At 68.3% G+C, this 55677-nt stretch carries 57 protein-coding genes (1 of these 57 only partly in view); 30 read left to right on the top strand and 27 right to left on the bottom strand.

Annotated elements, in window-relative coordinates:
• On the bottom strand, positions 1 to 4 hold the start of the coding sequence (locus BGO82_RS17055; protein ID WP_291306824.1) for a Gfo/Idh/MocA family oxidoreductase. It extends 845 nt beyond the left edge of the window; 4 of the gene's 849 nt are visible here — the first part of the coding sequence; the start codon lies at positions 2 to 4; its stop codon lies off the left edge, out of view.
• A 160-nt stretch (positions 5 to 164) separates the two neighbouring features.
• On the opposite strand from BGO82_RS17055, the gene BGO82_RS17050 reads away from it, so the two are divergent.
• From BGO82_RS17050 to BGO82_RS17025, 6 genes are all read left to right on the top strand, one after another.
• The gene (locus BGO82_RS17050; RefSeq protein WP_291306823.1) at positions 165 to 1481 is read left to right on the top strand and encodes an extracellular solute-binding protein; all 1317 of its coding nucleotides are present in this window, start codon (positions 165 to 167) and stop codon (positions 1479 to 1481) included.
• 6 nt (positions 1482 to 1487) lie between these two features.
• Positions 1488 to 2441 (top strand): sugar ABC transporter permease, encoded by a 954-nt coding sequence (locus tag BGO82_RS17045; RefSeq protein WP_291306822.1) that lies wholly within the window; start codon positions 1488 to 1490, stop codon positions 2439 to 2441.
• On the top strand, positions 2441 to 3322 hold the full coding sequence (locus tag BGO82_RS17040; protein ID WP_291306821.1) for a carbohydrate ABC transporter permease: 882 nt from the start codon (positions 2441 to 2443) through the stop codon (positions 3320 to 3322). The genes BGO82_RS17045 and BGO82_RS17040 overlap by 1 nt, the downstream gene beginning before the upstream one ends.
• A gap of 96 nt (positions 3323 to 3418) precedes the next feature.
• Complete coding sequence (locus tag BGO82_RS17035) at positions 3419 to 4162, top strand: GntR family transcriptional regulator (RefSeq protein WP_291306820.1); 744 nt, start codon at positions 3419 to 3421, stop codon at positions 4160 to 4162.
• 76 nt (positions 4163 to 4238) lie between these two features.
• Positions 4239 to 5453, top strand: a complete 1215-nt coding sequence (locus BGO82_RS17030; RefSeq protein ID WP_291306819.1) for a BNR-4 repeat-containing protein — start codon at positions 4239 to 4241, stop codon at positions 5451 to 5453.
• The gene (locus tag BGO82_RS17025; RefSeq protein WP_291306818.1) at positions 5450 to 6481 is read left to right on the top strand and encodes a Gfo/Idh/MocA family oxidoreductase; all 1032 of its coding nucleotides are present in this window, start codon (positions 5450 to 5452) and stop codon (positions 6479 to 6481) included. Before BGO82_RS17030 ends, BGO82_RS17025 begins: the two co-directional genes overlap by 4 nt.
• Here BGO82_RS17025 and BGO82_RS17020 read toward each other — a convergent pair.
• From BGO82_RS17020 to BGO82_RS16995, 6 genes are all read right to left on the bottom strand, one after another.
• Positions 6415 to 7881 carry an FGGY family carbohydrate kinase gene (locus BGO82_RS17020; protein ID WP_291306817.1) on the bottom strand — a complete coding sequence of 489 codons (1467 nt, stop codon included), beginning with the start codon at positions 7879 to 7881 and terminating at the stop codon, positions 6415 to 6417. The genes BGO82_RS17025 and BGO82_RS17020 overlap by 67 nt on opposite strands.
• A 9-nt stretch (positions 7882 to 7890) precedes the next feature.
• Entirely contained in the window at positions 7891 to 8568 is a 678-nt protein-coding gene (locus tag BGO82_RS17015; protein ID WP_291306816.1) for a 4-hydroxythreonine-4-phosphate dehydrogenase, read from the bottom strand.
• Positions 8569 to 8585: 17 nt separating this feature from the next.
• A complete protein-coding gene (locus tag BGO82_RS17010) occupies positions 8586 to 8753 on the bottom strand; it encodes a hypothetical protein (protein WP_291306815.1) in 168 nt (55 codons plus the stop codon).
• 307 nt (positions 8754 to 9060) lie between these two features.
• Positions 9061 to 10320, bottom strand: coding sequence for an FAD-dependent oxidoreductase (locus BGO82_RS17005; RefSeq protein WP_291306814.1), 1260 nt, complete (start codon positions 10318 to 10320; stop codon positions 9061 to 9063).
• 28 nt (positions 10321 to 10348) lie between these two features.
• Positions 10349 to 11320: a D-2-hydroxyacid dehydrogenase gene (locus BGO82_RS17000; RefSeq protein ID WP_291306813.1), complete on the bottom strand. Its 972-nt coding sequence runs from the start codon at positions 11318 to 11320 to the stop codon at positions 10349 to 10351.
• Positions 11321 to 11368: 48 nt separating this feature from the next.
• Positions 11369 to 12664, bottom strand: a complete 1296-nt coding sequence (locus BGO82_RS16995; RefSeq protein WP_291306812.1) for an alanine racemase — start codon at positions 12662 to 12664, stop codon at positions 11369 to 11371.
• A 167-nt stretch (positions 12665 to 12831) separates the two neighbouring features.
• On the opposite strand from BGO82_RS16995, the gene BGO82_RS16990 reads away from it, so the two are divergent.
• Complete coding sequence (locus BGO82_RS16990) at positions 12832 to 13587, top strand: FadR/GntR family transcriptional regulator (protein ID WP_291306811.1); 756 nt, start codon at positions 12832 to 12834, stop codon at positions 13585 to 13587.
• On the opposite strand, the gene BGO82_RS16985 is transcribed toward BGO82_RS16990, so the two are convergent.
• From BGO82_RS16985 to BGO82_RS16970, 4 genes are all read right to left on the bottom strand, one after another.
• Entirely contained in the window at positions 13584 to 14366 is a 783-nt protein-coding gene (locus tag BGO82_RS16985) for an amino acid ABC transporter ATP-binding protein (RefSeq protein ID WP_291307567.1), read from the bottom strand. The genes BGO82_RS16990 and BGO82_RS16985 overlap by 4 nt on opposite strands.
• Before the next feature lie 7 nt (positions 14367 to 14373).
• Positions 14374 to 15039 carry an amino acid ABC transporter permease gene (locus BGO82_RS16980; RefSeq protein WP_291307566.1) on the bottom strand — a complete coding sequence of 222 codons (666 nt, stop codon included), beginning with the start codon at positions 15037 to 15039 and terminating at the stop codon, positions 14374 to 14376.
• A gap of 37 nt (positions 15040 to 15076) precedes the next feature.
• Positions 15077 to 15853: a transporter substrate-binding domain-containing protein gene (locus BGO82_RS16975; protein WP_291306810.1), complete on the bottom strand. Its 777-nt coding sequence runs from the start codon at positions 15851 to 15853 to the stop codon at positions 15077 to 15079.
• A 117-nt stretch (positions 15854 to 15970) separates the two neighbouring features.
• Positions 15971 to 17101 (bottom strand): enolase C-terminal domain-like protein, encoded by a 1131-nt coding sequence (locus BGO82_RS16970; RefSeq protein WP_291306809.1) that lies wholly within the window; start codon positions 17099 to 17101, stop codon positions 15971 to 15973.
• A gap of 189 nt (positions 17102 to 17290) precedes the next feature.
• Between BGO82_RS16970 and kdgD the strand changes: the two genes are divergently transcribed.
• The 11 genes from kdgD to BGO82_RS16915 all read left to right on the top strand — a co-directional run bounded on the left by kdgD (position 17291) and on the right by BGO82_RS16915 (position 27801).
• Positions 17291 to 18199, top strand: coding sequence for a 5-dehydro-4-deoxyglucarate dehydratase (kdgD, locus tag BGO82_RS16965; RefSeq protein ID WP_291306808.1), 909 nt, complete (start codon positions 17291 to 17293; stop codon positions 18197 to 18199).
• A gap of 158 nt (positions 18200 to 18357) precedes the next feature.
• Positions 18358 to 19095 carry an NAD(P)H-binding protein gene (locus tag BGO82_RS16960; RefSeq protein ID WP_291306807.1) on the top strand — a complete coding sequence of 246 codons (738 nt, stop codon included), beginning with the start codon at positions 18358 to 18360 and terminating at the stop codon, positions 19093 to 19095.
• 110 nt (positions 19096 to 19205) lie between these two features.
• Entirely contained in the window at positions 19206 to 20168 is a 963-nt protein-coding gene (locus BGO82_RS16955; RefSeq protein WP_291306806.1) for an HWE histidine kinase domain-containing protein, read from the top strand.
• A gap of 88 nt (positions 20169 to 20256) precedes the next feature.
• Positions 20257 to 21219: an NAD-dependent epimerase/dehydratase family protein gene (locus tag BGO82_RS16950; protein ID WP_291306805.1), complete on the top strand. Its 963-nt coding sequence runs from the start codon at positions 20257 to 20259 to the stop codon at positions 21217 to 21219.
• Positions 21220 to 21320: 101 nt separating this feature from the next.
• On the top strand, positions 21321 to 21923 hold the full coding sequence (locus tag BGO82_RS16945; RefSeq protein WP_291306804.1) for a cupin domain-containing protein: 603 nt from the start codon (positions 21321 to 21323) through the stop codon (positions 21921 to 21923).
• Positions 21920 to 22414, top strand: a complete 495-nt coding sequence (locus tag BGO82_RS16940) for a hypothetical protein (protein WP_291306803.1) — start codon at positions 21920 to 21922, stop codon at positions 22412 to 22414. The genes BGO82_RS16945 and BGO82_RS16940 overlap by 4 nt, the downstream gene beginning before the upstream one ends.
• A 59-nt stretch (positions 22415 to 22473) precedes the next feature.
• Complete coding sequence (locus BGO82_RS16935; RefSeq protein WP_291306802.1) at positions 22474 to 24066, top strand: ABC transporter substrate-binding protein; 1593 nt, start codon at positions 22474 to 22476, stop codon at positions 24064 to 24066.
• A 243-nt stretch (positions 24067 to 24309) separates the two neighbouring features.
• Positions 24310 to 25347: an ABC transporter permease gene (locus tag BGO82_RS16930; RefSeq protein ID WP_291306801.1), complete on the top strand. Its 1038-nt coding sequence runs from the start codon at positions 24310 to 24312 to the stop codon at positions 25345 to 25347.
• Positions 25344 to 26246, top strand: coding sequence for an ABC transporter permease (locus BGO82_RS16925; RefSeq protein WP_291306800.1), 903 nt, complete (start codon positions 25344 to 25346; stop codon positions 26244 to 26246). Before BGO82_RS16930 ends, BGO82_RS16925 begins: the two co-directional genes overlap by 4 nt.
• Positions 26243 to 27085: an ABC transporter ATP-binding protein gene (locus BGO82_RS16920; RefSeq protein WP_291306799.1), complete on the top strand. Its 843-nt coding sequence runs from the start codon at positions 26243 to 26245 to the stop codon at positions 27083 to 27085. The genes BGO82_RS16925 and BGO82_RS16920 overlap by 4 nt, the downstream gene beginning before the upstream one ends.
• A complete protein-coding gene (locus BGO82_RS16915) occupies positions 27082 to 27801 on the top strand; it encodes an ABC transporter ATP-binding protein (protein WP_291306798.1) in 720 nt (239 codons plus the stop codon). The genes BGO82_RS16920 and BGO82_RS16915 overlap by 4 nt, the downstream gene beginning before the upstream one ends.
• Here the strand turns inward: BGO82_RS16915 and BGO82_RS16910 are convergent.
• The 3 genes from BGO82_RS16910 to BGO82_RS16900 all read right to left on the bottom strand — a co-directional run bounded on the left by BGO82_RS16910 (position 27798) and on the right by BGO82_RS16900 (position 30743).
• Entirely contained in the window at positions 27798 to 28925 is a 1128-nt protein-coding gene (locus BGO82_RS16910; RefSeq protein ID WP_291306797.1) for an acyltransferase, read from the bottom strand. The two genes, BGO82_RS16915 and BGO82_RS16910, sit on opposite strands and share 4 nt — an antisense overlap.
• Positions 28926 to 28986: 61 nt before the next feature.
• Complete coding sequence (locus tag BGO82_RS16905; protein WP_291306796.1) at positions 28987 to 30087, bottom strand: acyltransferase; 1101 nt, start codon at positions 30085 to 30087, stop codon at positions 28987 to 28989.
• A 281-nt stretch (positions 30088 to 30368) separates the two neighbouring features.
• Entirely contained in the window at positions 30369 to 30743 is a 375-nt protein-coding gene (locus tag BGO82_RS16900; protein WP_291306795.1) for a hypothetical protein, read from the bottom strand.
• 207 nt (positions 30744 to 30950) lie between these two features.
• Between BGO82_RS16900 and BGO82_RS16895 the strand changes: the two genes are divergently transcribed.
• From BGO82_RS16895 to BGO82_RS16885, 3 genes are all read left to right on the top strand, one after another.
• Complete coding sequence (locus BGO82_RS16895) at positions 30951 to 31991, top strand: LacI family DNA-binding transcriptional regulator (protein ID WP_291306794.1); 1041 nt, start codon at positions 30951 to 30953, stop codon at positions 31989 to 31991.
• Between the two features lie 83 nt (positions 31992 to 32074).
• Complete coding sequence (locus BGO82_RS16890; RefSeq protein ID WP_291307565.1) at positions 32075 to 33874, top strand: IlvD/Edd family dehydratase; 1800 nt, start codon at positions 32075 to 32077, stop codon at positions 33872 to 33874.
• Positions 33875 to 33982: 108 nt separating this feature from the next.
• A complete protein-coding gene (locus BGO82_RS16885) occupies positions 33983 to 34447 on the top strand; it encodes a cyclic nucleotide-binding domain-containing protein (protein ID WP_291306793.1) in 465 nt (154 codons plus the stop codon).
• A gap of 4 nt (positions 34448 to 34451) precedes the next feature.
• On the opposite strand, the gene BGO82_RS16880 is transcribed toward BGO82_RS16885, so the two are convergent.
• The gene (locus BGO82_RS16880) at positions 34452 to 34838 is read right to left on the bottom strand and encodes a DUF3307 domain-containing protein (protein ID WP_291306792.1); all 387 of its coding nucleotides are present in this window, start codon (positions 34836 to 34838) and stop codon (positions 34452 to 34454) included.
• Positions 34839 to 35086: 248 nt separating this feature from the next.
• Between BGO82_RS16880 and BGO82_RS16875 the strand changes: the two genes are divergently transcribed.
• The gene (locus tag BGO82_RS16875) at positions 35087 to 35866 is read left to right on the top strand and encodes a FecR family protein (RefSeq protein WP_291306791.1); all 780 of its coding nucleotides are present in this window, start codon (positions 35087 to 35089) and stop codon (positions 35864 to 35866) included.
• A 42-nt stretch (positions 35867 to 35908) separates the two neighbouring features.
• A complete protein-coding gene (locus BGO82_RS16870) occupies positions 35909 to 37954 on the top strand; it encodes an adenylate/guanylate cyclase domain-containing protein (RefSeq protein ID WP_291306790.1) in 2046 nt (681 codons plus the stop codon).
• Here the strand turns inward: BGO82_RS16870 and BGO82_RS16865 are convergent.
• The 8 genes from BGO82_RS16865 to rplS all read right to left on the bottom strand — a co-directional run bounded on the left by BGO82_RS16865 (position 37906) and on the right by rplS (position 46671).
• Positions 37906 to 39348 (bottom strand): protein adenylyltransferase SelO family protein, encoded by a 1443-nt coding sequence (locus tag BGO82_RS16865; protein ID WP_291306789.1) that lies wholly within the window; start codon positions 39346 to 39348, stop codon positions 37906 to 37908. The genes BGO82_RS16870 and BGO82_RS16865 overlap by 49 nt on opposite strands.
• 157 nt (positions 39349 to 39505) lie before the next feature.
• Positions 39506 to 40564 carry an RNA methyltransferase gene (locus tag BGO82_RS16860; protein WP_291306788.1) on the bottom strand — a complete coding sequence of 353 codons (1059 nt, stop codon included), beginning with the start codon at positions 40562 to 40564 and terminating at the stop codon, positions 39506 to 39508.
• On the bottom strand, positions 40554 to 43451 hold the full coding sequence (locus BGO82_RS16855; protein ID WP_291307564.1) for an FAD-binding and (Fe-S)-binding domain-containing protein: 2898 nt from the start codon (positions 43449 to 43451) through the stop codon (positions 40554 to 40556). The genes BGO82_RS16860 and BGO82_RS16855 overlap by 11 nt, the downstream gene beginning before the upstream one ends.
• 81 nt (positions 43452 to 43532) lie before the next feature.
• A complete protein-coding gene (locus tag BGO82_RS16850) occupies positions 43533 to 43745 on the bottom strand; it encodes a hypothetical protein (protein ID WP_291306787.1) in 213 nt (70 codons plus the stop codon).
• A gap of 31 nt (positions 43746 to 43776) precedes the next feature.
• Complete coding sequence (locus BGO82_RS16845) at positions 43777 to 44451, bottom strand: PadR family transcriptional regulator (protein WP_291306786.1); 675 nt, start codon at positions 44449 to 44451, stop codon at positions 43777 to 43779.
• A gap of 203 nt (positions 44452 to 44654) precedes the next feature.
• On the bottom strand, positions 44655 to 45461 hold the full coding sequence (locus BGO82_RS16840) for an MBL fold metallo-hydrolase (RefSeq protein WP_291306785.1): 807 nt from the start codon (positions 45459 to 45461) through the stop codon (positions 44655 to 44657).
• Positions 45462 to 45490: 29 nt separating this feature from the next.
• Positions 45491 to 46087: a hypothetical protein gene (locus tag BGO82_RS16835; RefSeq protein ID WP_291306784.1), complete on the bottom strand. Its 597-nt coding sequence runs from the start codon at positions 46085 to 46087 to the stop codon at positions 45491 to 45493.
• A gap of 80 nt (positions 46088 to 46167) precedes the next feature.
• Positions 46168 to 46671 carry a 50S ribosomal protein L19 gene (gene rplS / locus BGO82_RS16830; RefSeq protein WP_291306783.1) on the bottom strand — a complete coding sequence of 168 codons (504 nt, stop codon included), beginning with the start codon at positions 46669 to 46671 and terminating at the stop codon, positions 46168 to 46170.
• Between the two features lie 206 nt (positions 46672 to 46877).
• On the opposite strand from rplS, the gene BGO82_RS16825 reads away from it, so the two are divergent.
• From BGO82_RS16825 to copC, 3 genes are read left to right on the top strand one after another with little or no spacing between them, the layout of a single operon-like run.
• Positions 46878 to 47231 (top strand): hypothetical protein, encoded by a 354-nt coding sequence (locus BGO82_RS16825; RefSeq protein WP_291306782.1) that lies wholly within the window; start codon positions 46878 to 46880, stop codon positions 47229 to 47231.
• Positions 47232 to 47279: 48 nt separating this feature from the next.
• Complete coding sequence (locus BGO82_RS16820; RefSeq protein WP_291306781.1) at positions 47280 to 47843, top strand: copper chaperone PCu(A)C; 564 nt, start codon at positions 47280 to 47282, stop codon at positions 47841 to 47843.
• Positions 47844 to 47855: 12 nt separating this feature from the next.
• Positions 47856 to 48203 carry a copper homeostasis periplasmic binding protein CopC gene (gene copC / locus BGO82_RS16815; RefSeq protein WP_366246971.1) on the top strand — a complete coding sequence of 116 codons (348 nt, stop codon included), beginning with the start codon at positions 47856 to 47858 and terminating at the stop codon, positions 48201 to 48203.
• Positions 48204 to 48240: 37 nt separating this feature from the next.
• Here copC and trmD read toward each other — a convergent pair whose 3' ends face one another.
• Genes trmD through ffh form a run of 4 tightly spaced genes read right to left on the bottom strand, consistent with a single transcriptional unit; the run spans position 48241 to position 51466 of the window.
• A complete protein-coding gene (trmD, locus tag BGO82_RS16810; protein ID WP_291306779.1) occupies positions 48241 to 48921 on the bottom strand; it encodes a tRNA (guanosine(37)-N1)-methyltransferase TrmD in 681 nt (226 codons plus the stop codon).
• Positions 48918 to 49457 (bottom strand): ribosome maturation factor RimM, encoded by a 540-nt coding sequence (gene rimM / locus BGO82_RS16805; RefSeq protein WP_291306778.1) that lies wholly within the window; start codon positions 49455 to 49457, stop codon positions 48918 to 48920. The genes trmD and rimM overlap by 4 nt, the downstream gene beginning before the upstream one ends.
• Before the next feature lies 1 nt (position 49458).
• Positions 49459 to 49815: a 30S ribosomal protein S16 gene (rpsP, locus tag BGO82_RS16800; protein WP_291306777.1), complete on the bottom strand. Its 357-nt coding sequence runs from the start codon at positions 49813 to 49815 to the stop codon at positions 49459 to 49461.
• Positions 49816 to 49852: 37 nt separating this feature from the next.
• Positions 49853 to 51466 (bottom strand): signal recognition particle protein, encoded by a 1614-nt coding sequence (gene ffh / locus BGO82_RS16795; RefSeq protein ID WP_291306776.1) that lies wholly within the window; start codon positions 51464 to 51466, stop codon positions 49853 to 49855.
• Between the two features lie 283 nt (positions 51467 to 51749).
• On the opposite strand from ffh, the gene dapF reads away from it, so the two are divergent.
• Genes dapF through BGO82_RS16775 form a run of 4 tightly spaced genes read left to right on the top strand, consistent with a single transcriptional unit; the run spans position 51750 to position 55548 of the window.
• Complete coding sequence (dapF, locus tag BGO82_RS16790; RefSeq protein WP_291306775.1) at positions 51750 to 52607, top strand: diaminopimelate epimerase; 858 nt, start codon at positions 51750 to 51752, stop codon at positions 52605 to 52607.
• Positions 52604 to 53869, top strand: a complete 1266-nt coding sequence (gene mtaB / locus BGO82_RS16785) for a tRNA (N(6)-L-threonylcarbamoyladenosine(37)-C(2))-methylthiotransferase MtaB (protein ID WP_291306774.1) — start codon at positions 52604 to 52606, stop codon at positions 53867 to 53869. Before dapF ends, mtaB begins: the two co-directional genes overlap by 4 nt.
• Positions 53869 to 54921 (top strand): signal recognition particle-docking protein FtsY, encoded by a 1053-nt coding sequence (ftsY, locus tag BGO82_RS16780; protein WP_291306773.1) that lies wholly within the window; start codon positions 53869 to 53871, stop codon positions 54919 to 54921. Before mtaB ends, ftsY begins: the two co-directional genes overlap by 1 nt.
• Positions 54922 to 55548: a septation protein A gene (locus BGO82_RS16775; RefSeq protein ID WP_291306772.1), complete on the top strand. Its 627-nt coding sequence runs from the start codon at positions 54922 to 54924 to the stop codon at positions 55546 to 55548.
• The last annotated feature ends 129 nt before the right edge of the window (positions 55549 to 55677 follow it).

Genomic DNA, 55677 nt, shown 5'->3' with positions numbered 1-55677 from the left:
TCATGCGATGCCGGTATGCACTTGACGCTCACGGGGCGCCCTGACAGGATAGTCATAAGTCATCATATGTTCTTAGACAACCGCTAGCGTGCCGTACCGGCGCATTCGCGTCCATCAACAGGGGAAGAACGTCCATGACACGATCCATGCCACTCTCGCTACGCTTGACCCTTCTTTCGTCCGCCGCCCTGGCGGTCGTTGCGGCCGGCGCCATCGCGCCCGCCAGCGCCGCCGACAAGACGCAGGTGACGCTGCTCACCATCGGCTATCCCGACAAGGACACCATCGACGCCAATACCGGCGCCACCTCGCCGGGCATCGACAAGCTCGAAGCCGCCTTCGAGAAAGCCAACCCGGATATCGATCTCGTCATCACCAACATCGCCTGGGGCGACGGCGCCACGGGCTATACGCCCAAGACCGAGGCGATGGTGCAGGCCAACCAATCGTGCCTCTACGAGATGCCGGGGGCCGCGAGCTTCGCCAAGCGCGGGCTGCTGCAAAATCTCGACGAGCTGATCGCCAAGGACAAGGACTTCAAGAATGTCTGGGGCAAGCAGCTCGAAACCGACAAGGTGTGGGGGCCCGGCGGCCAGCACCTCTATTACATTCCCGACAACACCGGCGAGCGCGTGATCAACTGGGACGCCAAGCTGTTCGAGGATTACGGCGTCGAGCCGCTGAGCAAGAACCCGACCCTCGACGAGATCGCCGAGAAGGCCAAGAAGCTGACCGGCACCGATCCCAAGACCGGCGTCGAGACCTATGGCTACTGGTACCAGGGCAAATACACGGTGTGGCAGTTCCTCACCATCGCCCACGCCATGGGCGCCAATTGGGGTGGCGTCGACCAGACCGGCAAGATGACCATCAACTGGAATACGCCGGAATATCTCAAGGCGCTCAACTGGCTGGTCGACATGTCGAAATACGCGCCGCGCGGCGCGCTGGCGAGCGATTCGATGCCGGACGGCTTCCTCAGCGACGACAATGTGGTCGCCATCATTCCCGAGGGCGAGCAGGGCTATTTCATCCAGCCGCTGATCGCCAACCCGGATCTGCAGAAGCGCTTCCGCTCGTCGTTCAATCTGCGCGGCAGCGACGGGGTGGGGGGCCTGTCCACCATCACGCCGCTGGCGATGGCCGCGAGCTGCCCCAACAAGGACGCGGCCTGGACCGCCCTCAAATGGCTGGCGGGCGCGCCCGAGGCCCAGGCCTATTACTTCCAGGCGTCCGGCCGCCTGCCGACGGCTTCGACCGGCGCCGAGGCGGTGCCGGCCATCGCCAAATTCCCCGATGCCGAGGTGGTGCTGACGCAGCCGCAATTCGCCGAGGCGCCCTATCCCTGGGCCGCCAGCCAGCCGCGCTTCTCGCTGCAGAACGCCATCGAGGCGGCCATCGCCGGCACGGCCACCCCGGCCGACGCGCTTGCACAGGCGCAGAAGGAGACGGAAGATTGGCTGGCCAAGCAAGCCGGTTGACCGCCCATGACGCCAGAGTCGTCGCCGCCCTCCCGTGACTCCGGCGTCGTCGCACGCCTCCGGCGCGCCTTTCGGGGTGCGCTGGTCTGGTATGGCTTCGTGCTGCCGCCGCTGTTCCTGATCCTGGTGTTCATCGGCTACCCCACCGCCATTGCCTTCCAGCAGAGCATGTTCACCGAGGTGCCGGGCGGCGGGCAGAAATTTGCCGGCACCTATCATTTCGAGCGGCTGCTGGGCGACCCGGTGTTCTGGGGAGCGCTCGGCAACACCGTGCTGCTCGGGGTCGCCTTCCTCGTCATCATCATCCCGCTGTCGACCGTGCTCGCCTCGATGCTGAACCGGGTGCGGCGCGGGGCGACGCCGCTCAAGGTCATCTACTTTTTGCCGCAGCTCACCTCGTCGGTCGCCATCGCCATCCTGTTCCACTACGTCTTCCAGCCGGACTGGGGGCTGCTCAACGGCACGCTGCGCCTGCTCGGCGTCAATCCGCTGCCGCTGTGGCTGGCCGAGCCGCGCTACACCCTCACCGGCTCGCGCGCTGCCGCCACCATCCTCGCCGTCTGGGCGGGGCTGGGCTATTTCATCATCGTCGTCCTCGCCGGCCTGCAATCGATCCCCAACGACCTCTACGACGCCGCCGCCATCGACGGCGCCTCGCCGGTGCAGTCATGGTGGTACGTGACGCTGCCGAGCCTGCGGCCCACCTTCATCTTCCTCATCATCACCGGCACCATCGACCAACTCGCCCGCTTCTCGGACCTGTGGACGCTGGGGGGACCGGGTGGCTCGCCGGCGCGCTCGCTGCAGTCGATCGTCATGTACATCTTCCAGCAGGGGTTCGTGGGCAGCGACTTCTCGCTCTCGGCGGCGGCGGCGGTGGTGTTCTTCGTCATCGTGCTGATCGTCACCAGCATCGCCTTCTGGGGCTTCCTGCGCCGCGAATTTTCGGCGGTGCGCTGATGGAGCGGCGGCTCGATCCGGCTTCCAGGGTTGCGCCCCGCCGCCCGCGCCTGCTGCCGCACGACTGGCGCGGCCAGGCCGGCATGAGCATCGTGCTGTGGATCGGGGCCTTCTTCATGGTGATCCCGTTCGTGTGGATGCTCACCACCTCGCTCAGCCGCAAGGCGGACGTGTCGATGCCGCGCACGCCAAGCCTGTGGCCGCCCGATCCGAGCCTGTTCAACTACATGATCGCCACCGACAAGCTGCCGATCCTGAGGCTCTATCTCAACAGCCTGATCGTCGTGGGCGCCAGCACGGCGGGCTATCTGTTCTTCTGCTCGCTGGCCGGCTACGCCTTCGCCAAGGGCCGCTTTCCGTTCAAATCGACGCTGTTCATCCTGTTTCTCGCGACGCTGTTCATCCCGTTCGAGACGCGGATGATTCCGCTCTATCTGTTCATGGTGCAGGTGCACCTCACCAACACCTATCTGGCGCTGATCCTGCCCTTCCTCGCCGGCGGCTTCGGCACGTTCCTCATGCGCCAGACCATCGCCAACATCCCCGACGAACTGGTGGATGCGGCACGCGTCGACGGCGCCTCCGAGTTCCGCATCTTCTGGACCATCATCCTGCCGCTCTGCCGGCCGACGCTGGCGACGCTGGCCATCCTCAACGTCATCTGGCGCTGGAACGACGTGCTCTGGCCGCTGCTGGTGACCTCCGACACCGACATGTACACGGTGACGCAGGGCCTCGCCCTCGAGGGCCACTCGCAGGGCACCTATACCGGCGTGGCGCTAGCGACCGCCGTGCTCGCCATCGGCCCGGTGGTCGTCGCCTATCTGTTCCTGCAGCGCTATGTCATCCGCAGCGTGGTTTCGAGCGGCGTCAAAGGCTAGATGCCGGTGGATAGCCTGCGGGCCGCCGGCGCGCGGCATGGAACAGCCCGGCGCCGCCGTCTATCCTCGGCCCTGCCGCGCACCAAGAGAGACCCAATGGCTCTGACCCGGACCCGCCCGCTGCTTCCCGACGTCGTCCGCTCGGAGCTGCGCCGCGCCATCATCGAGGGCGAGTTTCCGCCCGGCTCGAAGCTGCCCAACGAAGGCGCCCTGTGCGAGCGCTTCGCGGTGAGCCGCATCACCCTGCGCGAGGCCGTGCGCGGGCTGATGGAAGATGGCTATGTGGTGCGCCGGCAGGGCGCCGGCACGTTCGTCACCTCGGGCCCGACGCTGCGCAACTCGCTCGACACCAATTTCAGCTACACCGAATATCTGCAATCGACCGGCATCAAGGTGAGCAAGAAGGTGCTCGAGGCGGTGCGTATGCCGGGCGAGGCCGAGGTGCTGGCCGATCTCGACCTTGCACCGCATACCGAGGTGGTGACGGTGCGGCGCGTGCGCATCGCCGGCAGGAAGCCCGCGATCTTCTCCATCGACAGCCTGCCGGCCGACATCGTCGACGCCAAGGCCGATCTCAAGGCGTTCAGCGGCTCGCTCTACAGATTGCTGTCGGCGCGCGGGCACAGCGTCGATCACGCGCGTGCCGTGGTGACGCCGACGCTGGCCACGGCCGAGCAGGCGACCATCCTCGACGTCCCCAGGGGCACGCCGCTGCAGCACGTCAAGCAGGTGGACTACGACACCGCCGGCCGGCCGGTGATGCGCTCGCTGGAGTGGCACGTGCCGTCGGTCATCGAGCTCAGGGTGTATCGCCGCGGGCCGGGGCCGGTGCCGCATTGAGCGGGCCGTGCCGGGGCATGGACATCGGGCGTCCGTCGCGCTACTCGTAAGTCATCATACGATCTGAGATCAGCCCATGTCTCCTCTCGCTCCGCCACGCCGGTTGGTCGAAAACCTCGCCTGGTGCTGGTGGACGCGGCCGCGCGCCAGCCGCATCGGCAATTCGGTGTTCTTGGGCGGCATCGAATCGGGCGGCGGCATCGTCGCGGCGCGGCTCGATCTTGCGACCGGGCAGGTCGAGCGGCAGACGCTGGCGCAGTTCGAGGACGACGACCACAACAATCCGGCGCTGCTGGCGGCCGAGGGCAGGCCGCTGATCTGCTTCTACTCGCGGCACGACGCGGAGGAGGGGCTGCGCTATCGCATCTCCACCGCGCCGCTGTCGGTCGCCGACTGGCACCCCGAGCAGATCCTCAGCTTCTGGGGTTCGACCACCTATGCCGAGGTGCATGTCGCCGGCGGCGAGATCCATCTGTTCACCCGGGTCGACGAAACCCGCTGGGGCTGGCGCATGTCCGCCGACTGGGGCGAGAGCTGGAGCGAGCCGCGCGACCTTTTCGCCTTCGACACCGACCAGCAGGTCTATATGGGCAGCGCGCTGCTCGGCGACGGCCACACGCTGCGCATCGGCGTCTCGGGCCATCCCAAGGAGTACGAGAAAAAGCCGCTGCACGACGTCTGGGCCTGTCTCGTCGATCTGCGCAGCGGCGAGGTGCGCACGCCGGCCGGCCACGTCCTCGGCAACCTCCGCACCGGCGCCGGCCTGCCGCTCAACTACACCGCGCTGGAGCTGGTGCAGAAGACGCCCGTTGATCGCACCGTGAACCTGCTCGACGTAAGCTCGGGCCCGGTGTTCGAGATCGCCTTCGTCTCCAAGATCAGGGACGATCATTCGACCCGCGATGCGCAGTACCACGTCGCATCGTGGCGCGACGGCACATGGCACATCGAGACGGTGGCGCCGGCCGGCCGCAAGTTCGGCTATATCGACGCCGGGCTCTATGTCGGCGGCATGGCCTTTCCCGAACAGTCGCCCGACGGCGTCGTCTACCTCACGCGCGAGTCGCAGGGCCTGTGGCATCTCGAGGAGTGGCGGCGGCAGGCAAGCGGCCAGTGGACCGGGCGCGACCTGGTGACGCCCGGACATGTGCGCCTCACCCGCCCGTGGCCCGTGACGCCGCCGTCTCGCGATCTCGCCGTGGTGGCGCTCGAGCTCGAGCGCTACGCCGACGACAGCTACTACGACACGCTGTCGCATCTCGTCGGCGCCGCGACGGGGAAGCCGGAATGATCGGCCTCGGCATCGTCGGCTGCGGCTGGGCCGCGGGCGAGATCGTCCGCGCGAGTGCCGGGCTCGCCGGCCTCAGGATCGCGTCGGCGTTCGATACCGACCGCGCCCGCGCCGAAGCTCTCGCTGCGGAAGCCGGCGCAACGGTCGCCGCCGATGTCGAGGCGATGCTGCGCGATCCGACGATCGGCGCGATCTATGCCGGCCTGCCGCATGCGCTGCTGCCCGACGTGGTGCAGCGGGCGCTCGAGGCGGGCAGGCACGTGCTGAGCGAGAAGCCGCTGGCGCTGACGCCCGAGGCGGCGAGCCGACTCGGGACGCTGGCCGACGCACGGGGCCGCAAGCTCGCGGTGTTCTTCGAGCTGCGCCGCGCCGGTACGGTGCAGGCGGCGCGCCGGTTGGTGCAGGAGGGCCGCATCGGCGAAATCCGCCTCGTGCGCTTCCGCACCCTCATCGACAAGCGCCGCGACTATTGGGGGGCACCCGGCCATCTCAACTGGCGCGCCAGCAAGGCCATGGCCGGCGGCGGGGTGGTGATGATGAATGCGATCCACCAGCTCGACACCGTCCGCTACGTCACCGGTCTCGACTACGTCTCGGTCATGGGCAGCATCGCGACCTTCGCCGTCCCGGCCGGGGTCGAGGTCGAGGACAGTGCGAGCGCCACCATCGGCCTCGCCAATGGCGGCCTCGCGAGCCTTGTCGCCAGTGCGCATGCGCCCGGCGCCGTGCGCGCCGAAACCATCGAGATCGACGGCTCGTGCGGCCGCCTCGACCTGCCCGACCCCTTCGGCGAGCAGCCGCTGCGGCTCTATGCCGATAACCGCTGGACCGATATTCCAGTCGAGCGCCCGGACAGCCATCGGCTCATGCTCGAGGCCTTCGTCGAAGCCATTGCGACAGACGGTCCGGTGCCCGCGGGCGCTGCCGATGCCGCCGCGGCGCTGTTCGTGGTCGACGGGCTCTACCGCTCCGCCGCCACCGGCCGGCTGGTCCAGAGCGGCGCCAGCGCCTCGAACGTCTCGCGGTAGTGCGCATAGGCTTCGGCGTAGGCTGGCGCGTCGCGACCGGGCTCGTATCGCTGTGTCGGCAGGTGCAGCGCCGTGCTGGCACTGGCTATGTCGCGGAACTTCTTCGCGGCCACCGCCGCAAGCACGCCTGCCCCCAGCGCCGATGCGTCGACTTCGCCGAGCGCCACGATCCGGCGGCCGGCAATGTCGGCCCGCATCTGGCACCACACGCCGCTCTTCGCGCCGCCGCCGACGATGCGGATTGCGTCGGTCGCCACGCCCAGCGCCACCAGCCGGTCGATCACGTCGCGCATGGCGAAGGCGGTGCCCTCCAGCACGGCCCGCGCCATATGCGCCCGGCCGTGCGCCGCCGTGAGCCCGACAAAGCTGCCGCGCGCCGTGGCGATCCAGCGCGGCGCCATCGCGCCGCTCAGCGCCGGGATGAACACCAGCCCGTCGCACCCCGCCGGCGCCTCCGCCGCCAGTGCGCCGAACGCCGCGTCGCTCTCGGCCCTGAGCAGCTCCGCCGCCCAGCGCACTGCCCCGCCCGACAGCCAGCCGGGATTGCCCAGGCAATAGAAGCCGCCGGGAAAGGCATGCGTCTCGACCAGCATCTGCGGGTCGATCACCGGCCGGCCGTGCAGCGCGCCCACCGCCTCCGACGTGCCGAGCGAGACGCTCACCGTGCCCGGCGCTGCGATGCCCGCGCCGAGCAGATTGGCGAAATCGTCGCCGGTCCCCACCGCGACCGGCGTTCCCGGCCGCAATCCCGTGAGCTCGGCGCCGCGCGCGCTGAGCCGGCCGGCGATATCAGCTTCGGTGCCCAGCGTCGGCATCGTCCCGCGGTCGATGCCGAACAGCGCCAGCAGATCGTCGCTCCACTCGCCCGCCGCGAGATCGAGCAGCATCGTGGTCGAGGCAAGAGAAAGCGACATCACGCGGGCTCCGGTCAGCGCCGCAACAAGGTAGCTCACCGGCTGGTGCCAGGTGGCGGCGGCGCATTGCTCGTGCCGCAGCCAGGCGATCTTGGCCGCCATGTGCGTCGCATCGAGCACCAGCCCGCAGCGTGCATGCACGATCCCGGCATCGATCCCGGCGAGCAGGGGCGTTGCGCGCCGGTCCATCCAGAGCAGGGCCGGGCCGAGCGCCTTCCCCGCCGCATCGGTCGGCACGCAGCCGTCGAGCTGGCCGCTGATGGCGATCGCCTCGATCTGCTGCGGTCCGCAGCTGGCCTCGTCCAGCGCCGCGGCGATCGCCGGCCGCAGCGCCGCCAGCCAGTCCCGCGTGTCCTGCTCGGCCCAGCCGGGCCGCGGCAGGCGTGGGCGATACGCGGCGGCGCCGCTGCCGCGCACGCGCAAATCGTCAGCCAGCACCAGCGCCTTGAGGCTCTGGGTGCCGAGGTCGAGCCCGAGCAGAGCCATGCCGGAACCTCACACCGTGGCGCAATCGGCGATCACGTCGCCGAGCTGCGACAGTATCGAGCCTTTGCGCGGGCTGTAAGAGCCGTCGAACACGGCCGTGCCGATGGTGAAGGCATCGCCGCCCGCCGCCGCCACGTCGGCGATGCGCTGGCGCGAGGCGATGGAGCCGGCGACGATCAGATAGCCCGCCTTGCCGAGCCCCCGGCGCGCGGCCCGCACCAAATCGAGCGGGTCGGCCTCGGTGGCGCGATAGGCGAGGAGGTCGCAGCCGCCGCAGCCTTCGGCCATGAATTTCTCGCAATGCGCGGCGACGTCGCCCGGCTGCCCTCCCAGCTTCGTCGGATGTCCCCCGGGAAAGCCCGGGAACGGATAATAGATCGTGGACGTGCCGGCGATGATCCGTTTGACCGCGGCCACGTCGGTGCCACCGAGCAGCCGGTCGATGCCGAGCGTCTTGGCCGCCGCGGCCGAGCGCAGGCAGGCCTCCGGCGTCTCCGACACCACCTCCATGTAGGAGAGGGCGCCGCCCCGGCGGATGCGCTCGGTAAGTTTCACCAGCACCTCGAATTCGACGCCCACGTCCTTGAAGCCGATGTGCTTGAGCCCGAGCGGCAGGATCTCGTCGAGCACCACGAGACAGTCCTCCACCGTCCTGTCGCCGCGGGTCAGCATGAAGATGAAGTCCATCGCGGGGCCTCCGTAGGTCAGAGCGAAGCGAGCATCGGCGCCAGCCGGCCGTTGGCCGCGGCGAGGTCGAGCACGGTGAAGCGGCAGCAGCGATCGGCATAGCGGCCGTCGAGCAGCGCCTGCAGCCGGTCCGGCGCGGCGATGCGCTGCGATGTCGGAGACAAGATCGTGGCGTCGGTCGGCAAGTCCGGCTCAGTGATAAGACGTAATATGACTTGTTAGCGAGTTTCCGGCCGCGTTGCAATGGCCGGCGGCGTCGTTCGCCGTCGAGGCGACGGGTGTCCCGTATCGGCGCGTCGAGCTTCGGTGCACGGATGGAGATGCGGGGAGGTCGGGAAATGCTGGAGTCTCTGGCCGAGTCGAGACCCTGGACCGGCTGCAGCGAGCCGTCTTGGAGCTGGTGACGCTTACACGCTTGCCTTGATCTCGCGCTCAATGTTCACGACGCCGGGCGAGGATGATCGCCGCTCGGGGCCGGCGTGGAGGGAAAGGTCAGAACCGGCTGGGCCGATATGGCGCAAGATCGATCGGCGAGGGGCGGCCCGATACCAGTTCGGCGACGACGACCGCGGTAAAAGGCGCCGCCGTCATGCCCACATGCTGGTGGCCGAACGCATGGATGACGTCGGGCGAACGGCGCGACCGTCCCAGCACCGGCAAAGAGTCCGGCAGGCTCGGGCGATGCCCCATCCATCGCGTGACGTTGCCATGCGCGGCGCCTTCGGCAAGCGCGGGATAAAGCCCGCCGATGCGCTTGCGCAAAATATCGGCGCGCCGCCAGTCCGGCGGCAGCTCCAGCCCGGCGAGCTCGACCGTGCCGGCGACGCGCACCCCCATCTCCATCGGCGTTGCCACCATCTTGGCCTCGGAGTCCGTCGTTGGCACGCGGGGCTGCACGGCAGGATCGGCGATCACGACGTGATAGCCGCGCTCGGTCTCGAGCGGCACCCGATCGCCCGCCGCAGCGGCCAGCGGTTTCGAGTGCGCGCCAGCAGCAATGACCGCGACCTCCGCCGCAACCTCTCCGGCATCGGTGACGACGGCCTCGAGCCGGTTGCCCGCGAAGCGAAAATCCCGCGCAACGGCTCGCACCAGCACGCCGCCGGCGGCGTGCACCGAGGCGGCGATGGCCTTGACCAGCGCTCCCGGATTGACGGTGTGCCCATTGCCCGGAACGTACTTTCCGAACTTCACGTCGAGGCTGAGATTGGGGTCGAAATCGTGCAAGGCAGCTTCGTCGAGATCCTCCCATTCGATGCCGTGTGCACGCCGTATGGCCCAGTTGCGCGCGTCGGACTCGACGCTGCGCGCCGTGCGATAGACGATGAGAATGCCGTCGCGACGCACCAGATGCCGGGCCCCGGCATCGGCGACGACAGGCATCAGCGCCTCGAGGCTCGGCGCCAGCAGCGCGTGCAACGCGTCGGCCTGAGCGGCGATCCGGCCCGGCGTTCCAGCCAGGCCATAGCGGATGAGCCAGGGCAGGATCGGCAGCGCGTAGCGCCAGCGGATGGAGAGCGGCCCGAGCGGGTCGGTGAGATAGCCCGGCACCTGCTTAAACGTGTCGGGCCCGGCAATGGGGACCACCGAGGACGGATTGAAACATCCGGCATTGCCGAACGAGGCGCCCTCGCCTGGCTCCCGCGGGTCGACAAGCGTCACGCTGTGCCCGGCGCGTTGCAGATAGCGCGCGGTCATCACGCCGACCATGCCGCAGCCGATGACGGCTACCTTCTTCGGGCCTTCGGTCATGACGGTCGTCCTTCCGGCAAGCTCGCGCCTACACGATGCCGTTGATCAGCGTGTCGTCGCCAGCCCACAGCCTGTCGAGATTGGCCTGAAGGATGCGCGCAACGTTGGCTTCGTAGCGGCGGGTCTCGCCGGCGGTATGGGGCGTGACGATGACGTTGGGCATGCCCCATAGAGGAGAGCTCGCCGGCAACGGTTCCTCGGCAACCGTATCGAGCGCCGCGCCGGCGAGCGTGCCCGCCTCGAGCGCCGCGATCAGCGCCGGCTCATCGACGCAGCCACCGCGTGCCGTGTTCACGAGCCACGCGGACGGCTTGAACCGTGCCAGCGCCGCCGCGTCGATGAGGCCGCGGGTTTCGTCGGTCAGCGGGCAGTTGAGCACGACATAGTCGGCACGCGGCAACAGCGCCGGCAGGTCGCGGAAGGAATGCACTTCGTCGGCATGCCCCGGCTCGTCCAGACGATTGCGGCGGACGCCGATCACCGTCATGTCGAAGGCCTTGGCCAGCTTCGCCACCCGGCCGCCGATCCGCCCGAGCCCGACGACCAGGATGGTCTTGCCGGCCAGCTCGTCCTCGCGCAGCGCGTGGTCGCTCTGCATCGGCCGCCACAGCCTCTTGACCTGGTTGTCGCGCGCCTCCGGCAGGCGCCGCGCGATGGCGAGAACGAGCGCCATGGCATGATCGGAGACGGCGTTGACGTTGACCCCATGCGCGCTGGCAAGCCGCACCTTCGCCGCGGCCAACGCGGCGCGGTCGTACTGGTCCGTGCCGGCGCTGATCGACTGGATGAATTTGAGGCGATGGTCCCGCGCAAGGAACTGGTTGCGCCAGAAGCCGGAGCAGACGACGACATCGGCCGCGCCGACCTGCGCCTCGAAAGCCGGAAATGTGTCAACTTCGAGCGTGCGCACGCCGCTGCCGAGCGCATCGAAGGCTGCCTTAACCCGATACGCGGGATGGCCGAAAAGGATGGTAAGCTGATCACGGGAGGGCAGGGTCAAGGGGCGATCCTCGGCGACGGGGTGACGGAAAAGACAATGCTCGCGGGGTTACCCGAAGCAGGTGTGCAGCACGGCTGTCAGCTTGCCCCTCTCGTTCAGGGCGTAGATGGCGCCGTGCTTGTCGAGCGTGGTGCAGGGATGGCGGACGCCGAATTCGATGACGTCGCCCACCTCCAATCCGGCACCGCGCGCGGTGACAAAGGCGTGCTGGTCGTTGAGCCTGTCGACGCTGGCGGTGCCGCGCAGGTCGCTGGCGGGCCGGCCGCCACGCCAGGCCGTGAGCGGGACGGGCAAGCCTTGATCGTGCGCCACATCGCGCATGCCGATGCCGCAGATCGCGGTGCCGTCGCTCCTCAGCGACAGGACCTCGCCCCAAAGGCGCAGCGTCGGCTGAAACGACGTTTCGATCCTTGCGTTCCAGTCGGGGCCCAGCAAGCGGCGGGCGGCCAGCTCCTCGAGCCGCTCGCGCACCGGCCCGTGATCGCAGAAGAAGCAGGCGCCGCTGCGCAGCAGCAACAGCGTCCCGCCATCGGCCGCGGCCAGCGGACCGCATCGCGTCAGGACGTGATCGAACAGGCTCGAGCCGCCGGCACTGAGCAGCAGGGCGCGCTCCGGCACCGCCGTCCGCACGGCCGCAAGTGCCGTCTCGATCCGGCCAAAAAGCGCGTCCAGCTCACGGGCCGTCGCGGCGGCGTCCGGGCGCCGCGCCGTTCCCTCATAGGCGGCGACGCCGGCGAGCGCGAGGCGGGGGTCGCCGCTGCCGGCAATCGCGGCAATCACGTCCTCGACCTCGTCCTGCGACTCGGTGCCGCCGCGGCCGCACCCCACCTCGACGAGAAGGTGCAGCGGTGGCAGCGCCTCGTCCTCGGCCCAGGCGGCCGCAAGATCGGCGACGCCGCGCGGCGAGTCGACGAACAGCGTGAGTTCGGCGTCCGCGTGCTGCCCGAGCAGCGCTGCGAGCCGGCCGGCCGCCGCGCGGCCGCCGATTTCGTTGGCAAGCAGCAACCGCCGCAGCCCGCTCCGCAGCATGACGCCGGCCTGGCGCAAATCGGCGACCGAGACGCCCCAGGCGCCTGCGGCGAGCAGCATCCGCGCGATGTCGGGCGCCATCGGCGTCTTGATATGGGGGGCAATGGCCGCGCCGTGCGCCTGGCAGAGCGCGAGCATCGTCGACACATTGGCCTCGAACGTGGGCAGGTCGAGGGAGAGCAGCGGCAAATTGAGATGGCCGTCCGCCGGATGCCACCCCGTCGCGGCCAGATCGCCGGTGGTACGCAAGCCCGCGTCCGGAGGCACCCCCTTCCAGTCGGGGTCGAGCGGGACCTGAGTGCGGGTGACAGGCATGAAACCTCTGCAAAGACCTGATCAGTCTTTGCAGAGATGTGATCACTCGTCAACAGAGAGTTCTGCACACCCTGATCTTGAGGTGACGCAAAGGCAGGCGTAGCATAACCACAGCCATGGATACCGGCGCTAAGCCGCACCCTCGATGGTGATACTATCTTACAGCGATGGACAAGCAATTGGCACGGCGAAACGGCAGCAATCTGACCCTGCAGACCAAGGAGGCCCTGCAAAAGCGCATCTCCGAAGGCCCGGTGGCCGTGGGCGAGAAGTTGCCGACCGAAAAAGCGCTGGCGCTGGAATTCGGGGTCAGCCGCACCGTCATCCGCGAGGCGATCGCGGCGCTGCGTTCGGACGGCATACTCCAGGCCAAACATGGCGTCGGCGTCTTCGTCTCGCAGAAGTCGCCGCCGGCGGCGGGACGGGAGCTGCATTTTTCGGCTTCGGCCCTGGACATGCTGGAACTGCGCATGGCCGTCGAAATGCATGGCGCCGGGCTTGCCGCAGCGCGCAAATCGTGGGCGCAGGAGCAGCGCATCTACGAGGCCGCCGACGCCTTCGCCACGGCCGCTGCCGGCGGCGAACCGACCGAGGCCGCGGATTGGAGCTTCCATCGTGCCATCGCAGAAGCCACCAACAACATGGCCTTTATCGAGTTTTTCGATCGGCTGGGGTTGAGCCTGCTGCCGCGCAACAGTCTCGAAGGCAGCGGGCGCGAGACCCTGATCAGCAAGTCCTATCTCGAAAAGACCGCCGCCGAGCATCGCGCCGTCTGCGACGCGATCTCGCGCGGGGACGCCGAGGGTGCCCGCGAGGCCATGCGGGTCCATCTGGGTGGCAGCCAGTCGCGCTATCGCGGGCTGACGCTCGCCAGCAACCCCGCCGCCACGCCCGCGCGAGAGGAAGCCGGTTCCCGTCCCTAGCGGCGGTGGAAGTGTGCCAGAAAGGCCTGGGTGGCAGGATGCTGCGGCGTTTCGATCACCTGTCGCGCCGGCCCATCCTCGACGACGACACCATCGCGCATGAACACCACGCGGTCGGCGACGTCGCGCGCGAACGCCATTTCATGCGTGGCGAGCAGCATGGTCATGTTGTCGTCGGCGAGGCCGCGGATCACCGCCAGAACCTCGGCCACGAGCTCGGGGTCGAGTGCCGAGGTCGGCTCGTCGAACAGCATCACATCGGGTTCCATCGCCATCGCCCGCGCAATGGCGACGCGCTGGCGCTGGCCACCCGACAGGCGGGCGGGAGCCGCTTCGGCCTTCTCGGCCAGCCCCACGCGCGCGAGCAGCCGCTCGGCGATGGCGCGGGCCTCGTCGCGCGCCATGCGCTTGACGATGAGCGGACCGGCCATGACGTTCTCGATCACCGATTTGTGGGGAAAGAGGTTGAAGCTCTGAAACACCATTCCGGTGCGCGCCCGGAAATCGGCCAGACGCCGGTCGCCGGGCAGGCGATGGCGTTTCGAAAAGGCGAGCGTCTGCGCGCCCACCTTTATGGTGCCGGCATTGGGCGTTTCGAGCAAATTGACGCAACGCAGGATGGTGGACTTGCCCGATCCGCTCGGCCCGATCAGGGCCACCACGCCGCCACGCGGCACCTCGAACGAGATCCCTTTCAGAACCTCGAGCGGCCCGAACGATTTGTGCACGTCATAAAGACCGATCATCGCTTCGGAGTGCGCAGCCGACGTCCCGGCCATGGTCTCGCTATTCGGCATAACGGAGCCTGTTCTCGACATATTGCCCAAGCGCGGTGAGCGGGAAAAGCACCACGAAATAGATCGCGGCGATAAGCGTGTAGACCTCGAGCGGACGATAGGTGGCGGCGGTGATCAGCATGCCCTGATAGAGCAGGTCGGTCACCGCGATGGTCGAGACCAGCGACGTGTTCTTGAGCTGGATCACGGATTGATTGATGAAGGGCGGCATCATGCGCCGAACCGCCTGCGGCAGGATGATGTGGCGCATCAGCTGCCCCTGGCGCATGCCCACGGCACGCGCCGCGTCCCACTGCCCCAGCTCCAGCGACAGGATGCCGCCACGGAAAATCTCGGCGTAGAACGATCCGGTATAGAGCGACAGCACCAGGACGGCCGCCGTCGTCGCCGACATCTCGATGCCGATCAGGATGGGGAAGGCGTAGTAGAACCACACGATCTGCACCAGCAGCGGCGTGCAGCGGAAGATCTCGATATAGGCGAAGGCCGGGCCCCGGATGAACGGATTGCGCGACATGCGCATCAGCCCCGCCACCAGCCCGATGACGAGTCCCAGCAGGATCGTGCCGACCGTATAGGCCATGGTATAGGCAAGGCCGGTCAGAAGGACCGTGCGATAGCCCCACAAGAACGAGAAGTCCCAGTGATAGCTCACACCGCTCAATGGCGTTTCCTCCCAACCGGCCCGCAGATCAGAACGTGACGTTGCTCGGGATGTCCGAGCTGACGACGCCGTTGAGCGCCAGCCCGTCGATCATCCACTTGCGAATCTGGCCGGCGCCGCGGTTGTAATCCGTCCAGTTGTCGAGGAAGTCGCGCCAGCGCTTGTCCGCTTCGTAGCGCACGCCCATGCAATTGGGCAACGCGACAAGCGGCTCGGTGAGCACCGAGAACTTGCCGAGCGCCGGATTGCGTTTCACCGCGGTGAGTCCCAGCACGACGGTGAGGATCGAGCAGTCGGCACGGCCGGTCTGCACCGCCAGGATGCAGTCGTCGCGCGTCTTCAGCGGCGTGATGGTGGCGTTGGGCGCAAAGTTGCGCGCCGCTAGCTCGTGTCCGGAGCCGATGTCGACGGCCACGCGCACTTCGGGCTTGTCGAGCTCCGCCCAGCGCGTCGGCTCGAAGCCCTTTTTGCACACGGCGCCAAAGCCGTGCATGAACACCGGGCGGCTGAAGCCGATGGCAAGGGCGCGCTTGGGCGTCGGGGTCAGCGAAAAGGCCAGGTCGACCTTGCCGGTCTGCAGCTCGATCACCGAATTGCCGTAGGTCGAGTCGAACCACTCGATCTGAGCATCGAAGGTGGCGGCGATATCCTTGGCCATTTCGACACACATGCCGGTCCATGCGCCGGTGGCAAGGTCCTTGTTGAAGTAGGGCGCCTCGCCGGGCAGCGCCGCCACGCGAAGCGTCTTGGTGCGCTGGATCCGATCGAAGGTCGACTCGCCGGTATCCTCCTGGGCGTTGGCCACGCCAGCGGTCACCGCGACAGCGGCGACACTCGCCGCTCCCAAAAATGCTGCACGGCCGAAAGAGCGTCTATCGAAGTCCATGTCGTTCCCTCTGTTGCTAGGTTGTTGCTGCAGTCGCTATTCGTGCCGGGCAACGCTGATGCTGCGCACGGCTTCCTCGTTCACGCGGACACCCAGCCCCGGCCCGGTCGGCACGACCGAAAGCCCGTCTTCGATGCGCAAGGGCTCCTCGAGGATGTCGACGGCGAGGACCCAGGTCGAGCTGTAGAATTCCGCGCCCAGACTGATGTTCGGCGTCGCCGCGACCGTATGCAGGCCGGCGGCGCAGGCGAGGCCGCCCTCGAACATGACGCCGCCGTAGCCGGCTATGCCGCCGGCCTCGGCAATCGCCGACACCTCTCTTGCGCGCATGATGCCGCCGCTCTTCATGAGCTTGATCGCGACGACGTCGGCGAAGCGCTGACGCACCATGGCGAGGGCGTCCGACGGCGAGAAGACGCTCTCATCGGCCATGATGGGCGTGTCGATGGCCGCCGCGATCTGGGCCATGGCATCCCATTGGTGCCGCTTCACCGGCTGTTCGATGAAGGTGAGCGCGAAGGCTTCGAGATCGCGCAACTGCCTGACGGCCGTCCACGGGTCCAGCCCCTGATTGTAGTCGACGCGAATTTCGGCCGTCGCGGGCAGGATCTCGCGCAGCCGTTCGAGCCGGCGCAGATCCTGCGCATGGCCGGCAAAGCCGGTCTTCACCTTGAAGATGTTGTAGCCCTGGGCCGCGACCTGCGTGGCAAAGGCGATGTCGGCCTCGAAGTCCGGATTGGCGATCGACACGCTGAGCGGCACGCGTTCGCGATGATAGCCGCCCAGCAATTGCGCGATCGGCAGGCCATAATATTTGCCGACGATGTCGAGCAGCGCCATTTCCACCGCCGCCTTGCCTTCGCTGTGGCCGGTGAGGACATGGTCGATCTCCCCCATCAGCGTCGTCACCTTGCGCGGATCGGCCCCGATCAGCAGCGGCTTCATGTAGGTCGCGATGCCGCTGACATTCTGCTCGGCGGTACCGGTGAACACCGACCACGGCGCCACCTCGCCCCAGCCGGTGATGCCGGCATCGGTGGTGATTTTCACGATCGCCCCCGGCATCTCGTGCTGCACGCCACCAACGCCGTGCTGGCGTTTCATCTTGAGCGGCCAACGCACCAGATCGACCACGATCCCGGTAATGCGCAGTTCGCCGCTGGACATGAGCAATCTCCCTTGCCGGCCCGGCCGCAAGACGCCTCCGGAGACCGGAGTAAGCCAGTGATATGACCACGTGTCAAGAATGATCCGCACTCCCGCTCGTCAGCCGGCTAGAGATATGATCTATATTGACATGGATCATATCTCTGCTAGGAGCGGCTGCATGTGATTGCCTGACTGGAGCCGTACCCAATGGACCTCTACGCCCTTCGATCCGCCTTAGGCGCGGGCCTTCTGTCGTTTCCCGTAACGGCGTTCGACGCCGACGGGTCGGCCTTCAATCGCGGCGCCTATGAGCAGCATGTCGGCTGGCTTTCGGGGTTCGGGGCCGCCGCCCTGTTCGCGGCAGGCGGCACCGGCGAGTTCTTCTCGCTGGCCCCCGACGAGGTGCCGGAAGTCGTCCGGGCGGCAAAATCGGTGGCCGGCGCCACGCCGATCGTCGCCGGCTGCGGCTATGGCGCGGCGATCGCCAGGCCGATGGCGCGCGCCGTCGAAAAAGCCGGTGCCGACGGCATCCTGCTGCTGCCGCCCTATCTCGTCGAGGCGGGCCAGGAAGGCCTTTTCCGGCACGCACGCGCCGTATGCGACGCGGTGGGCATCGGCGTCATCATCTACAATCGCGACAATGCGCGCTTCACCAGCGAGACGCTGCGCCGGCTGGCCGATGCCTGCCCCAATTTCATCGGCTTCAAGGATGGCACCGGCGATCTGGCGACGGTGCGCGAAGTCACCGCCAGCTTTGGCGACCGGCTGTCCTATCTGGGCGGCGTGCCCACGGCCGAGCTCATCGCCGGAGCGTATCTGGGAGCGGGGGTGTCGACCTATTCGTCCGCCGTCTTCAATTTCGTGCCCAGGCTCGCGCAGCGCTTCTATACGGCCTTGCGCCAGGGCGACGAGGCAACGACGACACGAATTCTCGCCGAGTTCTTCTATCCCTTCGTCGCCCTGCGCAATCGCCAGAAAGGCTATGCCGTGGCCGCCATCAAGGCCGGCGTACGGCTCGCCGGCTTCACCCCGGGTCCGGTCCGGCCCCCGCTTACCGATCTCACCCCGGAGGAGCTCGACATGCTGCGCGGCCTCGTGGAACAGCATCGAGACTAGATGCGTCGGACGCCGACATGCCGGACCGGGGCAGGCGCCCGCAGCTACGACGCCTGCCCCCGGACCGTCAGCGCCACGCTGGATGACGAGGGCCCGCAAGGGCCCTTTTCCTTTGCGGCGCTGGCCTCGCGGCGCTAGACCGCGGGTTGGAGGCAGTCATGACGCGGACCGTGTTTCTTGCCGGCGCGACCGGGGCCATCGGGCGGCGGCTCGGGCCGATGCTGCTGGCGGCGGGCTGGCGCGTGGTGGGCACGACGCGGGTGCCCGCCAGGGCGGCGCAGCTGGCGGCGATCGGCGTCGAGCCGGTGGTGGTCGACGTCTACGACGCGGCGGCGCTGCTGCGGGCGGTGGCGGCGACCGCTCCCGAAATCGTCATGCATCAATTGACCGACCTGCCGGCCGGGCTCGATCCGGCCCGGATGGCGGCGGCGGGCCTCGCCAATGCGCGGCTGCGCGAGGCGGGGACGCGCAATCTGGTGGCGGCCGCAATCGCCGCCGGCGCCAGCCGGCTGGTGGCGCAGAGCATCGCCTTCGCCTATGCCGACGGCCCGCTGCCGCATGCCGAAACCGATGCGCTGGCGGTGGCGGCCGAGGGGCGGGCCGGGATCACCGCCCGCGGCGTCGCCAGCCTCGAGCAGCAGGTGCTGGCGGCACCGCTCGCCGGCCTGGTGCTGCGCTACGGCCGGCTCTACGGGCCGGGCACCGGGGTCGACACGCCGCCGGCCGCGGCGCCGCTGCACGTCGATGCGGCGGCCCATGCCGCGGTGCTGGCGGCGGAGCACGGCGCGCCCGGGGTCTACAATCTGGCCGAAGATGACGGGACGGTGCTGAGCGAGCACGCCAAGGCAGAGTTCGGCTGGTCGGCCGCCTGGCGCTGGCCGCAGCCGGGCGCGTAGGCGCGGCCGGGCGGGAGTCCCGGAACGTCTGGCGGCGGGCCGGCCCGGGCGCTAATATGGGCGGGCCCCGCGCGGGGGACGGCCGGCATTCCGCCGGCGAAGGGGTTGAGGTGGCACTGTCCGATCGCGACTCCGCAGGGCTGGTTCGCGCCATGGCCGAGACGTCGCCCGCCATGCTGTGGATGGGCGACGCCGAGGGCAAATGCATGTTCCTCAACAAGGCGCTGCGCGCGTTCTGGGGCGTCAATCCGGTGCGCCTCGAGGATTTCGACTGGACCTCGACGGTGCATCCGGACGATGTCGGCGTGCTGAGCGGGCCGTTCGCCCGGGCGATGGCGACGCACACGCCGTTCGTGGTCGAGGCCCGCTACCGGCGCGCCGACGGCAGCTACCGGACGATGCGCACCGAGGCCAATCCGCGCTTTGCCGAGGACGGCAGCTTCCTCGGCATGACCGGGGTCAACACCGACATCACCGAGCAGCTCGCGGCCGAGGCGCGAAGCCGGATGCTGATGGGCGAGCTCAACCATCGCACCAAGAACCTGCTGACGGTGGTGCAGGCGCTGGCGCGGCAGACGGCGCGCGGCGCCGAGCCGGAACAGTTCGTGCAGGCGCTCGACCAGCGGCTGCTCAGCCTGGGCGCCAGCAACGATCTGCTGCTGCGCAACGACTGGGACGGGGTGTGGCTCGACGAGCTGGTGCAGGCGCAGCTCGCCTTCATTCCCGACCTATTGGGGACGCGCGTGCTGACCGCCGGCCCGCGCCTGCGCATCGCCTCGCAGGGGGCGCAGGCGCTGGGCATGGCGCTGCACGAATTGTCGACCAACAGCCTCAAATACGGGGCGCTGAGCGTGCCGGACGGGCAGGTGCGGCTGCAATGGGAGGCGCCCGCCGGCGGCGGCTGGAGCGTCGACTGGCGCGAGCACAACCCCAACCCGGTGACGCCGCCCAGCCACAAGGGCTTCGGCCACCGGGTGATCGTCGACATGGTGTCGAGCGCCTTCGGCGCCTCGGTCGAGCTCGATTTCTCCGCCCCCGGCTTCCACTGGCGGCTGACCGCGCCGGCTGCCTGAGGCTTGCCGCCCGCCCGCCTCCGCCGGCTTGCCGGCGACCCTCGCGGCATGGTCTGGTCCGGCCCGCAGCGGCGGGGAGAGAATCGGCATGACGGTTGCGGTCTGTGGCGGGACGGGGTTCATCGGCAGCGCCGTGGCGCGGCGGCTCCTGGCGCGGGGGCTCGAGCCGCTGGTGCTGGCGCGCGGCCGGCATCCGGTCGCGGTGCCCGAGGGCGCGCGCTTCGTTGCCGCCGACCGGCAGGACGGGCGGCGGCTCGTCGAGATCTTCCAGCAGCACGGCGTCGACACCGTCATCGACATCTTCGCGCTCGGCCTCGGCAACACCGCGCCGATGCTGGAGGCGATGGGGGCGGTCGGCGGGCGCTATGTGCTGCTGAGCTCGGTCGACGTCTATGCCAATTATGGCGGGCTGCTCAGGCGCGACACGCCGCCGGTGCAGGCGGCGCCGGCCAAGGAAGACGATCCCTTGCGCAGCTTCCGCCACCCCTACCGGCAGAACGAGCGGCGGCCCAGGGGCGTCGAGGCCGACATGCTGGAGGATTACGACAAGATCATCCTCGAGGAGGCGACGGCCGGCGACGGGCGCTTTGCCACCACGGTGATCCGGGCGCCCATGGTGTTCGGGCCGGGCGACAAGCAGCACCGCTTCGGCTGGGCGATCGAGGCGGTCGAGCGCGGCGGGGTGGTCGAGATCGACCAGCGGGCGGCGCGCTGGCCCAATTCCTACGGCTATGTCGAGGATGTGGGCGAGGCCATCGCGCTCGCCGCCACCGCGCCGCAGGCGGCCGGCCGCACCTACAATGTCGGGCAGGCTTTCGTGCGCACGCCGATCGAATGGCTGCTGAGCTTCGCGGTGGTGCTCAACCGGCCGATCGAGGTGCTGGAGGTGCCGCCCGAAACGCGCGGGCTCCTCGCCGACCGCGCCGATGCCTCGGATCTGCGCTATCCGCTGACCCTCGATACGACCCGCATCCGCGAGGAGCTGGGGTTCGCCGAGATCGTGCCGGAGCGCGAGGCGCTGCTGGCGACGATCGCGGCGGAACGGGGATAGGCGAGGCGCCAAGGCTCCCGCATCAACATCCGGTTGACTTCCGTTCCACGCCCGAATTTAGTGTCACTAAAGTTTCACGCGATGGGGCGGGCGCGAACCGGATGGGCAAGAGTGCGGCATGGCCGGTGGAGCTGGAGCTGCCTGAGGACGGCAAGGGCCTCGGGGCGCGCATCCGCGCCCGCCGCAAGGCGCTCGGCAAGACCATGCAGCAGGTGGCCGACGAGGCCGGCCTCACCATCGGCTTCATCAGCCAGATCGAGCGCGGGATTTCGACGCCGTCGCTGAGCTCGCTCTACAACGTGGCCAAGGCGCTCGACTGCTCGGTCGACATGTTCGTGGCGCAGCCGCCGGGCCGGCGGCACAGCGTCGTCACCCGCGCCGGCAAGCGGCCGCTGTTCGAGGCCGGCACCGGCAATACGCGCTTTTACGAATTTCTCGAGCCGGGCTTTGCCGAGGCCAGGCTCAATGCCTGCCTCACCCATGTGCTGCCCGGGCATGCCTCGGAGATGATGAGCCATGACGGCGAGGACTTCATCTACCTCGTCGCCGGGCACATGCTCTACGAGGTCGACGGGACGAGCTACGAGCTGGGCGCCGGCGACACGCTGCACTTCGATTCGCACAAGCCGCATCGGCGCACCAATATCGGGGCCGAGACGGCCATCGAATTGTGGGTCGGCACCATGCAGTTGTTCCAGCCATGATCCCGCTCGAGCCCGAGATCGCCACGCGCCTCAGCGTTGCCCTCGCCACGGGGCCCGACGCGCTGCTCGACGTGCTCAACGGGCTGCTGCTCGATCTGCCGAGGGTGCGCACCGTGACCTGGCTCGCGGCGGTGCCCGCGCAGAAGCTCACCCGCCGCATCGGCACGTCGGATCCGAAGCACTTTCCGCTCGGGGCGTCCGATCCCATCGACGAGGCCGCCTGGTCGCGGCGCATCTATGTCGACAAGCTGCCGATCGTCGGCAACAGCCCGGCTGAAATGGCGGTCTATATTCCGGAGACCGCCGAGCTCGAGGCCATGGGGTACGGCGCGACGCTGTGCATGCCGATCGTCATCGGCGGGGCGACGCGCGGCACGGTGAATCTGCTCGGCGATGCCGGCATCTTCACGCCCGATGTGCTCGGCGCGGTCAACGCGCTGCTGCCGCTCGCGGCGCTGGTCTTCACCTATCCGGAGATCGGCACGCGATGAGAGTTCTGCCAACCGGCCGCATGAGCCGGAGTCATCATGCATTCAACAGGGAGACTGCCATGCGCCTATTCAAAGCGCTTGCCGGCGTGGCCCTCGGCGTGGCGCTGTTCACGTCGAGCCCATATGCCGCCACGCCAAAAGACACCCTCGTCGTCGCCGACGCGATCGACGACGTGATCACGCTCGATCCGGGCGAGGTCAGCGAGGTCGCCGGCGTGCTGATCAGCCAGCAGATCTATCAGCCGCTGGTCACCTTCGACATCAACGATCCGACCAAGATCATCCCGGTGCTGGCCAAGAGCTGGACGGTGTCGGACGACGGCAAGACCTTCACCTTCAAGATGAACCGCGACGCCAAATTCGCCTCGGGCAATCCGGTGACGGCGCACGACGCCGAGTTCTCGCTGCAGCGCCCGGTGCTGCTCAACACCCGCATCTCGTTCATCCTGACGCAGTTCGGCTTCACCAAGGACAACGTCAAGGACAAGATCAAGGCGCTCGACGACGATACGCTGCAGTTCACCGTCGACCAGCAATATGCGCCCAGCTTCGTGCTCTACGTGCTGTCGTCCTATACCGGCGGCATCGTCGACTCCAAGCTGGTCAAGGAGCACGACGTCAATGGCGACCTCGGCAATGCCTGGCTGAAGCAGGCCAATTCGGCCGGCTCGGGCCCCTACATGCTGACCAAATGGGAGCCCAAGCAGTCGATCCTGCTCAGCAGGAATCCGAACTTCTGGCAGACGGCGCCGGGGATCTCGAAGCTGTTCTTCCAGCAGATGCCGGAAAGCGCCACCGAGCGGCTGGCGCTCGAAAAGGGTGACATCGACGTCGCCAACAAGCTCGGCCCCGACGACTTCGCCGCCATCGCCGGCAACAAGGACATCAACGTCCTCCAGGGCAACGACACGACGCTCTATTATTTCGGCCTCAACCTCCGGAACGAGAACCTCAAGAACCCGAAAGTCGTGCAGGCCATCAAATACCTGGTCGACTACCAGGGCATGGCCGACACCATCGGCAAGGGCACCATGAAGGTGCACCAGACGATGATCCCCGACGGGTTCCTGGGCGGCGGCATCGACTACACGCCGTACAAGCTCGACCTCGACAAGGCCAAGTCGCTGCTCGCCGAATCCGGCGTCAAGCTGCCGTTCACGCTCGACACCGTGGTGTGGAACGTGCCGCCCTATACCGAGTTCGCGCAGGCGGTGCAGTCGACGCTGGCGCAGGCCGGCATCAACCTCAACCTCGAAGTGGTCGACGGCGGCCAGTGGCTCGACAAGTACCGCAAGCACGACCTCGACGTGTGGATGGGCCTGTGGGGACCGGACTATCCCGATCCGAACTCCAACGTGAAAACCTTCACCGTCAACATCCCGGGCGATCCGGACGGCACCTCCGACCTCGCCGACCGCTTCGGCTGGAACTCCGGCCCGCTCTCCGACCAGGCGCTGGCCGCGGTCAAGGAGCAGGACGTGGAGAAGCGCCGGCAGATGTATGTCGACCTCGAAAAGGCGCATGCCGACGCCTCGCCCTTCGTCTACATGTTCCAGGGCACCCGCAAGGTGGCGACCCGCGCCAACGTCAAGGGCCTGGTGCTCGGCTTCACCTACTCCGACGACCGCTATGGCGGCGTGAGCAAAGAGTAAGCGTCGGGAGGCCGCGACCGCCATGGTTGCGGCCTCCCCCTCATCCGGCTGAAGATATTCGGTGACCGTCATTCCCACCAACGCCCGCCAGAGTTCCGCCGCCGAAGGGCGCAGTTGGGGCTCCCTCCCCCCTTGCGGGGGAGGGATGGGGAGGGGGGCAACGAGCGCCGGCGGTGATTGCGGCCCCCACCCCCGGCCCCTCCCCGCAAGGGGGAGGAGGGCGCCGGCCCTGGTGCCGGTCCCATGACCTCCCGTGCCCTGCGCATCGCAACCGGCGTCGGCAGCTGGCTGGTCACCGTGGCCATCACGCTGGTCGGCCTTGCGGCGCTCACCTTCTTCATCGGCCGCGTCATTCCCATCGATCCGGCGCTCAAGATCGTCGGCGACAAGGCCACGCACGAGGCCTACCAGAAGGTGTTCCTCGAGCTCGGGCTCGACCAGCCGCTCTATGTGCAGTTCTGGCGCTACATCGCCGGCATCCTGCGCGGCGACTTCGGAATTTCGTTCCAGACGACGCGGCCGGTGCTGCAGGATCTGCTTACCTTCTTTCCGGCGACGCTCGAGCTTTCCACCATCGGGCTGGTGCTGGGCGTCGTGCTGGGCGTCCCGATGGGCGTCGCCTCGGCCTACTGGCACGAAAAATGGCCCGATCACCTGATCCGCGTCGTCAGCCTTGTCGGCTATTCGGTGCCGGTGTTCTGGCTGAGCCTCGTCGGCCTGTTCGTGTTCTACTACAAGCTGGGCTGGGTGGCCGGACCGGGGCAGCTCGACGTGTTCTACAATGGCGTGGTCACCCGGGTCACCGGCTTCATCCTCGTCGACTCGCTGCTCGGCGGGCAGACCGACGTGTTCTGGAACGCCGTCGGCCACATGACGCTGCCGGCGATCCTGCTCGGCTATTACAGCCTCGCCTATATCGCGCGCATGACGCGCTCGGTGATGCTCGACGAATTGAGCCGCGAATACATCCTCGCGGCGCGCCTCAAGGGCGCGAGCGAATTGCGCGTCGTCGCCAACCACGCGCTGCGCAACGCCGCCATTCCGCTGGTCACCATCATCGCGCTCAGCTATGGCGGGCTGCTCGAAGGCTCGGTGCTGGTCGAGACCATCTTTTCCTGGCCCGGCATCGGCAACTACATCTACCAGTCGCTGTTCGCCGCCGACATGAATGCGGTGCTGGGCGGCACGCTGCTGGTCGGGGCGGTGTATGTGCTGATCAACACGCTGAGCGACGTGCTCTATCGCACGCTCGATCCGCGCTCGCGGGGACAGAGAACATGAGCGTGGTCAGCGACCCCATCGAAGATCCGCGGCGGGCGCTCCGGGCGGCGCGGCTCGGCGAGTTCCGCGTCTTCGTGCGGCGTTTCTTGCGCAATCCGCTCGGCGTCGTCGGCTTCGCCATCGTGGTGCTGCTGGTCCTCGTCGCCATCTTCGCGCCGCTTCTTGCCACGCACGATCCGTACCTGCCCAGCCTCGGCAAGCGGCTCTCGGCGCCCAGCGCCGAATTCTGGTTCGGCGCCGACGAGCTCGGCCGCGACATCTATTCGCGCCTCGTCTACGGCTCGCGGCTGACGCTGTTCATCGTCGGGCTGGTGATCGTCACCTCGGCGCCGATCGGGCTGATCATCGGCGCGGTGTCGGGCACGGTCGGCGGCTGGACCGACCGCATCTTCATGCGCATCACCGACGTGTTCCTCGCGGTGCCCAAGCTGCTGCTGGCGCTGGCGTTCGTCGCCGCGCTCGGGCCGGGCATCGTCAATGCGGCGCTGGCCATCACGCTCACCGCCTGGCCGCCCTATGCGCGGCTGGCGCGGGCCGAGGCGATGGTGGTGCGCAATTCCGACTACGTGGCGGCGGCGCGGCTCGCCGGCGCGAGCCCCTTCCGCATCATCGTCTTTCACGTCATCCCGATGTGCCTGAGCTCGGTGATCGTGCGCGTCACCTTCGATATGGCCGGCATCATCCTCACCGCCGCCGGGCTCGGCTTCATCGGCCTCGGGGCGCAGCCGCCGCTGCCGGAATGGGGCGCCATGATCTCGACCGGCCGCCGCTTCATCTTCGACCAATGGTGGGTGCCGACCATTCCCGGCATCGCCATCTTCGTGGTCAGCCTCGGCTTCAATCTGCTGGGCGATGCGGTGCGCGATCTGCTCGACCCGCATCTCAGGCAGCGGCGATGAGCAGTCTCGTCGACATCGACAATCTGCGCGTGTCGTTCCGGCAGGACGACGGCAGCTTCACCGAGGCGGTGCGCGGCGTGTCGCTCAGCCTCGGGCGCGAAAAGCTCGGCATCGTCGGCGAAAGCGGTTCGGGCAAGAGCCTCACCGGCCGCGCGCTGCTCGGCGTGCTGCCGCCCTACGCGCGGATGAGCGTCGAGCGCATGAGCTTCGACGGGCTCGATCTCACATCGGCGACCCCGCGGGTCCGGCGAGCGCTGCGCGGCGGCCGCATGGGGATGATCCTGCAGGACCCGAAATTCTCGCTCAACCCGGTGATGCAGGTCGGCCGGCAGATCGTCGAGGCCATCCGCATCGGCGACCGGCGCATCTCCGGCGCTGCGGCGCGCAAGCGCGCCCTCGCCATGCTGGAGGCGGTGCAGATCCGCGAGCCGGAGCGGGTGTTCGGGCTCTATCCGCACGAGCTGTCGGGCGGCATGGGGCAGCGGGTGATGATCGCCATGATGCTGGTGCGCGAGCCCGACCTCCTGGTGGCCGACGAGCCGACTTCGGCGCTCGACGTCACGGTGCGCACGCAGGTGCTGAGCATCCTCGACGAGCTGGTGACGCGGCGCGGCATGGGGCTCATCCTCATCAGCCACGACCTCAACCTGGTGTCGCGCTTCTGCGACCGGGTGCTGGTGATGTATGCCGGCCATGTGGTCGAGGACCTGCAGGCGAGCCACCTGCATCAGGCGACGCATCCCTATACGCGTGGGCTGCTGGCGTGCCTGCCCAGCATCGACGGGCCGCTGACGCCGCTCCCCACCCTCAACCGCGATGCGGGCTGGGCGGCCTCATGATCGAGATCGAGCACCTCACGGTCCGCTTCGGGCCCTCGATCGCGGTGCGCGACGTGTCGCTGACCGTCAGGGACGGCGAGAGTTTCGGCCTCGTCGGCGAATCCGGTTCGGGCAAGTCGACGCTGCTGCGCTCGATCATGAACCTCAACCGCGACTGGGATGGCCGCATCGCCATCAACGGGCTCGACGCGCATGCGACGCCGCGCAAGCGGCTGGCGCGCGAAATCCAGATGGTGTTCCAGGACCCCTATGCGTCGCTGCACCCGCGCTACGTGGTCGGCGAGCAGATCGCCGAGCCGATGCGGATCAACCGCATGGCCGACATCGAGCGGCGCACGGTGGAACTGCTCGAGCTCATCGGGCTCGGGGCGAAATTCCGCTTCCGCTTTCCGCACGAGCTTTCCGGCGGGCAGCGGCAGCGCGTGTCGATCGCGCGGGCGCTGGCGCTCGAGCCCAAGATCCTGCTGCTCGACGAGCCGACCTCGGCGCTGGACGTCTCGATCCAGGCGGAAATCCTCAATCTGCTCAACCGCCTGCGGGGCGAGCTCGGCCTCACCTTCGTGATCGTCAGCCACGATTTGGCGGTGATCAGCTACATGTGCGACCGCCTGGCGGTGATGCGCAATGCCGAGCTGGTCGAAACGCTGACGCGCGAGGCGCTGCGGGCGCGCGACATCCGGAGCGACTACACCCGGGCGCTGGTCGCGGCGTCCTAGGCACGCACCGGGCCGGCGCGGCGGAAGCGGGCGGCGACGGCGCCCAGCAGCTTCAGCGCGAAGGCCTCGAACGGCTTGCGGAAGCGCCACTCGACCAGTTGCGAGAACACCCAGGCGATGAGCAGCGTCGCCCCGACGGTCAGCAGTACGGCGAGCGTGTTGGGCATCACCCGGTTGAGGTTGAACAGGAAGCTCGCGCCGAGATTCTCGTGCACGAGGTACCAGGAGAAGCTGACGAAGCCGAGCGCCGCGACGGTGCGCGACAGCCCCGGCACGTGCGGCATCGGCACGCCGGCGCCGAACGCCACCAGCGCGCCGAGCAGGCCCATGGTGATCAGCGTGGTGAGCGCGGCGGCAGGCACGTCGGGCGAGCCGTCGAGCGCGGTCATGAAGATCACCGCGGCGCCTTCGACGAAGCACAGCGCCAGCAGCAGCGCGCCGAGCGGAGAGCCCGGCCTGTGGGTGCGCGCCAGAATGCCGATGGCGAAGAACGGCAAATACGGCGCGATGGTCGCAAGGCCGATGAGCTTTTGCGGAAGATGGCTGCCGCCGCCGAGCGCGTACCCCATCGCCAGCAGCCAGAACGGCGCCGCGGCGAGCGACAGCCAGGCAAAGAGCGTCGCCAGCTTCTGCCGGTCGGGCACCAGCAGAGCGAGCAGGCCGAGGCCGATATAGAACTTGATTTCAACTGCGATCGACCAGAACGAGCCGTTGACCCAGCGGCCGTCGCCGACCACCAGCAGATTGAGCACGAGGTCGACGAGGGTCGAGGGCCGCTCGTGGAAATCGGCGGCCGGGATGGAGGGCACGGGGGCGATGAGCCCGTAGGCGAACAGGAACAGCGCCGCCGCGAGAAAGGCCGGATAGAGCCGGGAGAAGCGGCGGGCGAGGAACAGCGAGATCGTCGCCGAGCGCTCGAGCGTCAGATAGATGCAATAGCCCGAAATGGCGAAGAAGAAATAGACGCCGGCCCAGCCGAAGAACACCGGCGGCGCCGGCATGCCGGCAACGTTCATCGCCTCGGCCGGCAGCCGCGCGGTGAAGTGGTAGAGCACCACCATCAGGATGGCGAGGCCGCGGAACACGTCGATGGTTTCGACACGCTTGCCGGAGGTGGGGCTCATCTTGGTGCTCCGCAACAGAGGCTGGCGTTCTACACCCGCCCGTGCCGCCGGCGGGGCGCGATCACTCGCCAGCGTTAACGGGGAGGGCGGCCGGCGCCGGCACGGGGCGGCGGCGCAGCAGGCCGCCGAGGCCCCTGAGCAGCGGCCGCTCGAGCAGCAGGTGCACGCCGATGGCGACCAGCACGGCCGCCACGATGGCCGTGGCAATGAACAGCCGGGGCGCGGCGAAGCCGAATTTCTGCCAGCCCAGGATCACCAGATTGATCGAGAAGGGATGCGACAGATAGAGCGCGTAGGAGGCGTCGCCGCCCAGCACCAGCGCGCGGCCGACGGGGCCGGGCGCATGGGCGCGGGCGAACACCGTTCCGGCCACCACCAGCGCCGCCGGAATGCCGGCGGTGAGCAGCCGGTCGAAGGCGCCGCCGATGTCGACGAGCTGGCCGAACCCGAGCCCGGCGATGCCCGCCACCAGCAGCAGCGGCGGCAGCCAGGCGGGCAGGCGCAGGCCGCGGCGGACCAAAAGCGCAAGGCCGATGCCGAACAGGAATTCGAGGATGATCGGGTCGGTCCAGAACACCAGCTGCACGGCGCCCGGCGGCATCGCCAGATGCGTCGCCGCCAGCAGCACGAACAGGCCGCACAGCGTCCACAGCCCGGCGCGCAGCGGCAGCAGCAGCATCAGGGCGAAGACGGCGTAGAAATACATCTCGTAGTTGAGCGTCCAGCCGAGCCCGAGCACCGGATGGGCGAGCCCGGTCGCATCGAGCCAGGGGATGAAACCGAAGGAGGCGGCGATGTGCGCCGCATCGAAATGGGTATGGGCGAGCTGGCCCGGCACCAGCAGCATGGCGGCCAGCATCGCCGCGCTGAACAGCCAGTAGAGCGGCACCAGCCGCACGATACGGCGCAGCAGGAACTCGCCCGAGGCCCCCGGCCGGCCGAATTTGTCGGCCGAGATGTGGAGCATGATGAAGCCGGAGATGACGAAGAACACATCGACGCCGACGCCGAAATCCACCGGCTCCAGCGTGGCGATCAGGCCGTTCGGGGTGATGCCGAAGCTCAGCGCCTCGTGCATCACATGCTCGAGCAGCACGGCGAAGGCCGCAAAGAAGCGGAGGATCTGCAGGCCGTAAAGGCGGTGGCTGTCGGAGCTGGGCATGGGGCCGCGCAAAGCAAACTCCGGCAAATCCTACGCCTCGCGCGGCAAATGCGCCTCAATGGCCGGTGCGCAGAGTTAACGGCTGGCTAGGGGGCGGGGCGGACGTCTCCGAGAGGGCATCTCACCATCCTTCACCGCATCGTCATTCCCGCGAAAGCGGGAATCCAGACCGGCCCCGCGGACGTCTGGAAGCTCTGCCTGGATTCCCGCCTTCGCGGGAATGACGACGTGGATTGAACGAGATGCGGCTGGGGCAGCATCGAGAGGGCGCATCGCGCGCCTTATTGCGGGCAGTCCTTGCCAAGGTCGAACAGCCGGCTCGGCTCGAGCGTGGTGTCGTCGGCCGCCGCGATCTGCGCGCTCAGGCATTTGAGCCCGGGGCCGTCGGCGACGAACTGGGTGTCGAGCGGCGCGGCGCCGGTGGCATTGCCGGTGGGCAGGCCGCCGCGCGTCTGGCAGTCGCTGAGGTCGACGATGACGAAGCTCTTGCCGCTCTGGGCCAGCGCCGCGAGCTCGTCGTCGGCGCGGTTGGCAAAGCAGGTGGCGAGCGCCGAATCGAGCCGGACGGCGGAATTGCACAGCGTGCAGAAGGCGAAAGCCGGCGTGGCCGCTGCGGTAAGGGCGAGGGCGGCGGCGAAAAGAGCGGTCGAGCGCATGACGGTCCCGTGTTGATCGGCATGACTTGGCCATGCCAAGCTGGCAAATTCAAGACGCCGGAAATATTGGCAGCCGGCTAGATTTGAACGGCGGGCAGCGCCGCGGGCTGGTAAAGCGGGTTTTGTTGCCGTTGTTGCTTCATGGCACGCGTTGTTCACGTCGCGCGGGCCTGTTGTTGGGGGATGGCCGCAGTTCGGGGGGCCGGCATGGACGAAACGGAGAAGGGCGCGGACCGGCCGGTTCGCGTGGAGGACGTCGCCCGCGCCGCGGGCGTCTCGCCGATCACCGTGTCGCGCACGCTGCGCACGCCCGACATCGTCAAGCCCGAGACGCGCCGGCGCGTCGAGGAGGCGGTGGCGCAGACCGGCTACATGGTCAATTCCATCGCCTCGAGCCTCAGGTCCGGGCAATCCACCTTCGTGCTGGTGGTCGTGGCCAGCCTGCAGAACGTCCACTACGCCGCGGCCATGCAGGGCATGATCGACGCCTTCGAGGACACCCGCTACCGCCTCACCTTCTCGCAGGCGCGCTTTACCGAGGAGCTGTCGGCCGAGCAGATCCGGGCGCTGCTGCCGTTCCGGCCGGCGGCGTTCGTGTTTTCGGGGATCGTGCGCGGCGACGAGGCGCGCGCCTATCTGCGCTCGCTGCGGGTGCCGATCCTCGAATTCTGGGGCGAGTCGGAGACGCCCGTCGACATGCTGGTGATCTCGCCGGGGCGCGACAGCGGCCGGCTGCTGGGCGAGCATTTCGCCGAGCAAGGGTTCGAGCGCGTCGCCTATATCGGACACACCGGCATCCGCGGGCAGCCGCGGCTCGAGGGATTTCGCGAGGCGCTGCGGCGCGGCGGCCGCGACCTCGCGCTGGTGCAGCCGGCCGAGGGCAGCGTGGAAATGGAGGATGGCGCCGCCATCGTCGACACCGTGCTCGCCAAGCTGCCCGATTGCGACGCCATGGCGTTCGCCAGCGACATCATGGCGGTCGGGGCGCTGATGCGGCTGCAGGAAATGGGCCGGCGCGTGCCCGACGAGATCGCCATCGCCGGCCATGGCGATCTGTTCTTTGCCGGCCACACCCGGCCGCAGGTCACCACGGTGCACACCGCGCCCTACGAGATCGGCCGGCAGGCGGGCACTTTGCTGCGGACGCGGCTCACGGACGGGCGGGTGGACGAGCCTGTCATACAGGTGCCGATCAGCCTCGTGGTCCGCGAGAGCACGTTCAGAAAACGCCAGAAACCGAACGCCTAAGCCGAAAAGAGGGCTCTCTTTCCGGGCGCCGATGCGCTATGGCTTGACGCACACTCTTCACCTCGAGGCCGACGATGACGACGATGGGTAAAGGCATGTCTGACAGGAAGCTCAGATCACGTGCCTGGTTCGACAATCCCGACAACCCGGACATGACGGCGCTCTATCTCGAGCGCTACCTCAATTACGGCCTCAGCCGCGAGGAATTGCAGTCGGGCAAGCCGATCATCGGCATTGCGCAGACGGGATCCGATCTCAGCCCCTGCAACCGCCACCATCTGGTGCTGGCGCAGCGCGTGCGCGACGGCATCCGCGAGGCGGGCGGCATCGCCATCGAGTTTCCGGTGCATCCGATCCAGGAGACGGGCAAGCGCCCGACCGCCGGGCTCGACCGCAACCTCGCCTATCTCGGCCTCGTCGAGGTGCTGTACGGCTACCCGCTCGACGGCGTGGTGCTGACGGTGGGCTGCGACAAGACCACGCCGGCCATGCTGATGGGCGCGGCGACCGTCAACATTCCGGCGATCGCGCTCAGCGTCGGGCCGATGCTCAACGGCTATTTCAAGGGCGAGCGCACCGGCTCGGGCACCATCGTGTGGAAGGCCCGGCAGATGATGGCGGCGGGCGAGATCGACTACAAGGGCTTCGTCGACCTGGTGGCGTCGTCGGCGCCCTCCACCGGTTATTGCAACACCATGGGCACGGCCTCGACCATGAACTCGCTGGCCGAGGCGCTGGGCATGGAGCTGCCGGGCGGCGCCGCCATTCCGGCGCCCTATCGCGACCGGCAGGAGATGGCCTATCGCACCGGGCTCAGGATCGTCGACATGGTCAAGGAGGACCTCAAGCCCTCCGACATCCTGACCAAGCAGAATTTCCTCAACGCCATCGTGGTCAACTCCGCCATCGGCGGGTCGACCAATGCGCCGATCCACATCAACGCCATCGCCCGCCACATCGGCGTCGAGCTCAAGATCGACGAATGGCAGAGCGTCGGCCACAAGGTGCCGCTCCTGGTCAATCTGCAGCCGGCCGGCGAGTATCTGGGCGAGGACTATTACCATGCGGGCGGCGTGCCGGCGGTGGTCAACGAGCTGATGCGGCAGGGGCTGATCCATGAGGACGCGCCTACCGCCAACGGCAAGACCATCGGCGAGAACTGCCGCAACACGCCGATCCAGGACGACAAGGTCATCCGCCGCTTCGACAATCCGCTGAAGGCGGAGGCCGGGTTCCTGGTGCTGCGCGGCAACCTCTTCGACAACGCCATCATGAAAACCTCGGTGATCAGCGAGGAATTCAAGGACCGCTACCTCTCCGACCCCAAGCATCCCAACATGTTCGAGGGCAAGGCGGTGGTGTTCGACGGCCCGGAGGACTACCACCACCGCATCGACGATCCGGCCCTCGCCATCGACGAATACACCATGCTGTTCATGCGCGGCGCCGGCCCGGTGGGCTATCCGGGCGCCGCCGAAGTGGTCAACATGCGGCCGCCGGCCTACCTCATCAAGCAGGGCGTCCACTCGCTGCCCTGCATCGGCGACGGGCGGCAGTCGGGCACCTCGGGCTCGCCCTCGATCCTCAACGCCTCGCCGGAGGCCGCCGCCGGCGGCAACCTCGCGATCCTGAGGACCGGCGACCGGGTGCGCATCGACCTCAACAGCGGCCATGCCGACATCCTGATCTCGGACGACGAGATTCGGAAGCGGCAGGCGGATCTGGCCTCGATGGGCGGCTACCAATATCCCAAGCACCAGACGCCGTGGCAGGAGATCCAGCGCGGCATCACCGACCAGCTCGGCGACGGCGCGGTGCTGAAGCCGGCGGTCAAGTATCAGCGGCTGGCGCAGACGGCCGGCATCCCGCGCGACAACCACTAGCGCGCGGTCTCCTCGCCCGTTTTCCGTGCAATTTGCAGCGTTGCCTGCAGATTGCACGGAACGATGCTTTGCTCTATTGGGGCGGGATCGCTTGGGAGCGACCTGCCGATGCCGGATATTCTCGACTACTGCCAGGGCCGCAAGGCCGAGACGTTCAAATCGGGCGCCGTCCTGATCACCGAGGGCGGCAACGAGCGCAAGCTGTTCGTGCTCGTCGAGGGCCAGGTCGAGGTGCTGCGCAAGGGCACGCAGGTCAGCTACATCGAGGAGCCCGGCTCGCTGTTCGGCGAAATGAGCGTGCTGCTCGACATGCCGTATTCGGCCACGGTCAAGGCGCTGTCGACGGTCAAGGCCTATGTGATCGACGATCCCATCGGGTTTCTCGGCAGCCAGGCCGAGATCGCGCTCGAGCTTGCGGCGCTGCTGGCGCGGCGGCTCTACTACACCACCTCGTATCTGGTCGATCTGCAGCAGCAGGCCGCCGGCCGCCGCGAGGACCTCGACCTCGTCGACAAGATCCTGGCGCAGCTGGTGCAATCGCCCGACGACGCCAAGGCCAAGAAGAAGCGCTAGCCCGTCAAGCCAGCCCCTTCACGCGCAGCACGGCGTAGATCATCGCCGCATAGGTGAGCTGGTGGGTGAGCTGGTCGATGCCGTGCAGGGCCCAGAAGCGGCGCGGCCGGCTGTCGACGTGCACGCCCCTGGAATAGTGGATCTTGGCGAAATCCAGCACGTAGTGCACCACGAATTCGGCGACCAGCAGCAGCGCGGCCAGCCACAGCGGCGTGGCGCACAGCAGCAGCACCAGCAGCGACAGGCCGGCGTGGATGCCGGCATGCACATAGCCGCCGGGATGGCGCAAATCGCCCTTGCCGCCCAGCATCCAGCCGGGCTGCAGGAAGTAGTCGGCGACATAGTGCTTGAGCTCGAGGCCGACCAGCAGGCCGAAGAAAATCGCCGTCATGCTTCCTCTCCGGCCCCCCAGCCGAAGCCGGACCGCCTGGCGCGCGGTCCGGAACCGTCCCCGTTGCGGCACGGACCATTGCAGCAAGCCGGAGCGGGCGCAAGCGCCGAAGAGTCGACGCCACCGGCTCGGGAATGCTATCGTTCACTCGCCGTTCAGGCGCGAGGTGAGAGGTCGCGGGCGCCCGTCGGGCTCAGCTCTTGAGGGTCACTATGCGCAGAGTGTTCGCAGGCATCGCCGCAGTCCTCATGGCTGCCTCCCTGTCGGCCCCGGCCTTCGCCGATGCCGCGGCGGGCAGCGCCAAGGGCGTCAATCCGGCGGCCGCCGCCGATCTGGGGGGCGCCGAGCGCACGCTGGTGGTCGGCTCCGACATCTTCATCGGCGATCTGGTCAAGACCGGGCCCAAGGGGCAGGTGCAGATCCTGTTCGCCGACAACACCAAGCTGGTGGTCGGGCCGCAATCGGCGCTCAAGATCGACGATTATTTGCTGCGCAACGACGGCAGCGCCGGCAAATTCGCCGTCGACATGCTGTCGGGCACCTTCCGCTTCGCCACCGGCAACGGCCCCAAGCCGAGCTACGAGCTCAACACCCCCACCGGCACCATCGGCGTGCGCGGCACGCAGTTCGACGTCTACGTCTCGCCGACCGACGGCTCGACGATGATCCTGCACTACCTCGGCACCGTGCTCTTCCGCGCCAAGGGCGAGAGCAAGTGGACGACGCTGCACGACCTGTGCACGCTGGGGCAGATCACCAGCCGCGCCGCGGTGCTGGGCAGCGCCAAGGTCACCACCGGCGATTTCCGCACCCAGCTCAAGACCGAGTTCCGCTATGCCGACAACCAGTCGCCGCTGCTCCGGCCCTTCTGGTTCGCGCGCGCCTATGAGTGCCTGCACAACCCGCCCGAGGCGGCGACGCCGCCGAGCATCGGCACGCCCAACACCGGCGACCAGGACACGCCGCCCCCGACCCAGTCGGGCACACCGCCGGGGCGGCTCGACATCGGCTCGCTCACGCATCACTAGAACGCCGCTCGTCATTTTTCGCATAATCGGCTACAACAGCGCATGATCGGTCGCAGGCTGTTGCCGACAGTGCTGGGTCTCTGCCTCGTGGCGCTGCTGGCGCTGCTTCGGCTCGCCGATCCGCTGCCGGTCGCCACCATCCGCGACCTCGGCTTCGATTTCGAGCAGCGGCTGCTGCCGCGCGCCGCCGCTGACGCGCCGGTGCGGGTGGTCGATATCGACGAGCCCTCGCTCGCGAAATACGGGCAATGGCCGTGGCCGCGCGCCGAGCTCGCGACGCTCACCCGGCGGCTCGAGGAGCTCGGCGCCGCCGCCATCGGCTTCGACGTGCTGTTTCCCGAGCCCGACCGGCTGGGCGGCGACAACGACGCGCAATTTGCCGCCGCGCTCGCCGCCGGCAAGACCGTGCTCGGCTTCTCGCTCGCTCCCAACGCGCCGCCGTTGGCGACGCCTCCCAAAAGCGGCTTCGCCATTTCGGGCAGCGACCCGACGCCGAACCTGCCGGCGCTGCCCGGCGCCGTGGGGCCGCTCAAGCAGCTCGCCGACGCCGCGTCGGGGCTCGGCAGCCTCAGCCTCGATACCGCCGATTCGGCCGGCGTGGTGCGCGAGGTGCCGCTGCTGTGGAGCGACGGCACGCAGCTTTATCCCGGCCTCTCCATCGAGACGCTGCGGCTGGCGCTGGGGGTGACGACGCCGGTGGCGCTGGGCGACACGCGCGGCGACGGCACGCTCGAAGCGCTGAAGCTCGGCCCGTTCACCGTGCCCACCACCGCTTCGGGCGACATCGTGCTCTACGACAAGCGGCCCGATCCGCGCGAGGTGATCTCGGCCGGCGCGCTGCTCGGCGACGACTACCGCTCGCTGGCCGACCAGGTTTCGGGCCGCATCGTGCTCGTCGGCACCTCGGCCAGCGGCCTGCTCGACCTGCATGCGACGCCGCTCAGCCCGGCCATCGCCGGGGTGCGCATCCATGCGGCGGTGATCGACCAGATCGTGTCGGGCAGCTACCTCACCCGCGCCGATTGGGTGCAGGGGCTCGAAATCCTGGTGTTCGTCATCGCCGGAGCGCTGCTGGTGCCGGTGGTGCTGCGGCTGGGCCCGCTCGCGGGGCTGGCGCTGGCGGTGGTGCTGATCGCGGCGATGATCGGCGGCGCCTTCGCCGGCTTCGCGCTCAAGGGCTGGCTGCTCGACGCCACCTTCCCCGCCATCGGCGCGCTCGTCACCTATGGCGCCATGGTCTATGCGCAGTTCTCGCTGACCGAGCACGACCGGCGCGAACTGCGCCGCGCCTTCGGCTATTACGTGTCGCCGCAATTGCTGGCGCGCATCGAGCAGAGCGCCGACCAGCTCAAGCTCGGCGGCGAGGCGCGCGAGATCACGGTGATGTTCGCCGACATGCGCGGCTTCACCAGCTTCACCGAGGCGCATGCGCCCACCGAAACCTTCGGCATGCTCAACCGGCTGTTCGGGGCGCTGGGCGCCGAGATCGTCACCCGCTCGGGCACCATCGACAAATTCATCGGCGATTCCATCATGGCGTTCTGGAACGCGCCGGTGGATGTGGCCGGGCATGCCCGTCGCGCCTGCGAGGCGGCGCTGGCGATGCGCGCCACGCTCGCCGCGCTCAACGACGATGGCGGGCTCGACGGCATCGCCATCGGCATCGGGCTCAGTACCGGCGAGGCGCTGGTGGGCAATATGGGGCTCGAAAGCCGCTTCGACTATTCGGCCATCGGCGATACCGTCAATGTCGCCTCGCGCGTCGAGGGGGAGAGCAAGCTCGTCGGCTTCGACATCGTCGCCGCCGACGCGACACGCCGCGCCGTGCCCGATCTCGCCTGGCTCGAGGCCGGCACGGTGCAGCTCAAGGGCAAGGCAGCGCGGCTGCGCGTCCACATCCTCTTGGGCGATGCGGCGCTGGCGCAGCGCCCCGACTTCCTGGCGCTCGGCGCCGCGCATGCCGACTGGCTGGCGGGCAAAGGCACTCTCGCGCGCTGCGTGGAGCTGGCGCCGGCCGTCGACCCCCGGCTGGTCCGCTTCTACGAGCTGGCGGCGGGCCGTGCCGACGATTTCGCATCGCCGGCATAGGCCTGCCGCATCTCCTCGATCTCGCCCAGCACGCGGTGGAGCGCGCTCCAGTCGTCGCGCTCGGCGATGGGCGCCCACAGCGCCTCCACTTCGTCGATCAGCATGGTGCGCGGCACGGCGCGGGCAAAATAGGGGTGGTCGAGATTGGCGGTGCCGGTGGCCACATAGGGCGCCAGCGCCGCGCGCACCGGGGCGAAGGCGTCGCCGGCATAGGCGTCGGCGGCGGGGCTCCGCGCCGCGCGCCCGGCGCTCAGCGTGCCGCCGCGCCAGTCGAACCAGAACTGCTCGTAGCGGATGCCGCTTGAGTGCAGGAAGCCGAAGATCCGCACCACCAGCTCGGCATCCTCCGCTGCGCCGCGCGGCAGCAGCGCCAGGCGGCGTAGAGCGGCGCTCCACATCGCCTGCTGGAACGCCGGCCAGAAGCGGTTGAGCGCCGCTTCGAGTCCGTCATGGCTGCCGAGCGGCAGCAGCACCTCGGCCAGCCGCGTCAAATTCCACGCCAGCGCGTCGGGCTGCCGGCCGAAGGCATAAAGCCCGGTCTGGTCGAAATAGGCGGCGGTGAAATTGGGGTCGTAGTGCGGCAGGAAGCGCCACGGGCCGTAGTCGAAGCTCTCGCCGGTGATGTTGATGTTGTCGGAGTTGAGCACGCCATGCACGAACCCCGCCGCCAGCCAGTCGGCGCCGGTCGCCGCCACGCGCTCGGCCACCGCCGCGAGGAATTTCTCCGCCCTTGCATTGTCGCCGGGCGGCGCCACGCCGGGCAGATAGGTCGCGAGCGCATAGTCGAGCAGCCGGCCCAGATTGCCGGTGTCGCCGAGAAAGCCGAGGCGCTGGAAGGTGCCGATGCGCACATGGCCGTGGCTCAGCCGCACCAGCACGCTGGCGCGCGTCGGCGACGGCTCGTCGCTGCGCTCCAGCTCTTCGCCGGTCTCGACCAGGCTCAGGCTCTTGCTGGTATCGACGCCGAGCGCCTCGAGCATCGCGGTCGCCAGCACCTCGCGCACGCCGCCCTTCAGCGTCAGCCGCCCGTCGCCCATGCGCGACCACGGGGTGCGGCCCGAGCCCTTGGTGCCGAGGTCGAGCAGCCGCCCGGCATCGTCCTGCAGTTGCGCGAACAGAAAGCCGCGGCCGTCGCCGAGGTCGGCGTTGTAGGCTTGGAACTGGTGGCCGTGATAGCGCAGCGCCAGCGGCGTCGTCAGCGAGCCGGGAATGGGCACGAAGCGGCCGAAATGCTCGATCCATTGCGCCTCGGTGAGGGTGTCGAGCCCCACCGTCGCCGCCGCCCGCTGGTTGCGATAGCGCAGCGTCAGCTCGGGAAAGTGCGCGGGGACGACTTCGTCGTAGAAGGCGGGGCCGAGCGTGGTGTGGGCGGTGGAGGGGGTCAGCGTGACCATCGTGCTCGCGGCCCCCACCCCCGTCCCCTCCCCGCAAGGGGGAGGGGGGCCTGACTGCCCAACCGAAATTGCGGCTCCATCGCCCCCCTCCCCCTTGCGGGGAGGGGCTGGGGGGTGGGGGCCGCTGGAACAACGTTCGTACTAGTCAAAAGTCGCCTCACCGCCGGAACACCCCCACCACCTCCACATGCATCGACCAGGCGAACTGGTCGACCGGCGTCACGCTCTCCAGCCGGTAGCCGCCGGCAATCAATATCGCCGCGTCGCGGGCGAAGGTGCGCGGCTCGCACGACACCGCCACCACGGTCCTGACCTTCGACTTCGCCAGCTCGCGGGCCTGCGCCTCGGCGCCGGCGCGGGGCGGGTCGAACACCACGGCGTCGTGGGCGTCGAGCTCGCGCGGCAGCAGCGGCTCGCGGAACAGGTCGCGGACGGCCGCCGTCACCGGCTTCAGCCCCTGTGTGTGCTTCACGGCCTTGTGCAGCGCGGCGATGGCCGGCCGGTCGGCATCGGCGGCAAAGATGCGCGCCGTTTCGGCCAGCCGCAGCGTGAACGGGCCCATGCCGCAGAACAGGTCGGCCACCGATTTCGCCGGCCCGACGCCGTCACGCACCAGCCGCGCCAGCACCGCCTCGGCCTCGGCGGTCGCCTGCAGGAAGCTCGCGACCGGAATCTCGACCAGCGCCTTGCCCATCCTCACCGCCGGCGGCCGCGTCTCGATGACGATCTCGCCATTGAGCGACAGCCGCGCCGCGCCCGAGCGCTGCGCCAGCAGCGTCAGCCGCTCGGCCTTGAATCGGCGCTCGGTGCGGATGGCGACGTCGAGGCCGGTGTCGGTCGCGGTATAGGCCACGTCGCAATCGCCGACGGTCGCGGCGATGGGATGGGTCAGCGTCACGGCGCGCTGCGCCAGCGCCGGCACCAGGATCGGGCAGGCGGCGATGTCGAGCAAATCGTGGCTGCGCGCCTGCATGTAGCCCACCGCCTTGCCGCGGGCATGCAGCGTCGCCCGCCTTCGGCCGTCGCCATGGGCGGCGAGCATGGGGTTCAGCGCCGCCGCCACATGGGCGTGGCGCAGCGCGTCCTCCACCAGCCCGCGCTTCAGCGCATCGTAGGCGGCGGGGCCGAAATGCTGCAGCGTGCAGCCGCCGCAGGTGCCGAAATAGCGGCAGAACGGGTCGCGGCGGTCTTCCGGCTCGGACAGATCAGGGAGCATCCGGCCTTGTAGCGTATTCCAGGAGACTTGCCAGCGACACGAAGGGGATGCCGGCGCGCTCGCTGAGGCCGGCGGCGCAGGTCGCGACCGTCGACACGCCGACCTCGCAGCCGGCTGGAATATCGTTCTTGACGAAGCGCGTCGCCCATTCGTTGAGCTCCGGCGCGAACAGGCCCTTGTCGCCGGCAAAGCCGCAACAGCTCACCGAGTCGAGCGGCGCAACCGTACCCGCGATAACCTGACACAGTGTCATGGTCGCCTGCTGCTCGCCCATCCGCTGCGCCGAGCAATTGTGATGCACCGCGACGGCCGGAATGGTCCGCACCACCTTGAGCCTGGGCAGCACTTCGGCTGCCAGGAACTCGGCGCTGTCGGCCACGACGATCTCGGAATTGTGGTGCTGCTTCAAATGCTTGGCGCAAGTCGCGGCGTCGGTCAGAACGCGCGCATGCTCCGGCGCCAGCGTTTCCAGGAGCCGGCCGCCCACCCGCGCCGCCTCCTCGGGGAAGCCTTTGCTGAGGAAAGGCTGGCCGCAGCACTGTCCCTCCAGCCCCTGTGGTACCACGACGTCGAATCCGGCGCGTTCCAGGAGCTTCAGCATCGCCGCGGGCGTCGGCAGCAGGTCGTAAGGCGTTGTATTTGCACCGAACATGCGGGTCGGGCAGGCGGGGAAATACACCACGCGATTGGCGGGCGCCGCGATGGCCACCGGCGCGCCGTCGGCCTTGGGATTGTTGCGCACCCGGGCGCCGGGCCGCGCCGCGGGAGCGCCCGGCCCGGGCCGCAGAGCGCGGCTGACGCGCGGCGTGCGCAGGGCCTTGCGCATGGCGCCGGCGATGGCGTCGGTGGCGCCGTCGCCGATGATGCTGCGGCTCAGCGCCTGCACGCCGATGCCGGCCTTGAGGCCGCGCTCCACCGCCAGCGTGTGGCCGGCCACCAGGTGCGCGGCGCGCTTTTCGCCCGCCGTCTTGCGCCTCGCCCGCTCGCCCAGCACCATGGTGCCGGTCTCGATGCCGACCGGGCAGCGGCCGGCGCAGACATTGCCGGCGGCGCAGGTGTAGAGCCCGGCATAACCGAACCCCTCCTGCAGGGCGGCGAGCCGCGCATCGTCCTCGTGCGTCTCGCTGAGACGCTGCATCTCGCGCGTCACCACGATGCGCTGGCGGGGGCTCAGCGTCAGTTGCGCGCTCGGGCAGGCCGGCTCGCAGAAGCCGCATTCGATGCAGAGGTCGACGATCGGGTTGGAAAGCCGCATCTCCTTGAAGTGCTCGAGATGCACGGTCTTGTTGTCGGTGATCAGCACGCCGGGGTTGAGCAGGTCCTCGGGATCGAACAGCGGCTTGATCCTGCGCATGATGCGATAGGCGGCGGCTCCCCATTCGCGCTCGACGAAGGGGGCGATGGCGCGGCCGGTGCCATGTTCGGCCTTGAGCGAGCCGCCATAGCGCACCGAGACCAGCTCGCTCAGATCCTGGCTGAAGGCGTCGAACTTTTCCGCCGCGCCGGGCGCCGCCAGCTCGTCGCCCATCTGGAAGTGCAGATTGCCGGCCAGCGCATGGCCGAAGATCACCGCGTCCTCATAGCCGTGCGCGTCGAGCAGCTTGCGCATGTCGATGACGAAGTCGGCGAGGCGGTCGATGGGCGCCGCCACGTCCTCGGTCAGCATTGCGGTCCCCGGACGGCGAGCCGCGCCGGCAGAGGCGAAGAAGCCCTTGCGCACGTCCCACAGGGCGTGCGAGCGCTCCTCATCGGCAGAGAAATTGAGGTCGGTCGCGCCCTCTTCGCGCAGGATGGTCTCGGCCTTGGCTTGCTCGACCGCCAGTTCCTCCGGCGTCGGCGCGGAGACGTCGATCAGCACGGCCGGCGAGGTTTCGGTGAAGAACCGGACCAGCGGCGCGATGACGGCGATGTGCTCGACCGTGCCGAGGGCGCGGCGCTCGATATATTCGGCGGCAGTGACGCCCGTGGTCGACTGGATGCCGCCATTGGCGAGCCGCGAGATGGCGCGGGCGCAGGAATAGGGATCGGGGAAGGGGATCAGCCCGGTCACCTTGTAGGGATGCTCCGGAATGGTGTTGTAGGTCACCTCCGAAACGAAGCCGAGCGTGCCCTCCGAGCCGACGATCAGGTGGATCAGGATGTCGACGGGGTCGTGGAAATCGGTCAGCGCATTGATCGAATAGCCGACGGTGTTCTTGATCCGGTATTTCCTGCGGATCAGCTCGACCAACTCGGTGTCCGCCATCACCTCGTGGTGCAGCGCGTGCAGCGCCTCGAGCAGGTCGGCCTTCCTCTGCCGGAACGCGGCGACCGAGTCCGGATCTCCCGAGTCGAGCACCGTTCCATCGGTCAGCATCAGCCGCATGCGCTGCAGCGTGTGGTAGGTGTTGTAGGCGACGCCGCAGCACATGCCGGACGAATTGTTGTTGACCACACCGCCGATCTTGCAGGTGGCCTGGCTGGCGGGGTCGGGGCCCAGCTTGCGATTGAACGGCTTCAGCGCGCGGTTGGCGTTGGCGACGATGATCGCCGGCCCCAGCGTGATGCGGTCGCCATTGTCGTGGATGCGCATCTGCTTGAAGCCATCGCCGAGCACGCACAGCACGCCATCGGAATTGGACTGGCCGCTGAGCGAGGTGCCGGCGGCGCGGAAGGTCACCGGCAGGCGCTCGGCGCGCGCGGCGTTCAGCACCGCCAGCACTTCGGCTTCGGAGTTGACGATCACCACCAGGGCCGGCACCAGCCGGTACTGGCTGGAATCGCCGGCATAGGCGTAGGTCATCAGCGGATCGGTCATGATCCGGCTGGGCAGGATTTGGGTGGTGGCCTGAAGGCGGGTCGCCACCCGCCGCGCGGCGGCGGTGCGGTCGGCCCCGATGGGCGTCATGTCGTTCACGGTAAACCTCGTCGTGAACTAACATGTTAGTCCGATTTGGCGGCGCAGACGAGTCGCCTTCGCCATATGTGGCTAAGTATCGTCGCCGACGCGCAGGCCGCGGCGCAGGGCCCGCCGCTTGCCGCCGTCACCGCCATCGGCCCAGAACCGGCGGGAGCGCATCTCGTCGCCGACGCTGGGCACGATCCATTCGAGCAGGAACTCCCCCCGGTCGTCGGGATCGGGAGGAGCTTTCGCCGCCGGGGCCAGAGCGTGGGCAGCGGGGAGGTCGGCGTGCCACCACATGGTCGGCCCCAGTCGCGGTTCGCGGAACGGTTCAGATATCGACATCGTCGGGTTCGGCCGAACGGCCGCTGCCGGTGCGCCGAATGTCCTCGGCGGCGCGCCGCAGTGCGTCGGCGAGGCGCCGCTGGCTCCCGGGATCGCGGTCCCGGGCGGCCTCGCGGATGGCGTCCTTGAGGTCGCGGCGGGCCTCGTTCACCTCGGGGGCGACGTCGTCCATGTCGCGATCGGGGCGTGGATGATGCTCGTCGAAATGCCGGCGCATCTCGTCCCAGCGCTCGCGCATCTTGCCGACCTGCTCGCTGAGCCGGCCGAGATGGGCGAGCGTGCTCTCCACCGCCTCGCGGTTGTCGTCGAGATGGGTGCGGCCCTCGTCGGTGATGGTGTAGAGCCGCTTGTTGCCCTCGGCGGTCGAGGTCACGTAGCTGGCCTCTTCGAGGAAGGTCAGCGCCGGATAGATGACGCCGGGGCTCGGGCTGTACATGCCGCCGGTCTTTTCCTCGATGGCCTTGATCAGATCGTAGCCGTGGCGCGGCTGCTGCTCGATGAAATACAGCGCAATCAGGCGCAAATCGCCCGAGGCGAGCATGCGGCCGATCCGCATATTGTCGCCAAAGCCACCCCAGTCGCCGAAATTGGCGCCCCAGGCGCCGCCCCGCGGCCCGCCCCAGCCGCCGCGGCGGCCCATGGCCTCGAATTTGCGCCACATGCGGTGCTGGGCGCGATCCCACCGGTCCTGGGACCGGCCAAAAGGATCATCATGATGCATGATGTGTCTCCGATATATCTTACGATAGTGCGGAGATACGCTTGCACAACGAAACCGTCAAGATATATCGCGTAAATATATCTGATGCCGAAAACAGGCTATTTTCTATAGAATCTGCACAGGACCAATGGCCCGGCCGCACTCTAGCGTATGGCAGCGATATATCGTTCGGCGCTGCGTTGCACTGTAGCCTTGGCGTCATGGTCGAGCACGCGGTCCCACCATCCGGCATAGATCCTGTCGAATTGGTAGGCGCGGACCGACTTTACAATGGCCTCGACGCTGCGGGCGTTGAGCGGGACGAGGTTGGGGAACGAGTACATGAAGCTCACCCAGCGCGTGTCGGGCACCACCATGATGGAATCGCCGGTCAGCAGCACGCCCTTGCCGCCGGCACCCTGTGCCCAATGCAGCACGGTCGAGCCGGGGAAGTGGCCACCGGTGCGTACCAGGGTGATGCCGTCGGCGACGGCCTTGCTGGCGCCCGACCAGAACTCGACGGCCGGGTCGGGCCGCATCACCCAGTCGCGATTGTCCTCGTGGAGGTAGATCGGCACGCCGCCCAGCGCCTGGCTCCAGTCGACCATGGTGGCGTAGAAATGCGGGTGCGAAATGGCGATGGCGCTGACGCCGCCTTTAGCCGCGATGGCGTCGAGCGCCGCGTCGGTGACGAGCGGCGTGCAGTCCCACAGCACCCCGCCGTCGGGCCGCTCGACCAGCAGCGCCCGCTGGCCGATGGCGATCTGTGGGCGGGCGCCGATGCCGGTCAGGCCCGGCTCGAGCTCGCGCAATTCGTTGACGTGATCGTCGCGCAACTCTTCGAGCGTGGTCCAGCCCTGGCCCCTGGCGTTCACATATTGCCGCTCATCGGCGCAGATCAGGCAGACTTCGCGCGGCGCGTCGGTTTCCGCATAGCCGACGCCGCAGGTGGTGCAGATGTATGATGGCATAGCGTTTCTCCGGGCCCGGAGGGCGAAGCCTACTGCCGCGCCTTCCACAGCTCCAGAGCGCTCAGGCTGTCGCCGGCCTTGGCGATGGCGAACTGGTAGATGTCCCAGCTCGAAACTTTGACGCCATAATAATCGTCGCGCTCGCGCGCCTCGGTCTTGAGGCGGAGGATCAGGTCGCGGTCGCAGGCGGCGAGGTCGGTGCGCAGCGAGAAATCGCGGGCCTGGCGCACGGCGAAGTCGAAGGGGTCCCAGCCCCAGAGGTCGAGCTTCCAGGGGTTGCCGGCAAAGTCCTTGAACTCAATGCCCCAATAGAGGCCGGCGCCGAGCGGATGCGGGTCGACCCAGTCGTTGACGAAGGTGGCTTTGTGCAGCGCGAGGCCGACGCTGTGGAGCTGTGCCGCGAGATCCTGGCCGAAGGCCATCCATTCGCTCCAGCGCTCGGCCTCGAGCGGCAGGTGAATGTCGATATCGCGCCAGACCATCAGGTCGTAGCCGGCGCTGCCGGTAACGGTGGGTTCGCCGAAGCGGTCGGTGAGCAGGGCGAAGAGGCCGGTTTCCGCCAACACCTGGCGCACCTCCTCGCGCAATTGGCGGGCGGTTTCGGCGCGCGCCTCGGGACTGCCCACGATGTCCTCCCCGACAAACAAAAACCCGGCTCCAACAGAGCCGGGTTGTCGCTGAATGCAAGCTTAACTCCCGGCTGGGCCTATTCGGCCTTGCCTTCGGCGGCATCCTTTTCCGCGAGTTCCTTGGCCAGTTGCTCGGCGGCGGCGACCTTCTCGGCCTCGCGGGCGGCGCGGGCCTCGGCGGCGGCGTCGCGTTCGCCGGCCTCGATCTTCTTGGTGCGGGCCGAGGTTGATTCGAAGATGCGGGCGGCCTTGCCGCGGCGGTCGCGCAGGTAATAGAGCTTGGCGCGGCGGACCTTGCCGCGCTTCAGCACCTCGACGCGGTCGACATTGGGGCTGACCATCGGGAAGACGCGCTCGACGCCCTCGCCGTAGGAAATCTTGCGCACGGTGAAGCTCTCGTTGAGCCCCGTGCCGGTGATGGCGATCACCACCCCTTCATAGGCCTGCAGGCGCTCTTTTTCTCCTTCGCGCACCTTCACCCACACCTTGACGGTATCGCCATGGGTGAAATCGGGGTGGTTGGCGCGGGCGGCGAGGGCCTCATGCTGCTCTTTTTCGAGCTCGGCGATGATATTGGGCATGTGTTGTCCGTTCTGATCTTTTCAATGGGGCGTTTCGCCGAAGGAATGCTCCAGCCGCCCGGTCTTGGTTGCACGGATTATGTGTCTTGTTGGCCCGGGCAGGGCCACGGGCGAGCGCGCGTATAGAGGGAAAGCCGCCGCGAGTCCAGTGCTGCGGGCGCTTTTGCCGCGTGCGGCGCGCCGCCGGCACCGCTATAAACCGAGGCATGGGACAGGGCGAGCCGCTTTCGAGGTCGATTGCCCGCGACGTCGTGCTCGCGGCTCTGGTGCTTGCGCTGCTGTTCCTCAATTTCGGCCATTCGAGCGCGGTGTTCGCCGCCGGCGGCCGGGTGGTGGTCACCGCCCAGTCGATCTGCGGCGACCAGCCGGCGCCGGTCGCCGGCGACCATTTCGCCTGCCACGCCTGCCGGCCGGCCCTGGCGGTGCTGCCGCCGCCGCCGGCGACGAGCGTGGCGGCCGAGTTCGCCATAGTGCCGGTGGTCTATGCGCTTCCCGCCCTGGTGCAGCCGCTGCTGACGCCCGGCCGTGACGCACAGCCGCGAGGACCGCCCGCCGTCTGACCTGCACTGCGGAAGTTTTCGTCCTGTTTCCCGTCAAAAGGTCAGATCATGACTCGTTTCAGCCTTGCCGCCCTGCTGGCGGCCCTGGCGCTCGCCGCGCCGTCCCTCGCTTTCGCCCATGAGGGCATCGTGCACGATGGCTGCCCCACCGGGCAGAGCTTTACCGCCGGCGACATCACCGTCAGCGGCGCCTATGCCCGCGCCACGCCGCCCAACGCCCGGTCGGCGGGTGCCTATCTCAGCATCGCCAATGCCGGGCCGGAGGCCGACACCCTCACCGGCGCCAGCACCGAGGCGGCCACCGACACCTCGTTGCACCAGATGAAGATGAACGGCCAGGTGATGGAGATGTCGGCGCTGCCCGATGGCCTGCCGATCCCGGCCGGAGGGTCGGTGGCGCTCGACCCGATGGGCTATCACTTGATGCTCACCGGCTTCAGCCAGCCCTTCGTCAAGGGACAGTGCTTAGAAATGACGCTGCATTTCGCCAAGGCCGGCGACCTCAAGGTTGAGCTCAATATCGGCGGCTTCGCGCAATCGTCGCCGCCGAGCGCGAGCGATGCGCCGGCCGAGCCGTCGCACGCGATGGATATGTCCTCGATGGCCATGTGAGGAGTGATGTCGATGAAAAAGCTTCTGCTTGCCGCATTGTTCGCCCTGGGAGCCGCGTCGCCCGCTCTGGCGCATGCCCACCTCACCGGCAGCGAGCCGGCCGACAAGGCCGAGATCGCGGCGCCGACGACGCTGACGCTGAGCTTTTCTGAGGGGCTGGAGATCGCCTTCAGCGGCGTCGAGATCAGCGGGCCGTCGGGGCCGGTCAGCGGCGTGAGCGCGGCGCTGGGCGCCGACGGCAAGACGCTGCTGGTGACGTTGCCGGCGGCGCTGCCGCCCGGCGCCTACACAGTGAACTGGCACGCGCTCGCCAGCGACGGCCACAAGACCACCGGCAGCTACGGCTTTGTGGTGAAGTAGGCCGAAACGCGCCGGCCGGGTCAGACCTGGCCGGCGGCTATTTCAGCAGATCGGGCCGCCGGGCGCGGGTCAGCTTCTCGCTCTCGGCGCGCCGCCACTGCGCCACCTTGCCGTGGTCGCCAGAGGTGAGCACGGCCGGAATGTCGCGGCCCTCGAAACTTTGCGGCCGGGTGTAGTGCGGATACTCCAGAACGCCGTTCTCGAAGCTTTCGTCCTGGTGCGATTCGTCCTTGCCGAGCACGCCGGGGATCAGCCGCACCACCGCCTCGAGCAGCACCATCGCCGCCACCTCGCCGCCGGCGAGCACATAGTCGCCGATGGAGACCTCCTCGAGGTTGCGTGCCTCGATGACGCGCTCGTCGACGCCTTCGAAGCGGCCGCAGACGATCACGACGCCGGGGCCGTGGGCGAGGGCGCGGGTTCGCTCCTGCGTCAGCGGCTTGCCGCGCGGGCTCATCAACAGCCGCGGGCGCGGATCGTTCTGGTCGGAGACGGCGTCGATCGCCGCCGCCAGCACGTCGGGCTTCAGCACCATGCCGGCGCCGCCGCCCGCCGGCGTGTCGTCGACGCTGTGATGCCTGTCGGTGGCGAAGTGCCTGAGTTGCGTCAGCCGCAGCGACCACAATCCCTGCGCCGCGCCGCGGCCAATCACCGAGGCGCCCAACGGGCCGGGGAACAGTTCGGGAAACAGAGTGATGACATCGGCGGCAAAGCTCAATCGGGCTCTTCCTCGCCGGGCTCGCTTTCGGTCGGCACCTCGATCACGAGGTAGCCTTCCGCCACGTGCACCTCGGGCACCACGGCCTTGCTGAAGGGATAGAGATAGGTGTCGCCGCTGCGCTCGTCGCGCACCTCGATCAGGTCGGAGGCGCCGAAATTGGGAATGGCGATCACCTTGCCGAGTACGGTGCCGTCATTGAGCCGGGCGTCGAGCCCGATCAGGTCGGTGTGGTAGAAATCGTCGGCGTCGTCGGGCGGCGGCAGGCGGTCGCGCGCGACATAGAGCTCGACGCCGTTGAGCTTTTCGGCGGCGGTGCGGTCGGCAACGCCCTTGAGCCGCGCCACCAGCACATTGGTGGTGGCGCGCGCCGCTTCGATTTCGATCTCGAGGCCGGGCCGGTTGGTGCTGAACGGCCCATAATCCTTGAGAGCCAGCGGCTCCTCGGTGAAGGATTGGATGCGCACCTCGCCCTTGATCCCATGGGCCGCGCCGATGCGGCCCATGAGCAGGCGTTTGGACGAGGTGACGCTCATCTTACTCGGCGGCCGGGGCCGCGGCGTCGGCGGCGGCCTTGGCGCGGGCTTCGGCGCGCTCGGTGGCCTTCTTGCCCGGCTTGGCGCGCTCGGGGTTGTTGCGCGGGGCGCGGGTCTTGAGGCCGGCCTTGTCGAGGAAGCGCAGCACGCGGTCGGTCGGCTGGGCGCCGACGCTCAGCCAATGCTGCACGCGCTCGGTCACCAGGGTGACGCGCTTGTCGTCCTCGAGCTTGGGATCGTAGGTGCCGACCTTCTCGATGAAGCGGCCGTCGCGCGGCGAGCGGGCGTCGGCGATGACGACGTGGTAGTAGGGGCGCTTGGTGGTGCCGGCGCGGGCGAGGCGGATCTTGAGAGACATGCGTTGGTCCTTGGGAGTTTGTTTGCGAAACGGGGTTCTATTTCTTCTTCGGCACGAACCCGCCGCCGAGGCCGGGAAGGCCGGGGAAGCGTGAGGCGCCGCCGAGACCGGGCATGCCCGATCCGGATTTGAGCAACTGGCCCACATCGGTGGGCAGCTTCTGGCCGAGGTCCTTGGGCGGGGCAGCGCCCTCGGTGGTGGCCTGCTTCAGCATCGCGGGGTCCATGCCCATCTGCCGGGCCATCGCTTCGAGCTGTGCAGGGTCCATCTTGGACGGGTCGGGCATCTGGCCGAGGCCGGGCATCATGCCGCCCAGCTTGCCGCCGAACATGCCGGCCAGCGAGCCGAGGCCACCCTTGGAAACCTTCTTCATCATGTCCGCCATCTGGCGGTGCTGTTTCATCAGCTTGTTGACGTCTTCGACCCTGGTGCCCGAGCCCTTGGCGATGCGGATGCGGCGCTTGGCGTTGAGCAGGTCGGGGTCGGCGCGCTCGGCTCTGGTCATCGAGTTGATGATGGCGATCTGCCGGTCGAACACCTTCTCATCGATGTTGGCGCCGGCCATGGCCTTCTTGACCTGGCCCATGCCGGGCATCAATCCCATCAGGGCGCCCATGCCGCCCATCTTCTTCATCTGCTGCAACTGGCCGCGCAGATCGTCGAGGTCGAAGCTGCCCTTCTTGAGCTTCTTGGCCATCCTGGCCGCGTCTTCGGCCTTGATGGTCTGGCTGGCCTTTTCGACCAGGCTGACGATGTCGCCCATGCCGAGGATACGGTCGGCAATCGAGGCCGGACGGAAATCCTCGAGCGCGTCGAGCTTTTCGCCGGTGCCGATCAGCTTGATCGGCTTGCCCGTCGCGGCGCGCATCGAGAGCGCGGCACCACCACGGCCGTCGCCGTCGACGCGGGTCAAGACGATGCCGGTGATGTCGACGCGCTGGTCGAAGGAGCGGGCGAGGTTGACGGCGTCCTGGCCGGTCAGCGCATCGGCCACCAGCAGGACTTCGTGGGGGTTCACCGCGGCCCTCACCGCGGCGGTCTCCTGCATCAGATCCTCGTCGACATGGGTGCGGCCGGCGGTATCGAAGATGACGACGTCATAGCCGCCGATCCGGGCTTCGCGCTCGGCGCGGCGGGCAATGTCGACCGGCGTCTCGTCCTGCTGAATCGGCAGCGTATCGACGCCGATCTGGGTGCCGAGCACGCGCAGCTGCTCCTTGGCGGCAGGGCGGCGGTCGTCGAGCGAGGCCAGCAGCACCTTCTTGCCCTGCCGCTCCTTCAGCCGCTTGGCGATCTTGCCGGCATGGGTGGTCTTGCCGGCGCCCTGCAGGCCCACCATCAGCATGCCGACCGGGGCCGGGGCGTTGAAGTCGAGCGGCACCGGGACCTCGCCCAGCACCTTGACCAATTCGTCATGGACGATCTTGACCACCTGCTGGCCGGGCGTCACCGAGCGGGTGACTTCGGCGCCGACGGCGCGCTCGCGCACCTGCTCGACGAAGGCCTTGACCACTTCCAGCGACACGTCGGCTTCGAGCAGCGCGCGGCGGACTTCGCGCAACGCCGCATCGACATCCGCCTCGTTCAGCGCGCCGCGGCCGGTGAGGCCTTCGAAGATTTTCCCAAGCCGGTCGCTGAGGCTATCGAACATCGCGTTTCCTTCCCGGATCACTCCCCGGGATATGGTTGGCTCAGGCGCAAACGCCAAACACACCCCGGGGCGCGTCGCGCTGCGGGATGTTTGCCTCGGGGAACTCTTTATACCTTTGCGGGTCCCGGTCGGCGGTTCAGGTCAGACCTGAGCGAAGTGGCGGGTGAATAGGCGGGAACGGCCGGGGAGTCAAGGAAGCCGGCGAACCCGCGTCGCACTGGCAATTCGTCAGCACATCCGCCATATAGTGCCGGCAAACGCGTCCCGCGAGGCTTTCGGCAAAATGGCTGGCGTTCCGTATTTGAAGATGAACGGGCTGGGCAACGATTTCGTCGTCGTCGATGCGCGGGCGGACGGGCGGCGGTTCACGCCCGAAGCGGTGCGTGCCATCACCGACCGGGTGAAGGGCGTGGGCGCCGACCAGTTCATCGTCATGGAAAAGCCGGCGGCCGATGGCGTCGACGTGTTCATGCGCATCTACAATTGCGATGGCGGCGAGATCGACGCCTGCGGCAACGCCACGCGCTGCGTCGCGGCGCTGGTGGCCGAAGAGGTGGGCAAGCGCGCCATCCTGCTGCAGACCAATGCCGGCTTGCTGGCGGCGACCGTCACCGACGATCTGGTGACCGTCGACATGGGCAAGCCGCGCTTCGACTGGGACCAGATCCCGCTCAGCGAGGAATTCGCCGACACCACCGGCATCGAGCTGCAGATCGGGCCGATCGATGCGCCGATCCTGCACACGCCGTCGGTGGTCAACGTCGGCAACCCGCACGCCATCTTCTGGGTCTCGGACATAGCGGCTTATGATCTCGGCCGTTTCGGGCCGCTGCTCGAAAACCATCCGATCTTTCCGGAACGGGCCAATATCAGCCTAGCGCAGGTGGTATCGCCCGAGCGCATCAAGGTCAGGGTGTGGGAGCGCGGGGCCGGGCTGACGCTGGCCTGCGGCACGGCGGCCTGCGCCGTCGGCGTCGCTGCAGCGCGCAAGGGCCTCACCGGCCGCAAGGTCACGGTGGAACTGCCGGGCGGGCCGCTCGAGATCGACTGGCGGGCGTCCGACGGCCATATCCTGATGACCGGCACCTGGTCGCTCGACGGCGAGGGCGTGCTGCCGGACGAGTGGCTGAAGGCAGCATGAGCGTCGAAACGCTCACCTTCGGCTGCCGCCTCAACGCCTATGAATCCGAAGTGATGAAGGCCGAGGCCGAAAAGGCCGGGCTTTCGGGCGCACTGATCGTCAACACCTGCGCGGTGACGGCCGAGGCGGTGCGGCAGGCCAAGCAGGCGATCCGCAAGGCGCGGCGCGAGGCGCCGGGCCGGCAGATCATCGTCACCGGCTGCGCCGCACAGACCGCGCCGCGCGACTTCGCCGATATGGCCGAGGTCGACTTGGTGCTCGGCAACGCCGACAAGATGAAGGCCCAAAGCTACGCCCCGATGGCGTTCGGGGTGAAGCTCAACGACAAGGTGCAGGTCAACGACATCATGGCCGTGCGCGAGCAGGCCGGGCATCTGATCGAAGGCATGGACGGGCGGGCGCGGGCGTTCGTGCAGGTGCAGAACGGCTGCGATCATCGCTGCACCTTCTGCATCATCCCCTATGGGCGCGGGCCGTCGCGCTCGGTGCCGATGGGGGCGGTGGTCGAGCAGATGAAGACGCTGGTGGGCAACGGCTATCGCGAGCTGGTGCTGACGGGGGTCGATATCACAAGTTATGGCGCCGACCTGCCGGGGCAGCCGAGCCTCGGCAAGCTGGTGCAGGCGATCCTGCGGCACATCCCGGACCTGCCGCGGCTGCGCATCTCGTCGATCGATTCGATCGAAGCGGACGATGCGCTGTACGATGCCTTGGCGTCGGACCGGCGGCTGATGCCGCATCTGCATCTCAGCCTGCAAGCGGGCGACGACCTGATCCTCAAGCGCATGAAGCGCCGGCATTTGCGGGCCGATACGCTGGAGTTCGTGGGGCGGGTGCGGGCGTTGCGGCCGGACGTGGTGTTCGGTGCCGACATCATCGCCGGATTCCCGACGGAAACCGAGGCGATGTTCGAGAATTCCCTCAGCATCGTGACCGAAGCCGACCTCACCTACCTGCACGTGTTTCCCTATTCGCCGCGTGAAGGCACGCCGGCGGCGCGCATGCCGCAGGTGTCTCGGCGTGTCGGCAGGGAGCGCGCGGCACGGCTCAGGGCCTTGGGCGAGCAGCAATATAACAGGTTCTGCGAAAGCCGAATCGGGCAGGTGGAAGCGGTGCTGGTGGAGCGCGACGGGATGGGGCGGACCGAGCAGTTCGTGCCGATCGCGGTGCCGGGGCATGCGCCGGGCGAGCTGGTGGCGGTGCGGGCGGTGGCCGTGGCCGCCACGGGGCTGGTCGGCGAACCGATCCGGAATGCGGCCTGATGGCGGACGAGAAGCCTAGTTTTTTCAAGAGGTTGTTCGGAGGCGAGACGCCGCCGGCGGCGGCGCCACCACAGGCTGTGGTGCCCGAGACGCCGGGGCCGCCGGAGACGCTGCCGCCGACCGGCGGAGCGCCGAAAACCTCGTGGCTGCAACGACTTGCGACCGGACTCAAGCGCTCCTCGGACCAGCTCGGCAGCGGCATCGCCGCGGTGTTCACCAAGAAGCGGCTGGACCAGGCCATGCTGGACGAGCTGGAGGACGTGCTGATCCAGGCCGATTTCGGCGTGGACATGGCGGATTCCGTGGTCGAAGCGCTGCGCCGCGACCGTTTCGACCGTGACATTTCGAGCGACGAGGTCCGTGACATTGTGTCACGTCATGTCGCGCAAGTTCTGGCTCCCGTCGCACAGCCTCTCACGGTGGACCCGGGGAAGCGGCCCTTCGTCATCCTGATGGTGGGGGTGAACGGCTCGGGCAAGACCACAACGATCGGCAAGCTCGCCTCGCTGTACCGGGCAGAGGGCAAATCGGTGATGCTGGCGGCGGGCGATACGTTCCGCGCCGCGGCGATCGAGCAGCTGCAGGTCTGGGGGCAGCGCACCGGGGCGCCGGTGGTGGCGCGGCCGGCCGGCTCGGACGCCTCGGGCCTGGCGTTCGACGCGATGACCGAGGCCAGGGCGCGGGGCAGCGACATCCTGATCATCGACACGGCGGGCCGGCTGCAGAACCGCGACGAGCTGATGAGCGAGCTCGAAAAGATGATCCGCGTCATCAAGAAGGTCGATCCCAGCGCGCCGCACGCGACGCTGCTGACCCTCGATGCGACGACTGGACAGAACGCGCTCAATCAGGTCGAAATCTTCGGGCGCCGAGCCGGGGTGACCGGGCTGGTGATGACCAAGCTCGACGGCACGGCGCGCGGCGGCATCCTGGTGGCGATCGCGAAAAAATACGGGCTGCCGGTGCATTTCATCGGCGTCGGCGAGGGCATCGACAATCTCGAAGCCTTCGCGGCGGGCGATTTCGCCCGGGCCATCGTGGGCGAGGTGTAGATGGCGGAAACGTCCAAGGATTCCGATCTCAACTGGGACGAGCTCAAGCCGCAGCTGATCAAGATGGCGCTCGAGCTCGGGCCGCTGGTGGTGTTCTTCATCGTCAACGCCCGTGCCGACATCTTCGTGGGCACGGCCTGGTTCATGGGCGCCATGGTGCTGTCGCTGGCGCTGAGCTGGCTGCTGCTGAAGCGGGTGGCGCTGATGCCGCTGGTCACCGGCGTGGTGGTGCTGATCTTCGGCGGGCTGACGCTGTGGCTGCACGACGACACCTTCATCAAGATGAAGCCGACGGTGATCAATGCGCTGTTCGGCGCGGTGCTGCTGGGTGGAATGGCGTTCCGGCTGTCGCTGCTCAAATATGTGTTCGGCGACGTCTACAAGCTGAGGCCGGAAGGCTGGACGGTGCTGACGCTGCGCTGGGGGCTGTTCTTCTTCTTTCTCGCCATCCTCAACGAGGTGGTGTGGCGCACCCAGAGCACCGATTTCTGGGTGGCGTTCAAGGTCTGGGCGACGATGCCGCTGACCATCGTGTTCGCGGCGCTGCAGGTGCCGGTGCTGAGCAAATACGCGCCCGAGCCGGTGAAGCCGGTGGACGCGATCACGCCGATCGATCCGCTGCCGTAGAACGGCGGTTCGGACGGACGGGCCGGGTGGCTGCGGCCCCCACCCCCGGCCCCTCCCCGCAAGGGGGCAGTGTTTACATTAGACTGTGATTGGATTCTTCTTGGGTTGAGGTGATTTTCCCGGAGGTTT

The organism is Devosia sp. 67-54, from assembly GCF_001899075.1.
Classification (GTDB): Bacteria; Pseudomonadota; Alphaproteobacteria; order Rhizobiales; family Devosiaceae; genus Devosia_A.
Note: the sequence above shows the minus strand (reverse complement) of the source record. Positions and strands in the feature narration are given on the sequence as shown.

Coding starts and splice junctions, on each gene's coding strand:
- BGO82_RS17045 (WP_291306822.1), top strand. CDS start 1,488: ATGACGCCAGAGTCGTCGCCGCCCTCCCGTGACTCCGGCGTCGTCGCA.
- BGO82_RS17040 (WP_291306821.1), top strand. CDS start 2,441: ATGGAGCGGCGGCTCGATCCGGCTTCCAGGGTTGCGCCCCGCCGCCCG.
- BGO82_RS17035 (WP_291306820.1), top strand. CDS start 3,419: ATGGCTCTGACCCGGACCCGCCCGCTGCTTCCCGACGTCGTCCGCTCG.
- BGO82_RS17030 (WP_291306819.1), top strand. CDS start 4,239: ATGTCTCCTCTCGCTCCGCCACGCCGGTTGGTCGAAAACCTCGCCTGG.
- BGO82_RS17025 (WP_291306818.1), top strand. CDS start 5,450: ATGATCGGCCTCGGCATCGTCGGCTGCGGCTGGGCCGCGGGCGAGATC.
- BGO82_RS17020 (WP_291306817.1), bottom strand. CDS start 7,881: ATGGCTCTGCTCGGGCTCGACCTCGGCACCCAGAGCCTCAAGGCGCTG.
- BGO82_RS17015 (WP_291306816.1), bottom strand. CDS start 8,568: ATGGACTTCATCTTCATGCTGACCCGCGGCGACAGGACGGTGGAGGAC.
- BGO82_RS17005 (WP_291306814.1), bottom strand. CDS start 10,320: ATGACCGAAGGCCCGAAGAAGGTAGCCGTCATCGGCTGCGGCATGGTC.
- BGO82_RS16995 (WP_291306812.1), bottom strand. CDS start 12,664: ATGCCTGTCACCCGCACTCAGGTCCCGCTCGACCCCGACTGGAAGGGG.
- BGO82_RS16990 (WP_291306811.1), top strand. CDS start 12,832: ATGGACAAGCAATTGGCACGGCGAAACGGCAGCAATCTGACCCTGCAG.
- BGO82_RS16985 (WP_291307567.1), bottom strand. CDS start 14,366: ATGGCCGGGACGTCGGCTGCGCACTCCGAAGCGATGATCGGTCTTTAT.
- BGO82_RS16970 (WP_291306809.1), bottom strand. CDS start 17,101: ATGTCCAGCGGCGAACTGCGCATTACCGGGATCGTGGTCGATCTGGTG.
- kdgD (WP_291306808.1), top strand. CDS start 17,291: ATGGACCTCTACGCCCTTCGATCCGCCTTAGGCGCGGGCCTTCTGTCG.
- BGO82_RS16960 (WP_291306807.1), top strand. CDS start 18,358: ATGACGCGGACCGTGTTTCTTGCCGGCGCGACCGGGGCCATCGGGCGG.
- BGO82_RS16950 (WP_291306805.1), top strand. CDS start 20,257: ATGACGGTTGCGGTCTGTGGCGGGACGGGGTTCATCGGCAGCGCCGTG.
- BGO82_RS16945 (WP_291306804.1), top strand. CDS start 21,321: ATGGGCAAGAGTGCGGCATGGCCGGTGGAGCTGGAGCTGCCTGAGGAC.
- BGO82_RS16940 (WP_291306803.1), top strand. CDS start 21,920: ATGATCCCGCTCGAGCCCGAGATCGCCACGCGCCTCAGCGTTGCCCTC.
- BGO82_RS16935 (WP_291306802.1), top strand. CDS start 22,474: ATGCGCCTATTCAAAGCGCTTGCCGGCGTGGCCCTCGGCGTGGCGCTG.
- BGO82_RS16930 (WP_291306801.1), top strand. CDS start 24,310: ATGACCTCCCGTGCCCTGCGCATCGCAACCGGCGTCGGCAGCTGGCTG.
- BGO82_RS16925 (WP_291306800.1), top strand. CDS start 25,344: ATGAGCGTGGTCAGCGACCCCATCGAAGATCCGCGGCGGGCGCTCCGG.
- BGO82_RS16920 (WP_291306799.1), top strand. CDS start 26,243: ATGAGCAGTCTCGTCGACATCGACAATCTGCGCGTGTCGTTCCGGCAG.
- BGO82_RS16915 (WP_291306798.1), top strand. CDS start 27,082: ATGATCGAGATCGAGCACCTCACGGTCCGCTTCGGGCCCTCGATCGCG.
- BGO82_RS16910 (WP_291306797.1), bottom strand. CDS start 28,925: ATGAGCCCCACCTCCGGCAAGCGTGTCGAAACCATCGACGTGTTCCGC.
- BGO82_RS16905 (WP_291306796.1), bottom strand. CDS start 30,087: ATGCCCAGCTCCGACAGCCACCGCCTTTACGGCCTGCAGATCCTCCGC.
- BGO82_RS16900 (WP_291306795.1), bottom strand. CDS start 30,743: ATGCGCTCGACCGCTCTTTTCGCCGCCGCCCTCGCCCTTACCGCAGCG.
- BGO82_RS16895 (WP_291306794.1), top strand. CDS start 30,951: ATGGACGAAACGGAGAAGGGCGCGGACCGGCCGGTTCGCGTGGAGGAC.
- BGO82_RS16890 (WP_291307565.1), top strand. CDS start 32,075: ATGGGTAAAGGCATGTCTGACAGGAAGCTCAGATCACGTGCCTGGTTC.
- BGO82_RS16885 (WP_291306793.1), top strand. CDS start 33,983: ATGCCGGATATTCTCGACTACTGCCAGGGCCGCAAGGCCGAGACGTTC.
- BGO82_RS16880 (WP_291306792.1), bottom strand. CDS start 34,838: ATGACGGCGATTTTCTTCGGCCTGCTGGTCGGCCTCGAGCTCAAGCAC.
- BGO82_RS16875 (WP_291306791.1), top strand. CDS start 35,087: ATGGCTGCCTCCCTGTCGGCCCCGGCCTTCGCCGATGCCGCGGCGGGC.
- BGO82_RS16870 (WP_291306790.1), top strand. CDS start 35,909: ATGATCGGTCGCAGGCTGTTGCCGACAGTGCTGGGTCTCTGCCTCGTG.
- BGO82_RS16865 (WP_291306789.1), bottom strand. CDS start 39,348: ATGGTCACGCTGACCCCCTCCACCGCCCACACCACGCTCGGCCCCGCC.
- BGO82_RS16860 (WP_291306788.1), bottom strand. CDS start 40,564: ATGCTCCCTGATCTGTCCGAGCCGGAAGACCGCCGCGACCCGTTCTGC.
- BGO82_RS16855 (WP_291307564.1), bottom strand. CDS start 43,451: ATGACGCCCATCGGGGCCGACCGCACCGCCGCCGCGCGGCGGGTGGCG.
- BGO82_RS16850 (WP_291306787.1), bottom strand. CDS start 43,745: ATGTGGTGGCACGCCGACCTCCCCGCTGCCCACGCTCTGGCCCCGGCG.
- BGO82_RS16845 (WP_291306786.1), bottom strand. CDS start 44,451: ATGTGGCGCAAATTCGAGGCCATGGGCCGCCGCGGCGGCTGGGGCGGG.
- BGO82_RS16840 (WP_291306785.1), bottom strand. CDS start 45,461: ATGCCATCATACATCTGCACCACCTGCGGCGTCGGCTATGCGGAAACC.
- rplS (WP_291306783.1), bottom strand. CDS start 46,671: ATGCCCAATATCATCGCCGAGCTCGAAAAAGAGCAGCATGAGGCCCTC.
- BGO82_RS16825 (WP_291306782.1), top strand. CDS start 46,878: ATGGGACAGGGCGAGCCGCTTTCGAGGTCGATTGCCCGCGACGTCGTG.
- BGO82_RS16820 (WP_291306781.1), top strand. CDS start 47,280: ATGACTCGTTTCAGCCTTGCCGCCCTGCTGGCGGCCCTGGCGCTCGCC.
- copC (WP_366246971.1), top strand. CDS start 47,856: ATGAAAAAGCTTCTGCTTGCCGCATTGTTCGCCCTGGGAGCCGCGTCG.
- rimM (WP_291306778.1), bottom strand. CDS start 49,457: ATGAGCGTCACCTCGTCCAAACGCCTGCTCATGGGCCGCATCGGCGCG.
- rpsP (WP_291306777.1), bottom strand. CDS start 49,815: ATGTCTCTCAAGATCCGCCTCGCCCGCGCCGGCACCACCAAGCGCCCC.
- ffh (WP_291306776.1), bottom strand. CDS start 51,466: ATGTTCGATAGCCTCAGCGACCGGCTTGGGAAAATCTTCGAAGGCCTC.
- dapF (WP_291306775.1), top strand. CDS start 51,750: ATGGCTGGCGTTCCGTATTTGAAGATGAACGGGCTGGGCAACGATTTC.
- mtaB (WP_291306774.1), top strand. CDS start 52,604: ATGAGCGTCGAAACGCTCACCTTCGGCTGCCGCCTCAACGCCTATGAA.
- ftsY (WP_291306773.1), top strand. CDS start 53,869: ATGGCGGACGAGAAGCCTAGTTTTTTCAAGAGGTTGTTCGGAGGCGAG.
- BGO82_RS16775 (WP_291306772.1), top strand. CDS start 54,922: ATGGCGGAAACGTCCAAGGATTCCGATCTCAACTGGGACGAGCTCAAG.